Source organism: Roseateles sp. GW823-FHT07B05 (genome assembly GCF_058794515.1).
On sequence record NZ_JBXAGX010000010.1, the window covers coordinates 167,077 to 211,233 of the forward strand.

The window sequence follows — 44,157 nt, forward strand, 5'->3', positions numbered from 1 at the left end:
CCAGCAGATCGCCCGGCAGCGGCAGCACGAAGGACACCTTGTCGTTGACGACGCCGGTGCCCGGGTGGACGGTCTGGTAGTCCACCCAGCCACCGCCAGCGTCGGTGCGCACGAAGCCCTCCCGCAGCAGATGCTCCCACTGCAGGCCCTGCACCTGGCGCAGGTGGCCGCCATGCAGGGCGGGATTGGGCCCGAAGGCGGTGAACACGCCCTGGCGGTTGAAGATGAAGATGTACATGTCGCGGTCGAAGAACTCGCCCGCACGGTCCACCATCCGCGGCACGGCGGCGCGCAGGCCATCCCGCTTCACCAGCGCGACAGCCCGCTCGACGAGGCGGCGCGCCTCGTCCGCGGTGCCTTGGCGCAGTCGCACGGTCCGCGCGACGCTGGACAGCTCCTCGGTGCGTTCGCCCAGTTCTCGCGCCGCACGCGCAGAGTCGGCCACCATCGCCGCATTGCGTTGCGTCAGCGTGTTGGCGCCCTGCACCGCCTCGGCCAGCGCCTCGAGCCCGGTGGCCTGTGACGCGCTGCCATCCGCCATCTCGCCAACGCGGCTGCTCAGTTCTCGCACACCGCCAACGATGTCCGTCAGCGTCTGCCCCAGCGTCTCTATGCTGCGCGCTCCCTGCTCCACCTGCTCGGCGGACTGCGCGATCAGCCGCTTCACCTGGGCCGCCGACGCCGCGCTGCGCTGTGCCAGCGCGCGCACCTCGCTGGCCACGACCGCGAAGCCGCGACCCTGCTCGCCGGCCCGTGCCGCCTCCACGGCGGCGTTCAGCGCCAGGATGTTGGTCTGGAAGGCGATGCTGTCGATGACGGCGATGATCTCGCCCATCTCGCGCGAGCTCATCTCGATCTGGCGCACCTGCCCGACGGCCGACTGCATCAGCGCAGCACCGGACTCCGCCGCTTCGCGGACACGTGTCGACACCTGGTGGGCTGCCTGCGCATGGCGCGCCGTCTCATGCACCTGCTCGCCCAGCGTCTGTACCTGCTGCGAGGCGGCCGCCAATTGCGTCGCCTGCGCGCGGGTGCGCTCATCAAGCTGCCGGGTTCCACTGGCCAGCTCCTGGCCAGCCATCGCGAGGATGCTCGCGTTGTTGCGGATCTGGGCGACCCGGTTCGACAGCGACGCACACATCGCGTTGAAGTGGCGCCCCAGCCCGCCAGAAGCTGTGTCTGCCACGCTGACGGAGAGATCCCCCTGCGCCGCCGCGCTCAGGCCGCCGTCCAATCTGCGACCGTCGACAGGCTCGCCGCGCCACCATTTGCCGCCACCGGGCCTGATCCACCCCATCACCTGCTCCTCGATTGAACTGTCGGGAAAGGAGCGGAAGTGTGCTGGCGTCGATTAGATGTCGACCGATGAAGATCAGAAATTCCGCAAATAATCCTCATCAGAACAGAAATCATCAGATCGGCACAACCAGACGGAAGCGGCGCCGCGCCTTTGGGCTCAGTAGTAGGTCAACGTGACGCTGATGGTGTCGCTGTACGCGCCGGGCACGGCCGTCAGCTGCCGGCCCGGGATGCGGCCGTAGACGTAGAAGTTCTGCGTCGGCGACAGGCCCAGCACGTCCAGCGTCACGCCGGCGTTGACGAGCTGTGACGCGCTGCTGCCATCGCCCCACACGGTGGTGTAGGACGCGTCGGTGTAGAGGTTGTAGGCCAGCAGGTTGGCGCCGCTCTTCATGCGCCGGCTGGCGAAGCTGCCGCTGTTGCCGGCGCTGATGCCGATGTTGAACGGGATCAGCAGCCCCGCCACGCCGCCACAGCTGACCTTCACGCTGCCCGTGGAGTCGGTGTTGCCGAAGGCAAGCGGGCTGTAGCTGCCGAACGCGACGTTGGTGGTGGTGACGCCGCAGCTGCAGACGGCCGGCAGGCACAGCGCGTGCGCCGCGTCGGCGAGCAGCAGGGGCAGCAGTGCGAGCAGTCGTGGAGTCATGGCGTCACCGGCAGATCAGGGTGCCCAGGTCGGGCAGATCATCGCCGCTGCCGGGCGGCAATGTGAAGTCGAAGTGGCAGCCACGCTCGCCGCCGTCGTGCCAGCGCGCCTGCACACGGTTGACGCCGTCGGCCAGGCCGGCCAGGTAGGCGCGGCCGCCCAGGCCCACGGGGAAGCTGCGAGGCTGGCCCGCCAGCTGCAGCTGCGCACCGGGCGGCAGCGGGCCGCTAGCGGCGTCCAGCACGCGCAGGCTGGCCGCGCGCCCCTGCTGCACCGGGAAACTGATGCGCGCCGCGCTGCGGGCGGCGGGCGTGATCTGTATCTCCAGCGCCTGCAGTTCGGCGTCCATGGGCAGGTCGTCCGCGCGGATGCCGATGCGGTTGGGCTGGTAGCCGCGCAGCCCGGTCACGAAGGCGCGGCCACGGCGGTCCGTCGTCGCGACGTCCTGGTTGTCATGCGTGACGCGCACGCCAGGCCGGCCGCCCACGTCGACGATGGCGATGCCGCCCTCCACGCGACGACCAGCGAACAGGCTGAGGTCCAGCCACGCGACACCGCCGCTGGCGCCCACGCGGCTTTCCACCAGCCCGTTGCGGCGCGCCACGCCGCCGTTGAGCACCGCCATGTCGCCCTGCCACTGCGCCTGCGCGAGCTGGTGGCCGTCGCTGCCGGCCAGCAGCTGCACGCCCAGCCCGGTGCCCGGCGCCGGGTTGCGCTGGAACTGGGCCTGCACGACCGTCTCCTGTCCGCCGTCCAGCCGCGGCTGGCGCTGCACGGCCACCCCCACGCCCTGGCGGGCATCGAGCGCGTGGCTCCACGTCAGCCCCAGCGAGGTGCCGCTGCCGCCACGGCCCAGGTCGCGCAGCACGATGAGCCCGAGATAGCCCCAGCGGCCCAGATCGCGGCTGTAGTTGAGCTGGGCCAGTCGGCTTTCCACCGTCCCACCCCGCTGCAGCGCCAGGCTGGCGCCCAGCGCATGCCCGCGCCAGGAGGAGCCCAGCGCCGCCGTCAGCACGGTGCGCGGCGCGCGGCCCTCGGCCTGGCCGATCTGGCGGAAGCCCGCGCTGGCCTGGCGCCACTGCACGCTGCCGCTCCAGTCGCGAGCCTGGCGGTCCAGCCCGGCCTGCAGCATCCAGCCGGCGCCCTGGCCCTGCGCGTGGCTGGCCACCAGCGACGCGCTGGCCGTGCCCAGCCGGGGCTGCAGCCACCAGCCGGTGGCGCCCACGGCCTGCTGGCGGCTGCTGGCCTCCACGCGCAGCTCGCGCGTGAAGCGCTCCGTCACGCCGCGCCGCTCGGTGACGCTGGCCACCGCCCGGCCGTAGCGGTTGCTGGCCAGGCCGTAGTCCTCGCGCTCGGCGCCCACGTCGACACTGACAGCGCTGAGGCCCGGCTTGAGCAGCGCGGGGCTCACGTAGTAGGGCGTGACGACCACCTGCTCGCGCCCCAGCAGGTCGCGCACGACGGTGCGTATCTCGCCCTGGCCGGTGACGACCGGCAGCTCGCTGAGGTCGAACGGCCCGGCCTGCAGCCGGCTCTGCAGCCGCTGGCTGTTGTTGACGTAGACGTCCAGCGTGCTGGGCAACGCGGCCTCGCCGCGCAGCGTGGGCAGCGGAAAGCTCAGGAAGCCGGGCTGCAGCGAGAAATCGGTGCCCCACTGCACGCCACCGTAGCGCAGCGCCCTGCCCCAGGCGCCGGCCTGGCTGACGGCGTCGCCCACGCGCAGCCGCGCCAGCCGCTGCGGGTCGTCGCGCTGCCAGCGCGTGTCCAGCCGCACGCCGCGACCGCGGCTGCGCGCCAGGCCCGTGCTGCTGACATCGCCCAGCGGGCCCAGCAGCCCCACTTCCCACAGCGCATCGGCCGTGCCCTGGCCGCGCGTGCGCGTCTGCCACTGCGCGTCGTAGTTCAGGAACGGCGCCCAGGCCGAGGGCTGCGTCACGCGCGGCAGGCCGGGCGTCAGGTCCACACGCTGGCCCACGAAGGCCTGGGCCGGCGCGTCCACCTCCAGCGTCTGGCTGGTCTCGTCGATGTGCCAGCGCAGCGGGCCCACGGTGGCCAGCAGCACATGCTGCTCGCCGTCGATGACGCGCACGCCGCTGGTGGGGATGCGCAGGTTGAGTTCGTCCCAGGCGGTCTGCGGGATGGCCAGCCCGTCGCTGAGCCGCACCGCGCGCAGCATGCCGTCCTGCGGCACGCCGTTGACCTTCAGCGCCAGGAGCAGCGTCTCGCCCCAGTTCACGCGGCCCTCGGGGCGAGCGGGCTCGGCGGGCGAGGCGGCCATGACGGCGCTTGCGCCCGCCAGCAGCGCGGCCAGGCCCAGGCGGCCGACACGACCGATCAGGCCGGGCGCCCCGGTCACGTCAGTTCAGCGCCACCATCTGCAGGCCCTGGTCGGTCTGCACCTGCACCTGCGTGGCCTGCGCCGCGGCGGGCAGCCGGAAGGTGCGCTGCTCGCCGGGGAAGATGACCGCGTGGCTGCCCTTCTGGGCCAGCGATGCCAGCGGCTGGCCGGCGTCGCCATGCAGCCGCAGCTCGGCCACCTTCAGGTGCACGTTGCCGGTGTTGGCCACCTGTGCCAGCACCTCGCCGCCGGCGCCGCGGCTGACCTGCCACTGCTCGCTGCGCCGCACCTGGGCCGGCGCCACATAGACCGGCACCCGCAGCGCCACCAGCACGCGCACGCTGCCGGCCACGTTCAGCGCGTCCGACGGGCGCGGCATGGGCACCTCGCGCAGCACGATGCGGTAGGTGGCCTCCTGCTCCAGCTGATGCGTGCGGCGCAGGCCCAGGCGCAGCACCTGCGTCTGGCCCGGCTGCACGGTGAACACAGGCGGGTTGACGATGAGATCGTTGGTGGGCCCGTCCACGTCCAGGCCGGCGACACGGGTCCAGGCGATGGCCTCGGCCTGCATCAGCACCGACTCCTGGCCGTTGTTCTGCACCTGCACGGTGGCGCGGTCGTTGGCGCGGTCAAGCTTGACCGCGACGGGCATCAGCGTCACGTCGGCGGCGCGCACGGCGAACGACCACAGGCTGACCAGCAGGCACAGGGCCAGACGTTCAACGAAGCGCTGCATGCCTAACCTCCTTCAATAGCTGACCGTGACGGTCACGGTGTCTGTGTAGCTGCCCGGCACGACGTTGGCAAGTGACGGCAGGCGGCCGTAGATGGTCAGCGTCTGCGCGCTGCCCGTGCCTGTGCCGGCAGACGTGCTGCTGCTGGACGTGCCGTCGCCCCACACCGTGGCACGGCCGGCGTCCAGGTACAGCTGGTAGCCCAGCGTGTTGCTGCCGCTCTTCATCAGCCGCGCGCCGAAGTTGGACGCGCCGCCGGCGTTGACGCCGGCGTTCAGCGACACCGTGTACGGCGTCGTGTTGGTGCACTGCACGCTGAGCGTGGACGTCGCGTCCAGCGGCGTCGCGGCGGCCAGCGGGTCGATGCTGGCGCCGAAGTTCAGCGTCGTGCCGGACACCGTGCAGGCGCTGGTGACGGTGGCCGTCACCTGGAAACTGTTGCCGGCGGTGCCCGCCTGGGCCAGCAGCGGCAGCAGGGTGGCCAGCAGCAGGGACAGTGTCTTGGTCATGTCGTTGTCTCCCTTGAGAAAAAGCGTCAGAGGGCGCCGAAGGCCGTGGCCTCGGCCAGCGTGAGCAGCGCGCGCGGCGAGATGGCGTCGGCCGGGAACAGCGCCATGCCGATCTCCATGCCCAGCACGTAGTCCGTGCCCGCGTGGCTAAACGGTTCGGCCAGCAGCGCCGCCAGGCTGCGCGCATGCGTGGCAGCCTGCTCGGCGTGGTCCAGGTGCGTCAGCACGACGGCGAACCGGTCGGCCGCGCTTCTCGCCACGATGTCGGCGTCGCCGCTGGCCTCGCGCAGCCGCAGCGCCACCTGCCGGGCCAACGCGTCCGCCACGTCCCGCGGCAGCTGGGCCAGGCCGGCCAGGCGCAGCACGTAGACCGCCAGCTCCACGCCGTCTTCGGTGGCGGCGCGCGCAGCCTGATCCAGCCGCTCATGCAGCGCCGCCTGGCTGAACAGGCCGGTGAGGCCGTCGCGCAGCTGGGCGGCGGGACGGTCCTCCCGGTCGCCGGGACGGCTAGCGGCCAGATCCACCAGGTCGCCGAACAGCGTTTCCAGGCCGCTGGCCTTGTCGTAGAAGCCGTCGGCGCCAGCGTCCAGGCAGGCGCGGCGGTAGGCATCCAGGTCCTGGGCGGTCAGTACCGCGATGCGCCCGGTAAAGCCGGCGCGGCGCAGCTGACCCACCAGGCCCAGGCCTGAGCCGTTGGCCAGGGACAGGTCCAGCAGCACGACATCGGGCTGGGTCCACTTGATCAGCGCCAGCGCCTGGCGTTCGCCCGCAGCCTCGCCGACGACGCGCATGCCCGGCAGGGTTTCCAGTCGGCGCACCAGCAGGCGGCGGATGGACACGGAGTCTTCGACGAGGAATATGTTCATGGCCGCCATCGTCTCGCCGCGGCAGCCCAGGTGGCAGCGGGGGATGCCGGCGTCGCGCCAGCGGCGTTGCCGCGACCTCGTGTAGGTGAGTTGCCTACACGCCGTCATAACTCGTTAGACGTCGGTCAGCCCGTGGTGCACGCAGTACTTGGTCAGCTCGGTGTTGTTGGCCCAGCCGGTCTTCTCCAGGATGCGCGCGCGGTAGCTGCCCACGGTCTTCACCGACAGGTGCATGGTCTCGGCGATCTGAGCCGGCGCCTGGCCTGCGGCGATCAGCAGCATGACGCGGTGCTCCTGCGTGGACAGCTGCTCGTGCGGCAGCGCCTGCGGCGCCTTGCCGCTGAGCAGGCCCAGCAGATGGTCGGCCATGGAAGACGTGACGTAGCGCCCGCCCTCGGCCAGCCGGCGCAGTGCGACGCGCAGCTCGTCGGGCGCGCGGTCCTTGGGCAGGTAGCCGCTGGCGCCCATCTGCATCAGCCGTGCCGCGTAGGCCGCCTCGGCGTTCAGGCTCAGCACCAGCAGCGGCACGCCGGGCAGCACGCGCAGCAGCCGGCTGGCGCCCTCGGTGCCCTGGGCGTCGGGCAGCGACAGGTCCAGCGTGACGAGGCCCGGCCGGGCCGCGGCGATGCACTGCAGCGCCTCGGCGATGGAGGCGGCCTCGTCGACGTGCGCGTCGGGCCATTCCTGCCGCACCAGCTGGACGATGCCCATGCGCATCAGCGGATGGTCATCGACGATGAGCACTCTCATAACCAGGCCTCCTCCTCTTCGCCGCCTCTGGCGGTCTCCTTCACCTGCAAGGGCAGCCACACCCCCACGCGGGTGCCGCCACCGGGCGCCGGACCGAACTCGAAGCTGCCGCCCGCCAGGGCCGACCGTTCACGCATGCCGCACAGACCCGACGCGTCGGCCCGCACATCACCAGGCCCCTGGCCGTTGTCGCAGATCTCCAGCAGGTAGCCGTCCACGCCGCCTTGCTGCCAGGGTTGCCCCGTCACGCGCAGCGCACTGGCACGCGCATGGCGCAGCACGTTCGTGCAGGCCTCCTGCACGATGCGGAACAGCGGGTTGGCCTGCTCCGGCGCCAGCGCATCCCCGGCATCCAGCGTCAGGGTGGTCGTCAGGCCGGACTGGCGCTGCAACGTCTGCAGGTAGTGCCCCAGCGCCGCCTCCAGGCCCAGCTCGTCGAGCAGCGGCGGGCGCAGCGCTGCGGAGATCTGCCGCGCGGAGCGGATGGCTTCCTCGGCCAAGTCCTGCAGCTCGTCCACCAGCGGCTCGCTGCGCGGAGCCAGCTTGCTCCTCAGCGCCAGCGTCAGCATCTTGATGGCGGTGCCGACCTGGCCGAACTGGTCGTGCACCTCGCGGGCCAGGCGCCGCCGCTCGGCTTCCACACCGCGCTCCAGCTCGACGGCGAAGCTTCGGATGCGCCCCAGCGCCCGCTGAAGTTCCTCCGTGCGCTGGGCCACCTGGGCTTCCAGCGTCGCGTTGGCCTCGCGCAGGCTGGCCTCGGCGGTGTCGCGCAACCGGCGCTCACGGAACATCAGCGCCAGCGAGAAGGCCAGCGCCACAATGCCTGCGCCCAGCAGCAGCCGCCCCAGGCGCGACGTGCGCTGCTGCACGTCCAGGCTCGCCCGGTCGGCGGCGGCAACGCGCTGCTGCTGGTCCTGGCTGAGCTGGTCGATCTCAAAGCGCAGGTCATCCATGACGCGCTTGCCCTCCGCGTAGGCACCCAGGTCACGCATGACGGCATCGCCGCTGGACATGCGCCGCGCGATGGTCACGCGGGCCTGCTCCAGCCGCTGCCGGATCAGGTGGTCAAGTCGCTGCAGCGACAGGGCCGCCGCCCCCGCGCGGGCCAGCCGTTCGCGCAGGCCGGCATTGAGCTGACCCAGCTCCAGCAATGCCTCCTCGTAGGGGCGCAGATAGGGCAGCTGACCGGTAATGATGAAGCCGCGCTGGCCGGTCTCGATGTCCAGCAGCAACGTCTTGAGCCGCTGGAGGTCGGCCTCCGTGCGCATCGCCTCGCTGCGCTCGGTGTCGCGCACGAGCAACTCCGCCAGGCTGCGCGACGTGCCCAAGGCGGTGCCCACGAAGGCCAGGACGGCGACCAGCAGCAGACTTAGCGGAAGCCAGGAATAGCGCATCTCTTGACCGGCGGCACGAGGTCCGGGGGACCGGGTCCCTCGCCAGGCGAGCCACGCCGGCACGGGAGTCCCGCCTAGGCTATGGCCCGGGCCGTGAAAACGCAAGAACCGGGCTTGCCACGCTTGACGGGCCGGTTAGGCCACCCGCAGGCGCTAGAACAGCTCGACGTCGCTGAGCTGCGTGGCTTCCTGGATCACGCCGCTGGCCACCAGCGCCGCGTAGTTGTGCACCTGGTTGCGGCCATGCGCCTTGGCGTGATAGACGGCCTTGTCGGCCCGCTCGAAGGCGGCCGCCGGCGCATCGCCCGCGCGCACCTCGGTGAATCCGATGCTGACCGTGATGCGGCCCACCTGCGGGAACGCGTAGCGCTCGGTGTTCAGCCGCAGCCGCTCGAAGGCCTCGCCGGCGTGGGCTTCCTCGTCGCAGCGCATCAGCACGACGAACTCCTCGCCGCCGAAGCGATACAGCAGGTCGTGGAAGCGGAATGAGCCGCGCATGAGGCGCGACAACAGCAGCAGCACCTCGTCGCCGATCAGGTGGCCGAAGCGGTCGTTGACGGACTTGAAGTGGTCGATGTCGATGACGCCCAGCACGTAGTGCGTCGTGGCCGCCTCGTGCCGGCGGTCCTCGGCCTCGTGCTGCACGTCGGGCCGGTGCGGGATCTCGGAGAGCACCTTGAGGAAGCTCTCGTCGAAGGTCTTGCGGTTCAGCAACCCCGTCAGCGTGTCGCGTTCGGAGTAGTCCAGCAGGCCCTGGAAGTTGTGATAGATCCGCAGCACGCTGCTGACCATGCGCTGCGCGGCCGTTCCCAGCCGGCGCGTCGACAGGATCTCGATGACGCCGATGACGTCGCGGTCCGTCGCGATGGGGAACAGGTACAGCCACTGGCCGCCCTGCGCCACCTGCGTGACGCTGCGGCTGCGCATGGCCTCCAGCCGCAGCGGATGCTCCGCGGACACCGGCAGCGCCTCGGGCTTGGCCCACAGCGGGTCGGCCGATGCGACGGCGTCACCCGCACGCAGGTGCGCACGGGTGAGCCAGCGCTCGTTGCCGGGCTCGCCCACGAGCCGGTAGATGGCCGCCGACTCGGGTTCGAGCAGGTCACGCAGCGCCATGACCAGCGTGACGTCCATGACGTCACGGTCACGGAAGCCCGTCAGCTCGGCAAGATGGTCGACTACCTGGGACATGACGTCAGGCTACCACCGCGGCCCGCGTGTATTGGCGAATCAGGCCAAGCAGTTGCTCTTCGTCATAGGGCTTGCCGAGGTAGTGGTCCACGCCCAGCTGAGCGGCATAGTCGCGGTGCTTCTGTGCGATGCGGGACGTGATCATGATGACTGGCAGGCCTGCCAGACGCGTGTCCGCACGCATGTTGCGCACCAGGTCGAAGCCGTCCATGCGCGGCATCTCGATGTCCGACAGCACGACCGACGGCAGCTCGTCCGCCGACAGCTTCTCCATCGCATCCAGGCCGTCCTTGGCCAGCGTGACGCGGAAGCCCACGCGCTCCAGCAGACGCTGGGTCACGCGGCGCACGGTCAGCGAGTCGTCGACCACCAGCACCAGCGGCGCCTGCACGACGTCGTCGAACACCGGCACGACCGGGGTCGGCGTGTCGGCTTGCGCATGGACGGCGGCCAGGCGGGCCTGCGCATCGGCGCCATACCAGTCGGCGAGCGCCACGACGTTGTAGATCAGCGCCACGTCGCCCGAGGCCAACAGGCTGATGCCCGCCAGGCCCGGCACGCGGTTCAGCTGCGCGCCGAGGTTCTTGACGACGACTTCCTGGTTGCCCACGACTTCGTCCACGTGCAGCGCCAGTGACGCCTGCGCGCTGCGCACCAGCACGACCGGCGCATGCTTGCCGTGCGTGTGGCCGCGGCCCGCGTGGCCCAGCAGGCCACCCAGCCAGTAGAACGGCAGCTCGACGCCGCCGTGCTGCAGCTTGCCGGTGGCGTAGGCCGCCTCGACAGCTTCCACCGGCACGCGCTGCACGGACTGCATCAGCGCCGCAGGCACGGCCACCGTCTGCTCGCCGCTCTTCAGCAGCACGATCTGCGTCAGCGCGGTGGTCAGCGGCAGGCGCAGCAGGAAGCTGGTGCCCTGGCCCACCGTCGAGGCGGTCTCGATGCTGCCGCCCAGCGTGCCGACTTCGGCGCGCACGACGTCCATGCCGATGCCCCGGCCGCTGAGCTCGGTGATCTGGCTGGCCGTGGAGAAGCCCGGCGCGAAGATCAGCCGCTTGAGCTGGGCCTCGTCGGGCTCGGCGTCGGCCGAGATCAGGCCCAGCTGCAGGCCGCGCTCGCGGATGCGGGCGAGGTTCAGGCCGGCACCGTCGTCAGCGAAGTTCAGCCGCACTTCGTTGCCATGCTGGCTGACCTCGATGCGCAGCGTGCCGGTGGCGTCCTTGCCCGCCGACGTGCGCACGTCCGGCATCTCGATGCCGTGGGCCACGCTGTTGCGCAGCAAGTGCTCGAAGGCACCTGCCGTACGTTCCAGCACCGAGCGGTCCAGCTCGGTCTGGCCGCCGCTGATCTCCAGCTTGACCTGCTTGCCGGCATCGCGCGCCGCCTGCCGCACGACGCGGTGCATGCGCTCGCCGATGCTGTCGAAGTCGACCAGGCGCGTGCGCAGCAGGTCGTCCTGCAGCTCGCGCGTCAGCCGCGACTGGGCGGCCAGCTCGTCTTCGCCGGACTGCACGTTGCGCGTCAGCGTGCGCTGCAACGTGGCCACGTCGCCGACCGACTCGGTCAGCATGCGGGTCAGTTCCTGGAAGCGGGTGTAGCGGTCGAACTCCAGCGGGTCGAACTCGCGGCCGCCCTGCTGCGCCGCTTCCTGCTGCGCGTGCATCTGCGCCTCGGCCTGCAGGTCCAGTTCGCGCAGCTGGGTGCGCAGGCGCTCCAGGTTGTCGTCCAGGTCGAGCAGCGCGCCCTTCATCTGGACAAGCTCGGACTCCATCCGCGCACGGCGGATGCTGACCTCGCCGGCCTGCGTGGCCATGCGCTCCAGCAGGCTGCCGCGCACGCGCACCAGGGCCTGGCCGATGGCCAGGTTGTCGCTGCCCGGCTCCACTTCGGCCTCGCCGGCGAAGCGGCTCCAGTCGATCTCGCGGGACGGCTCGGCCGATGCCTCCTCGACCGGGGCCGGCTGGGCGAAGCGCGCCAGCGGCTCGGGGCGGGATTCCGGCTCGGGCAACGGCTCGGGTGCAGCGACCGGTACCGGTGCCACCACGGGTGCGGCAACGGCAGCCGGCGCGTTCAGGCTGCGGCCCAGCGCTTCGAAGGCATGCTCCAGCGCGTCGCCGTCGTGCTGCAGCGCCTCGACCTGGCTGTAGTCGGCCGTGCCGGCGCGCAACAGCGCCTCGACGCCCGACTCCAGCTGGTGGGCCTGCTCGCCCAGGCGCATCGCGCCGGCGAGGCGGGCGCCGCCCTTGAAGGTGTGCAGCGCACGCATGCAGGCGTCGGAGCGCGCCAGGTCGGCCGGCTCGGCCAGCCAGTCGCGCAGCGCGGCGTGCAGTTGCTGCAACAGGTCGCGCCCCTCTTCCTCGAAGATCGGGAAGAGCTCGGGCTCGATGGCGTCCGGCAGACCGGGCTCGGGCTCGGGTTCTGCCAGCAGCGCGGCCGGCTCGACGGGATCGTGCAACACGTCCGCCAGCGCGGCGGCGACGGTGACGTCGGGTTCCGCTTCAGGTTCTGGCTGCGGCTCGGGCAGCGGCTCGGGCTCGGCCACCGATTCGAGTTCCGCTGCGGGTTCCGGCGCATGCTCGATGACCGGCTCCGGTTCCGGCAGCGCCGCGGCCACGGTGACCTGCGCATCGGGCATCGGCTCGACGACGAGGTCGGCCGCCACGGTGTCGGTGTCGGCGGCGTACAGCGAGGCCAGGCGCGGCTCGTCCAGCGGCGCGGCGGCAGTCAGCGGCTCTTCCTGCGGCTGGTAGGCGTGCAGGCGGGCGATGACGTCAGGGTCGTGCGGCTTCAGGAAGCCGGCAGCGAACTGGTGCAGCAGCACGCGGATGTCGTCCGCGGCGCGCAGGAACAGCTCGGCATCCTCCGCCTCGTAGGCGACGGCGCGCTGGGCGCGGCCCAGCGCATGCTCCAGCTCGCGGGCGAGGCTGCACAGATCTTCATAGCCCACCGTGCCGGCGTTGCCCGCCAGCGCATGGGCCTGCACCTCGCAGCTCTGCGGCACCGGCGGCGTGCGCTCGACGGCCCACTCGGCCAGGCCCACGGCCAGCTTGCGCGACAGCTCGTCGGCCTCGTTGAGGAAGATGTTGAACAGCGCGATGCTGATGCGCAGCGGGCCGATGACCTTGTAGCCCTCGTCCAGGTCGGCCAGCAGCGGCTCCGGCTCGGGCTCCGGGGCGGGCACGACGGTCAGCAGGGGCTGCGGCACGGGGTCGTGCGCATGCTCAGGCTCGTGGTCGGGCGGCAGCGTGGGCTCGAAATCGGGCTCGTCAAGCGCCAGCGCCGACAGCGCCAGCGTCTGTTCCTCGGGCTGCACCGGCACCTCGCCATCGGGCAGCGGCTGGGCCTCGATGACCAGCGGCTCGTCCTGCGCCAGCTCCAGCCGGAAGTTGGCCAGCGTCTGCTCCTCCGACGGCGGCACCGGCAGGAGCTCCGGCAGCGGCATCGGCTCGGTGGGCTCGTGGTGGAACTCGACGTGCGCGGCGGGCGCTCCCAGGTCCAGCGTGGGCTCGTCGTCGGGCAGCGCGGGGGCGGCCTCGGTGACGACGGCGTCGGCCAGGTCCAGCACGAAGTCCGGCGCCAGCGGCGCCTCCTCGGCCGGCGGCGCGGCGAATTCGATGATCTCCGGCGCCGGCAGCGGCGCCGCCTCGGCAGCGAAGTCCACCACTTCCACCGGGGCTTGGGCCTCCAGCGGCAGGTCAACGTCGGGGGCGTCGGCCGGCACGTCTGCAGCGGCCAGCGGCAGGTACTCGCCGTTCAGGCGCAGCGCGTCGGCGCTGCGGCGCAGCGGGTCGGGCAGGCTGGTGCCGGGCTCGTTGCCGGCGATCTGCTCGCGCCAGTGGGCGAAGTAGTCCAGCGCTTCGGTCGTGAAGGTCTGCAGCGCCGTGTCGGCCTGCGGCGTGTGCTCGGCCAGGCGGGCGTTGTAGAGCTGCTCGCAGGCCCAGGCACCTTCGCCGAAGTCGGTCAGGCCCACCATGCGGGCACTGCCCTTGAGCGTGTGGAAGGCACGGCGCACGACGGTGAGCTGGCCGTGGTCGGCCGGCGCGTCGTGCAGCGCGGCCATCGCGGCGCGGGCGTTGGCGATGACCTCGTCGGCCTCTTCCAGGAAGATCTCGCGCATCTCCGGGTCGTCGGCGACGCTGGGCTCCGTCGACGGGGCCGGGGCCGGCGCGGGCGGCGGCGGGGCGACGACCGGTGCCAGTGCGGGCGCCAGCTCGGGCTGGGACAGGTCCAGGTCGGGCAGGCTGAGGTCGGGCAGGTCCAGCGAGGCCAGATCCACGCGCAGTGGCTGCGTGGCCTCGACGTCCAGCGTGCCTTCGAACTCGGGCTCGAGGTCGACGTGGAAGCCGCTGGCCTCGAAGTCGGGCAGCTCGACAGCGCCTTCGCGACGGCCCATGACGGCGTCCAGGCGGCCGGTGGCGTCATCGAACTGGAACATGCGCTTGGCCAGGGCCGGCTGCACGCTCAGCATATCGATGAGGAAACCCAGCGCGCCCAGGTTGGTGGCCAGGCGCTCGAAGACGTCGCGCGCGCCGGGGCGGTTGAAGTCGATCTCGGTGTTGGCCAGGCCGTCGATCTCGTCGCGCATGCGCACGGTCGCGAGCGCGGCTTGATCCAGGCCCAGCACGCTGAGCACACCGCGCATGGCCTGAAGCTGGCCGGGCACGGGGATCAGCAACTCGCGGTGGGTCGGGTCGCGGAAGTACTCGTCGCACTGCTTCTCGACCTCGGACAGGCTGGCGCGCAGTTCGTGCACCACGCTGCCCAGCGTCTGGCGGTCGGAGACGCGACGGTACAGGTCCTCCATCCAGTCTTCCAGCGGCTCGGCCGGCTGGCCGTGCGCCACGGCCTCGACGCGGCGCGCCAGGCGGCGCACGCGCTCGGCCTGTTCGGGCTGGTCGAAGGCAGCGTCTTCCAGCGCGGCTTCCACATAGAGCAGGCTGGTGGCGACTTCCATCGCCAGCGCCGGCGGCGGCGTGGTGCGCGACCGCAGCGTGGCGACGACGGCGCGCTGAAGCGTCTGCGCCAGCACCTCGCCGCTGGGGAACAGGCGGGTCAGCGATTCGGCCAGGCCGGCGAACTGCTCGTCCAGGCTGGTCAGGCGATGCTGGTCGCCCTCGGCGGCGCTGGACCAGCTTTCCTTGGCGGACAGCACGCGGCGCTTGGCCTGCGCGACCCAGGCCGGGTCGATGCGGCCGAGGCTGGCGTCTTCGTAGTCGCCCGAGTGTTCCTCGCTGAGGCGGAAGGCCTCGTGCACGGCCTTCAGGCGCGGGCCGGCGCCCTGCGCCACACGGCACTGGGCGCAGAAGAACAGCAGATCCTGCGCGAGGCGCTCGGACACGTCCGCACGCCCCAGAACGCGCAGTTCATGCAACAGCTTGGAGCCCAGGCGCTTGGTGTAGGCATCGCTGCCCAGCAGCTTCAGCGCCTGACCTTCAAAGACCGCGGCGGCGAGCTGCCACAGCGTGCGGCCCGTGCCGGCCGGCAAGGTGGCGGCGAGGCCGGCGCACAGGCCCGACAGGTTGGCGGCATGGGTCGAGCTGGGCTCGCGCATGTGGCGCAGCAGCGCGGCCTCGAACGGCGCACGCACCGCATCGGGCGAGCGCGGCAGCACGCCCTGCTCCAGCGGGATGCTCCGCCAGGCCCAGTCATAGGCCCAGAGGTCGGCCGGGTGGATGCGTTCCGCGCCGTTGAGCTGCTGCAGCGCGCGGTAGCTGGGGTACAGCGCCAGCGCGGAGGTCTTGTTGCCGGCCAGCAGGCGGGCGACGTAGGCCAGCAGCGCGAAGTCGGCACGCTCGATGACGTCCACCGTGGCGGCCTCGACGTCCAGCGGACGCTCGGCCAGCCGCGCGACGGCGTTCTCGGCGGCACGCAGCACGGCGGCGCCGGCGGGCAGCCCCACCAGCGACAGCACACCGCTGACCTGGTGGAGCTGGGCCGAGGCCTGCTGCAGCGGCACGCTGGGCTGGGCATCAGCGCCGAAGGCCGTGAGCCGGTTGTCGTTGCCATCGCGCACATGGCGGCGCAGGGTCTTGTGCACCGACTCCAGCGAGCGGCGCAGTTCTTCCTGAACCCACGCGAGCGGGCTGAGGTCGGCCGGGAGTTCGGCGTCTCGCAGGGAGCTGTCCATGTCTGCTCGTCAGGCGACCTTGAAGCGGGACACGGAAGCGCGCAGCGCCTCGGCGGAACGCGACAGTTCGTGAACCATCTGTGCCGTGGAGCGCGTGCCTTCGGAGGTCTGCTCGGTCACGGCGAAGATGTGCTGGATGTTGGAGGCCACCTCGTTGGCATGCTCGGCTTCCTGCTGGGCCTGCGAGGAGATGCGCACGATCAGCTCGTCCAGCTGGCGGGACACGCTGTCGATGTCTTCCAGCGCGCGGCCGGCCGCGTCGGACAGCTGGGTACCTTCCACCACACCGCGCGTCGAGCGCTCCATGGCGGCCACGGCGTCGTGGGTGTCGGTCTGAATGGTCTTGACCAGCGCGGCAATCCGGCGCGTCGCGTCGCCGGAGCGTTCGGCCAGCCGCTGCACTTCTTCCGCAACCACCGAGAAGCCGCGACCGGCTTCACCGGCGGAGGCGGCCTGGATGGCCGCGTTCAGCGCCAGCACGTTGGTCTGTTCCGTAATGTCCGAGATCAGCTCCGTGATCTCGCCGATTTCCTGCGACGACTCGCCCAGCCGCTTGATGCGCTTGGACGTTTCCTGGATGGAGTCGCGGATGGCGTTCATACCGGCGATGTTGTTCTGCATCGCGGAGAGACCCTGCTCGGCAGCTTCCCGGCTCTTGCGCGCCACCTCGGCGGTCGTCTGCGCCTGCGCGGACACCTCGGTAATGCGGCTCGCCATGCCCAGCACGGCCTCGCCGGTCGCGCGGATCTCGTGCAGCTGTTCCTTGGACGCGGCCAGCAGGTCGGTGGACGTCTGGTCCACCGCACCGGTGGTGTCCGTCACGCGGGCCGCCGTGGCCTGCACCTGACCCACCAGGTTGCGCAGCTCTTCCACCGTGTAGTTCACGGAGTCGGCGATGGCGCCGGTGATGTCTTCCGTCACCGTGGCCTGTTGCGTCAGGTCACCTTCAGCGACCGTGGACAGTTCATTCATCAGCCGCAGAATGGCCGCCTGGTTGGCGTCGTTGACGCGCTTGGCTTCCTGCTCCTGCGCTTCGGCTTCGCGCTTCTGTGCTTCGGCGATCTCGGCACGACCGGCCTGGTCGGCCAGGTACAGCCGCAGGAAACCGACGGCGCCGGTCACCAGCGCAGCCAGCGACGCGATCAGCAGCAGGATCAGGCCCCAGCCCGCGCCGCCGGACTTTTCCAGGTCGGCAGCGGCCTGCTCCAGGCCTTTGCGCAGCGGTTCGGAGTCGCCCAGGATGGCGGTCTGCGCTTCACGCGCCGACACCAGGCCCTGCAGGTTGCCCAGAATGGCGGAGGCCTGCGTGCGGGTCTGCTCGTACTGCTTCAGCAGCGTTTGCAGGCGTTCCTTCAGCTGCGGGTCACGCGCGGCGTTCAGGCGCAGCTCGGGGCTGCCGTTGATCAGCGCTTCGGTGATGAGCTTGAAGGAGTTCAAGTCCTTGCCCAGCAGGAACACGGCCTCGGGGCTCACGCCTTCCTGCGTCAGGAACTCGTTGGCGCTCTTGCCGATACGCTGGGTCAGCATGACCAACTGGCCGACCGCGGACACCTCGCCGGCGGACGAACCGATCTGCAGCGCTTGCGACGACACGGCTTCGGCGCTTTCCAGCAGGTCGCTGGACTGGCGGTTGATGGCGCGCAGCGCGGAGCCCACCTGCGTCAGGATCTTTTCCTGGCCCTGCACGATCTTGCCGTTCTTCTCGGCGCGTTCGACCAGCGGCTTGAGCGTCTCCAGCACGGGCTGCACGGCGGACGGCGCAACTGCCAGGTCACCCTGGCCGGTGCGAAGGTTGCCGACAACGCTGCTCAGCGTGCTGACCGACTCGCGCAGTTCGCCGAATGCGGCCTGGTTGCCCACCAGCGCGGCGGACACGGACTTGGCCATACGCTGCGAATGCATCAGCGCCTGGCCGGTCGCACGCACCTGCGCGGCGCTGCGGTTGGACGACACCAGCACCAGCGTGACGGACAGTGCCGTGCCGACGAAGCCCAGCGCGACCAGACCCGTCAGCACACGCTGGCGGTGGCGGCCGAACAGGTCGCCCAGCTTCTGCGCGCCGGTGGCGGGTGCCTCCAGCGACGGCAGCATCGTCGGGTCGGCGGCCTGCGTCGTCGGCGCGAAGTTCATCGTGCTGGCCGGGAACTCGCTGTTGGGGCCAGGCTCCGTGGGCATCGCGGGCGAGATGATGGACGCCGCCTCGGGGCGAGGCAACTCGACGCCGGCGAGGGTGGAGTCGGCGGGGCGTGTGCCGTCAAAGCCGATGCCGCGCGTGTCGATGGTCGTATCGGCCGCTTCGACGGGCGCCGCCAGCGGCGACTCGTCGGCTTCGGACTTTCCCCTGATCTTGTCCAACAGGCTCATCTCACCCTCGTTCTTCAGTGTTTGTGACGTCCGCTATCCCGCGCGGACTTCAGAGACTAGGAAGCGCGCATCACGCGACGATGTGCAGGAAGTTCTCCTGCCTTGACAGCGCTTCCAGATTGATTTCCTGCCACTGCCGGCCGGCCTCGTCGCGGCGCAGCGCCCCGGCGAAACGGGGCAGCGGGCCGGCTGGCTGTTCGGCGGCCAGCGGCAATTGTTCGTCACTGCGCAGGCCGGCCAGACGGTCGACCAGCAATGCGCAGTTGAGATTCAGCTCGGTGCTCAGCGACACCAGCCGGGTCTGGGCGGAGATCAGCCGGCCCGGCGACGGCTCGCGCAGCCCGAGGTAGACGGCCAGGTCCACGACCGTGAACAGGCCGCCGCGCAGGTTGGCCACGCCGGCCAGCCAGGGCTTGGCGTAGGGCACGGGCTTGATGGGCACCGGCGCGAAGATTTCGCTGGCCTGCTTCAGCGAGAACAGCAGGCCCACGCCCGCACACTCCACAGCCAGCCAATTGGCGATGAGCGTGGTCTCGCGCGCGGCCTGCATGCGCTCGGCCAGGCGCTGTTGCAGTTCACGCAGGGCCGTCTTGTTTGCCATGTTCAGCCCAGGGCCTTGATCTTGGCCAGCAGCTCTTCGGCCTTGACGGGCTTGACGACGTAGTCGCTGGCGCCCTGGCGCATGCCCCAGACCTTGTCGGTTTCCTGGTTCTTGCTGGTACACATGATGACGGGCACACCGGCGTAGCGCTCGTCGCGCGTGATGGCGCGCGTCAGCTGGAAGCCGTTCTGGCCGGGCATGACGACGTCCATCAGGATCAGGTCGGGCTTGGCCTCGGCCAGGCGCTTCATCGCCTCTTCGCCGTTCTCGGCGGTGCGCACGGTGTAGCCACGCTTGGTCAGCATCTCCGACAGCGCGTGCAGCTCGGTCTTGGAGTCGTCAACCAGCAGGATGTTGTGGATGCTCATGGCTTTTTCTCTCAGTGGATGCTTGTCACGGGCGGTGCTGGAGCACCGCCTGTAGCAGCTGGTCCTTGGTGAACGGTTTGGTCAGGTAGTCCTGCGACCCCACCATGCGCCCACGCGCCTTGTCGAACAGGCCGTCCTTGGACGACAGCATGATGACCGGCACGCCCGAGAACTCCGGGTTGCGCTTGATGATGGCGCAGGTTTGGTAGCCATCCAGCCGCGGCATCAGGATGTCGCAGAAGACCAGATCGGGATGGAAGTCGCCCAGCTTGGACAGCGCGTCGAAGCCGTCTTCGGCCAGGGCCACCTCATGGCCGCCCTGCTTCAGGAAGATCTCGGCACTGCGGCGGATGGTGTTGCTGTCGTCGATGACCAGGACCCGGGTGGGTCCTGCAGCGGAAACTTGCTCGTTCAAACCTTGTCTCCTGGGAACTTCAGCGTGGGCCCGGGCCCGATCGATCTCTGCAATGCCGCGTCAGATGCGCACCATCTCGAAATCTTCCTTGCGGGCGCCGCAGTCGGGGCAGACCCAGTTCATGTCGACGTCGGCCCATTTGGTCCCCGGCGCAATGCCGTGGTCGGGATCACCCGTTTCCTCGTCGTAGATCCATCCGCAGATCAGGCACATCCAGGTACTGGGTTCGCTCACGTTGCTCAGAGTTTGCTCACTACAATCGAGTCATTCTAGCCAGGGGCCGACAGCGCAATGCTGAGGGCAAACGCCTGGGCCCAGGCCCTCGGAACAGCCCTTTTAGCGGCAGACTCCACGCTTTGCGGCAGCTCTTTGGCCGCGACCGCCAAGAACTCCACATGAGCCCAACACCCTTCCCCACCGACCCCGAGGTCGACCAGCCTCAAGACGAGGAAAGCCCGCCGCCAGCCTGCGTGCTGAGCTTCAACGCGAGCGACGCCTCCGGCGCCGGCGGCCTGGCTGGCGACGTCGCCACCATCGCGGCCATGGGTGCCCACTGCCTGCCCGTCGTCACGGCCGTCGTGCTGCGCGACACGGCCGAGACGTTCGAGCACGTCAATCTCGACCCCGACACCGTCGCCGAGCAGGCCCGCCACATCCTGGAGGACGTGCCCATCACGGCCTGGAAGGTCGGCTTCCTCGGCAATGCGGAAGGCGTCAGCGCCGTCGCCGAGGTGCTGAGCGACTACCCGGACGTGCCGCTGGTGACCTACGTGCCGTCCGTCGCCTGGATCGACGAGGACGAGCAGCAGCAGTACCTGGACGCGCTGCGCGAACTGGTGCTGCCGCAGACGGCGGTGCTGGTGGGCAACCACAAGACGCTGACCGACTTCCTGCTGCCCGACTGGGACAACGAGCGCGCGCCGTCGGCCCGCGAACTGGCCGTGGCGGCCGCGCAATCGGGCGCCCAGCACGTGCTGGTGACCGGCATCCAGCTGCCCAACCAGTACGTGGACAACGTGCTGGCCAACGCCTCCGGCCCCATCACCGGCGAGAAGTTCGAGCGCTTCGAGGCAGCCTTCGTCGGCGCCGGCGACACGCTGGCCGCCGCGCTGGCTGCGCTGCTGTCGGTGGGCGCTGAACTGCACTCGGCGGTCAGCGAGGCGCTGTCCTTCCTGGACCAGTCGCTGGACGCGGGCTTCCGCCCCGGCATGGGCAATGTCGTGCCCGACCGTTTCTTCTGGGCGCTGCCACCGGCAGACGAGGAAGGCGCGGAGCCGGCGTTCGAAGATATCGACCCGGAACAGCCGCCAAAGACGCCCCGGCGCATGCACTGAACTTCACCTTCCTTTCCGATGGTTACCAATTCCCAGTTGTTTGAACGCGCCGCGCGCGTGATTCCCGGTGGCGTGAACTCGCCCGTGCGCGCTTTTCGCGCCGTCGGCGGCACGCCGCGCTTCATCGCCCGCGGTGATGGCGCCTACATCTTCGACGCCGAAGGCAAGCGCTACGTCGACTACATCGGCTCCTGGGGCCCGATGATCCTGGGCCACGGCCACCCGGCCGTGCTGGAGGCGGTGACGAAGGCCGCGACCGAAGGTTTCTCCTTCGGCGCCCCGACCGAGCGCGAGATCGAGCTGGCCGAGGAGATCCTCAAGCTCGTGCCCAGCATGGAGCAGGTGCGCCTGGTCAGCTCCGGCACCGAGGCAACGATGAGCGCCATCCGGCTGGCGCGTGGCGCCACCGGCCGGCCCAAGTTCATCAAGTTCGAGGGCTGTTACCACGGTCACACCGATGCGCTGCTCGTGAAGGCCGGCTCTGGCCTGGCCACCTTCGGCCACCCGACCAGCGCCGGCGTGACGCCCGGCGCGGCCGCCGACACGGTGGTCCTGGAATACAACAACGTCGAGCAGCTGGAGGCGGCCTTCGCGGAGCATGGCGCCGAGCTGGCCTGCGTCATCGTCGAGCCCATCGCCGGCAACATGAACTTCGTGCGCGCGTCCGTGCCGTTCATGACGGCGATGCGCGAGCTGTGCACCAAGCACGGCGCGCTGCTGGTGCTGGACGAGGTCATGACGGGATTCCGCGTTGCGCTGGGATCGGCACAGTCGCACTACGCCAAGCTCATCCCCGGCTTCGCGCCGGACATCTCGGTGTTCGGCAAGGTCATCGGTGGCGGCATGCCGCTGGCGGCCTTCGGCGCCAGGCGCGAGGTCATGCAGCATCTGGCGCCGCTGGGCGGCGTCTACCAGGCGGGCACGCTGTCGGGCAACCCGGTGGCCACGGCCTGCGGGCTGGCGACGCTGCGCGAGATCCAGAAGCCGGGCTTCTTCGACGCGCTGTCGGCCCGCACGCGCCAGCTGGTCGACGGTCTGAAGGCGGTCGCCGCGGAGAACGGCGTGCCGTTCAGCGCGGACAGCGAGGGCGGCATGTTCGGCTTCTTCCTGCTGCCCGAGCTGCCGCAGAACTACACCACCGTGATGACGACGGACAAGGAGCGCTTCAACCGCTTCTTCCACGCGATGCTGGATGCCGGCATCTATCTTGCTCCGGCCTTGTACGAGGCGGGCTTCGTGTCGGCGGCCCACAGCCAGGCCGACATCGACGCCACCCTCGCGGCCGCGCGCACCGCCCTGCGCTGAACCCCAGGCGCTCCTCCGGGAGCGATCCCGACATGCATCTCCACATCCTCGGCATCTGCGGCACCTTCATGGGTGGCCTCGCAGCGCTGGCCCGCGAGGCCGGCCACCGCGTGACCGGTTGCGACGCCAACGTCTACCCACCGATGAGCACGCAGCTCGAGGCACTGGGCATCGAGCTGATCGAAGGCTTCGGCGCCGAGCAGCTGGAGCAGCTCAAGCCCGACGTCTTCGTCATCGGCAACGTCGTCACGCGCGGCGAGCGGTTCCCGTTGATGGAAGCCATCCTGGACGCCGGCCTGCCCTATGTGTCGGGCCCGCAATGGCTGGCGGAGAACGTGCTGCAGGGGCGGCACACGCTGGCCGTGGCCGGCACGCACGGCAAGACAACGACGACGTCCATGCTGGCGTGGATCCTGGAACACGCCGGCCAGAAGCCGGGCTTCCTCGTCGGCGGCGTGCCGCAGAACTTCGGCGTGTCGGCGCGGCTGGGCGAAGGCCAGGCGTTCGTCATCGAAGCGGACGAGTACGACACCGCGTTCTTCGACAAGCGCAGCAAGTTCGTCCACTACCGGCCGCGCACGGCCATCCTGAACAACCTCGAGCACGACCACGCCGACATCTTTCCGGACCTGGCCGCCATCGAGACCCAGTTCCACCACCTCGTGCGCACCGTGCCGGCCTGCGGCCGCCTCGTGGTGAATGCCCGTGAGGAGGCGCTGCAGCGCGTTATCACGCGCGGCTGCTGGAGCGAGGTGCAGCGCTTCGGCGCCAAGAAGGAAGAAGCCGGCATGCTGCGCGCCCGCGGCGAGCCGCAGGCCTTCGACGTGCTGCGTGGCAGCCTGAAGGTCGCGCGCGTCGAGTGGGGCCTGATCGGCGAGCACAACCAGCTCAACGCGCTGGCTGCCATCGCGGCGGCCGAGCATGTGGGCGTGTCGCCGGAGCAGTCCGCCGCGGCGCTGGCGGAGTTCCAGAACGTGCGCCGGCGCATGGAACTGCGCGGCGAGATCACTCGGGCGGGCGGCGTCATCAAGGTCTACGACGACTTCGCCCACCATCCGACGGCCATCCGCACCACCATCAACGGCCTGCGCCGCCGCATTGCGCCGGCCGATCGCATCCTGGCCATCTTCGAGCCACGCTCCAACACGATGAAGCTGGGCACGATGAAGGCTCAGTTGCCCTGGGCACTGGAGGAGGCGGACCTGGCCTTCTGCAACCAGCAGGGACTGAGCTGGGATGCCAAGGACGCGCTGGCGCCGATGGGTGCTCAGGCCGTCGTCGGCGCGGACGTTGACGCACTGGTGGCCGCCGTCGTGAAAGCGGCCCGGCCGGGCGACCATCTGCTGTGCATGAGCAACGGCGGTTTTGGCGGCATTCACGACAAGCTGTTGCAAAGCTTGGCCGCCCGGGCCTAACGGCCCGCGGAGCGGCATTCACGACAAGCTGCTGACGGTACTGGCGAGAAAAGCCCCATGGCCACCAGGCGTGGCCGGCGCCGCACCGAAACACTTCGCGGTTAGGGGTGGCCGCCGCGCTGCGGCGGGCATGAAATGGCGCCGCTCGCGCATGTCGCCGTGAGCCCGTCAGGAGGCCATCCATGAAATCTCGCTCGCTTGCCGCCGCACTACGCGCGGCCGCCTGTGCCGCGCTGGTGTTGGGCACGTTGCCCGCCAAGGCCGGCACCACATCGTTGGAGATCGTCGGTGTGCTGACGGACGGGTTCGGCAACCGGATCACCGCGTCGCCCTACATGGTCTACACCGAGAGCCTGTACGACAGCCGGACGGGTGGCAACCTGCTGGCGAGCCTCGGCACCGAACACGTCCAAGTCAACAACGGCGCCTACTTCCAGGTCTTCAACCTGGACGACGCCCCCTTCGCCGGCACGGCCTATCTGCAGGTGAACATCAACGGCTTCGACATGGGGCCGCGGCTGGACATCTTCTTCAACGGCAGCTACTACTTTGCCAACGGCATGACCGGTGGCGGCCCCGGCCTGGAAGGCTCCCAGCTGTTCGTGATGTACGCCGGGCTCGCAACGCCGGTGCCCGAACCGGCCGGCGGCGCACTGCTGGCCGCCGGCCTGGCGTGGCTCGGCATGCTTGCTCGACGCCGGGAGGCACGCAACACCCTCGCTTGATCGGGGCGACGGCCCGCCCAGGCCTCGCGGAAAAAGAAAAACCCCGCGGCTGGTCTAGCCAGCGCGGGGTTCAGTCGCCTCAGAGCCGGCCGATCAGGCCGCAGGCGTGGCGTTGCGCAGGCGGATGTGCAGTTCGCGCAGTTGCTTCTCGTCGACCAGCGACGGTGCGCCGGTCAGCAGGCACTGGGCGCGCTGCGTCTTGGGGAAGGCGATGACGTCACGGATGGACTCGGCCTTGGTCATCATCGTGACGATACGGTCCAGGCCGAAGGCCAGGCCGCCGTGCGGCGGCGCGCCGTACTGCAGCGCGTCCAGCAGGAAGCCGAACTTGATGCGCTGGTCTTCCTCGCTGATGTTCAGCGCGGCGAAGACCTTGGCCTGCACTTCGGCGCGGTGGATACGCACCGAGCCGCCGCCCAGTTCCCAGCCGTTGAGCACCATGTCGTAGGCCTTGGCGATGCACTTGCCCGGGTCCGACGTCATCAGGTCCTCGTGGCCGTCCTTGGGCGCCGTGAACGGGTGGTGAACGGCCGCCCAGCGGTTGTTCTCCTCGTCGTGCTCGAACATCGGGAAGTCCACCACCCACAGCGGCGCCCAGACGTCGTTGAACAGGCCGTTGGCCTTGCCGAACTCGCTGTGGCCCACCTTCAGGCGCAGCGCGCCGATGGCGTCGTTGACGACCTTGGCCTTGTCGGCGCCGAAGAACAGCAGGTCGCCGTCCTGCGCGCCGGTGCGCTTGAGGATCTCGGCGACAGCCTCGTCGTGCAGGTTCTTGACGATGGGCGACTGCAGGCCTTCGCGGCCCTTGGCGACTTCGTTGACCTTGATCCAGGCCAGGCCCTTGGCGCCATAGATCTTGACGAACTCGGTGTAGGCGTCGATCTCGCCACGGCTCATCGCAGCGCCCTTGGGCACGCGCAGGGCGACGACACGGCCGCCCGGCGTGGTGGCCGGGCCGCTGAAGACCTTGAAGTCGACGGTGGTCATCGCGTCGGTCAGCTCGGTGAACTCGAGCTTGACGCGCAGGTCGGGCTTGTCGGAGCCGAAGCGGTGCATGGCTTCCGCGTACTTCATGACCGGGTAGTCACCCAGCTCGACGTTCAGGTTCTTGCGGAAGACGTGGCGGATCATGCCCTCGAACATCGAGCGGATCTCTTCCTCGGTCAGGAAGGAGGTCTCGATATCGATCTGCGTGAACTCGGGCTGGCGGTCGGCGCGCAGGTCCTCGTCACGGAAGCACTTGGTGATCTGGTAGTAGCGGTCGAAGCCCGACACCATCAGCAGCTGCTTGAACAGCTGGGGCGACTGCGGCAGCGCGAAGAAGTGGCCGTCGTGCACGCGGCTGGGCACGAGGTAGTCGCGCGCACCTTCGGGCGTGCTCTTCGTGAGCATGGGCGTCTCGATGTCGATGAAGCCATGCTCGTCCAGGAACTTGCGCACTTCCATCGCCACGCGGTAGCGCAGCATCAGGTTGTTCTGCATGTACGGGCGGCGCAGGTCCAGCACGCGGTGCGTGAGGCGGGTCGTCTCGGACAGGTTGTCGTCGTCGAGCTGGAAGGGCACGGCCACCGACGGGTTCAGCACCTCGATCTCGTGGCACAGGATCTCGATCTTGCCGCTGACGAGGTTGGCGTTCTCGGTGCCGGCGGGGCGCGCACGCACCTTGCCGACGATCTTCAGGCAGAACTCGCTGCGCACGCCCTCGGCGATCTTGAACATCTCGGCGCGGTCGGGGTCGCAGACGACCTGGACCAGGCCTTCGCGGTCGCGCAGGTCGATGAAGATGACGCCGCCGTGGTCACGGCGGCGGTGGGCCCAGCCCATCAGGGTCACGGTCTGGTCGAGCAGCTTCTCGCTGACTTGGCCGGCATAGCAGGTACGCATGGAATTACTCCGGATTCTTTTCGGGGGGTGTTCTGGATGGAGGCGCTGATGAGCTCGCGGCTCTCAGGATTGAACGCCGGCCGGGGCGCTCAACCCTTCTAATTTCGGCCCGGCTGTTGCGAGGCATCGGCCAGCGCCTCGCCTGCATGGCCCGGGTGCGGCAGCGGGGCCACGGTGCCCATGGAGATGATGTACTTCAGTGCCTCGTCCACCGTCATCTGCAGCGGCTTGACGTCGGCCTTGGGCACGATGAGGAAGAAGCCGGAGGTGGGGTTGGGCGTGGTCGGCACGTAGAGGCTGACATGCTCCTCGGGCAGATGGCAAGCCACCTCGCCGCTGGGGGCGCCGGTGACGAAGGCGATGGTCCAGGAGCCGGCACGCGGGTACTGCACCAGCACCGCCTCGCGGAACGCGTTGCCGCTGCTGGAGAACAGCGTGTCCGACACCTGCTTGACCGAGCTGTAGATGCTCTTGACGATGGGGATGTGCGACATCAGCCGGTCCCACTGCGTCAGCAGCCACTGGCCGAAGATGTTGGCGACGAACACGCCCGTGGCCAGCAGGCCGCCAGCCAGGATGACCAGGCCCAGGCCCGGCACGTGCTGCAGGCTCAGGATGCCCTCGCGCCAGGCGGTGGGCGCCACCAGCGTCAGCGCGATGAGCAGCGAGCCGAACACGCCGTTGACGACGTCCAGCACCTGGGACAGCACCCAGATCGTGATGGCAAGCGGCAGCCAGACCAGCAGGCCGGCGACCAGGTATTTGCGGAGGGATGCGCCCACGTCGACCCGATTCAATGGCAGGCGCAGGAGCCGCCGCAGGCGGTGGACCCGCCGGAGGACGACGACTCGGACGAAGCGGCCGATTCCGTCTTGGCAGGCTCGGCCGCAGGCGCGGCCGCCGCGGCGCCGGCAGCACCTGCGGCTGCACCGCCGCTGTTGCCGCCACGGAAGTCGGTCACGTACCAGCCCGAACCCTTGAGCTGGAAGCCGGCGGCAGTGATCTGCTTGGAGAAACTCTCTGCCGAGCAGGCCGGGCAGGTGGTCAGCGGCGCGTCGGAGAGCTTTTGCAGCACATCCTTGGCATGGCCACAGGCGCTGCAGCGGTAGGCGTAGATCGGCATGGCGAGGTCTTCGAGGGACGAAAAGCCCGCTATTTTAGCGGTGCTCGTTGCCCATGTAGTCGTGCCGGAAGCCGGGCCGCCCCAAGCGGGCCCTGCTGGCGTTGCGCTCAGGGCTCGACCAGGCTCATCCGCGTTCAGCGCGACGAGACCAGGCGAGGGGCATCGTTCAGTGCGGCGGCAGATGGTGGCTGACGTGCTCGCGGCGGTCCGTCAGCACCTGCGGCGCCAGCGATCCGGCCACCATGCCCACCAGCGCCGCCAGCAGACCGGCCAGCTGCCCCGGGAACAGTTCGCCCCAGGTGGACACCTGCGGGAAGAAGACCACCCAGACGCCGACGCCGGCGAAGATGGAGAACACCGCGCCCTGCGTCGTCGCGCGCTTCCAGTACAGCCCGAACACCAGCGGCACGAAGGCGGCCACCAGCGTGACCTGGTAGGCGGCGCTGACGAGGTCGTAGATGGACGTGCCCTGCAGCGCGATCGCGTAGGCCAGCACGGCGAAGGCGAAGACGACCAGCGTGACGCGCATCGCAACCAAGGACTGCCTGTCGCTCATGCCGGGGCGGATCTGCTTGAGGATGTTCTCGACGAAGCTGGTGGTGGGCGCCAGCAGCGTGGCCGACGACGTGCTCTTGATGGCCGACAGCAGCGCGCCGAAGAACAGGATCTGCATGAACAGCGGCATGTGGCCCATGATGAAGCTGGGCAGCACGCGCTGGTAGTCGTTCTGGGCCAGCTCCAGCGCCTTGTCGCCCATCACCGCGACGGCGGCCAGCACGATGAACATCGGCACGAAGGCGAAGGCGATGTAGCTGAAGCCGCCGATGATGGCGCCGCGCTGCGCGGTCTTGGCGTCCTTGGCGGACATGACGCGCTGGAAGACGTCCTGCTGCGGGATGGAGCCCAGCATCATCGTCAGGCCCGAGCCGATGAACATCGCCATCTCGGTGAACGTGGGCTGGGGCAGGAAGCGAGCCAGGTCGCGGCTCTGGGCCAGGGCCAGCACCTTGTCGGTGCCGCCGGCCAGGTCGGCGGCGAACACGGCGATGACGGCCAGGCCAATGACCAGCACGATCATCTGGATGAAGTCCGTCCAGGCCACGGCAAGGAAGCCGCCGATGACGACGTAGACCAGCACCGCCAGCAGGCCCACCACCATGCCGGTCTGCGGGCTCATCGCGCCGTCCGTCAGGATGTTGAACACCAGGCCCAGCGCCGTGACCTGCGCGGCCACCCAGCCCAGGTAGCTGAGGATGATGGCCAGCGAGCAGAACACCTCGACGCCCTTGCCGTAGCGCTGGCGGTAGAAGTCGCCGATGGTCAGCAGGTTCTTCTGGTAGAGCTTGGCCGCGAAAAAGGCGCCCACCAGCACCAGGCACAGGCCGGCGCCGAACGGGTCCTCGACAACGGCGCCCAGGCCACCCTGCACGAACTTGGCCGGCAGGCCCATGACGGTCTCGGCGCCGAACCAGGTCGCGAAGGTCGTCGTCACGACCATGATGAGCGGCAGGCTGCGGCCGGCGACGGCGAAGTCCGCCGTGTTCTTGACCCGCGTGCCGGCCCACACGCCGATGCCCAGCGTGCCGAGCAGGTAGAGCACGACGAAGACGATGAGCGTGGTGTTCATGGAGGCGTCAGGAGCGGAACGAGCCGGAAAAAGTGGCGCGGATTATGAAGGCGGCGCGCCGGCGCCGACCTAGAGGCCGAGGCCCAGAAAGCGCAGGGCCAGCCATGCAAGCGTGATGCCAAACGCGAAGCCGACGCCGCCCCACAGCAGCCCGGACAGCAGCCGGTTGGTGCTGCGCAGCTCGCGCACCAGCGCCTTGATCTCGGGGTCGCCGTGGCGCTGCGCCTGGCTCTTCAGCGCATCGTGCAGCAGCCGCGGCAGCTCGGGCACCAGCTGCGCAAAGCGCGGCGCCTCCTTCAACAGCTGCTTGTTGAACGCCGGCCAGCCGACCTGCTCGTTCATCCAGCGCTCCAGGAAGGGTTTGGCGGTGGCCCACAGGTCCAGTTCGGGGTCCAGCTGGCGGCCCAGTCCTTCGACGTTCAGCAGCGTCTTCTGCAGCAGCACCAGTTGCGGCTGGATCTCGACGTTGAAGCGGCGCGAGGTCTGGAACAGCCGCATCAACACCTGGCCCAGAGAAATGTCCTTCAAGGGCCGGTCGAAATGAGGCTCGCAGACGGCGCGGACAGCGCTCTCCAGCGCATCCACCCGCGTCTCTGGCGGCACCCAGCCGGAGGCGATGTGCAACTCGGCCACGCGCTTGTAGTCACGCTGGAAGAAGGCGATGAAGTTCTGCGCGAGGTAGTCCTTGTCCACCTCGGTCAGCGTGCCGATGATGCCGAAGTCCAGCGCGATGTAGCGGCCGAACGTTTCCGGCGCCAGGCTGACCTGGATGTTGCCGGGGTGCATGTCGGCGTGGAAAAAGCCGTCGCGGAACACCTGCGTGAAGAAGATGGTCACGCCATCACGGGCCAGCTTCTTGATGTCGATGCCCGCCTCCTCCAGCACCGTGCGCTGCGAGATGGGCACACCCTTCATGCGCTCCATGACGATGACTTCGGGACTGCAGAAGTCCCAGTGCATCTCGGGCACCATGACGAGGCCCAGGCCGTCCATGTTGCGGCGCAGCTGCGCCGCGTTGGCGGCCTCGCGGACGAGGTCCAGCTCGTCATGCAGGTACATGTCGAACTCGGCGACCACCTCGCGCGGCTTGAGCCGGCGACCGTCGGCCGAGAAGCGCTCGATCCAGACCGCCAGCTTGCGCATCAGCGCCAGGTCGTCGTCGATGACGTCCAGCATGCCCGGCCGCAACACCTTGACCGCCACCTCGCGGCCGTCCTTCAACGTCGCGAAATGCACCTGCGCGATGCTGGCGCTGGCCACGGGCTCGGCGTCGAAGCTGGCAAACAGCTCCGCCAGCGGCCGGCCGAAGGCCCGCTCCACCAGCTCGCGCGACAGCGCCGCCGGGAACGGCGGCACGCGGTCCTGCAGCTTGGCCAGCTCCAGCGACACATCCAGCGGCAGCAGGTCGCGCCGCGTCGACAGCACCTGGCCGAACTTCACAAAAATGGGGCCCAGACGCTCCAAGGCGAGGCGCAGCCGCACGCCGCGCGGCTCCTGCCAGCGCCGACCCAGGCGGGTGACCCGCCTCAGCAGCTGAAAACGCCGCTGGCTCAGGCCGGACAGGGCCAGGTCGTCAAGGCCGAAACGCCAGATCGTCCACAGGATGACCAGCAGCCGGGAGACAAACCTCATGCGCCGCTACCGGCCATCTTGGGTGCCAGGCGTCCTGCCATCCCCGACAGGGTGCGGCGCAGTGCGCGGCCGAACTGGGCCAGCTGGCGAGCCGCCAGCGGGCCGACGATGCCGGCCAGGTCGTCCTCGATGTCCCAGCGCAGGTTGTCCATCAGCCACTGCATCTCGCCGGCAAACGCGGCGTCGCCCTGCACGGCAACGCTGGGCGGCTCGCCGCTCAGGGCGCCCAAGGCGAGTTTCGCCGGATTGGAAGCGTCGATCTCGATGCGCAGGCCGCCCAGGCCGGCGGGCGGCGCGTCCAGCCGCTCGAACAGGCCGGCGGGGGTCACACCCAGCATCAGGTCGGGCGCAGCCGGCAGCAGCGACGGCCAGCGGGCCAGGTGCACGACCAGGCCTCGGCCCGCGAGCGGCTGCAGCCGCTGTGCGGCGATGGGCTCGCGTGACACGACATGGTTGATGAGCAGCACGAGACGGTCTTGCAGGGCCGGCATCAGCAGCGGGGACAGGGAAGGCAGGGGCCAAGGGGCGGGCATGGTCAAGATTGTAGGCAGCGGACCCTGAACAGGGGACGCCTCCACAACGACTGTCAAAATTGTTGGGGGAGAATCCCGGATCGCTTTTTGCAAGCCCCAGCCCTACCAGGGCCACAGACTGAAACGATGTTCGAGGATCGCAGCTACAAGAGAACGTTCTACAGCGCACCGCAGTCGGTCGAGTCGCTGATTGCGGCCTTCCTTGAGCCGGGCATCATCGTTCTGACCTTCCTGCTCGTGAACGGCCATTTCGACGAGCCGGTCCTGCGACCGACGCTGACGCTGTGCCTGTTGGTGTTCGCCCTTACCTTCCCGGGCCGCAACCGCTTCAACGACCACCCGGCCAGCGCCTTCGTCGACGTCGTGTCGTCATGGCTGGTGCTGCTGGGCATCCTGGCGCTGTGCGGCTACGCCACCAACAGCCTGCACTATTTCGAGGAAGAGGTGCTGATCTGGTGGGCCGTCATCACGCCCGTCATCCAGGTCATCGCGGTCGAGGCGGGCCGGCGCGTGCAGCGCTGGCGGGCCCGCGACCCCAGCGCACGTCGCACCGCCGTAATCGTCGGTGCCGGGCCGCTGGGCCACAAGGTCACCCGGGCATTGCGCGACTCCCAGGGCGTCATCTGCCTGGGCTACTTCGACGACCGCAACCGTGAGCGCCTGCATCCCGATGCTGGCCAAGAGCTGTTGGGGCCGCTGTCCAAGCTCAGCGAGTTCGTGCGCGAGAAGGGCGTGCGCGAGGTCTACATCACGCTGCCACTGGGCTCGCAGCCCCGCATCGTCGAGCTGCTGGAGCAGGTCCAGGGCACCACGGCGTCGCTGTTCTTCGTGCCGGACGTGTTCGGCATCAGCATCATCCAGGGCCGGCTGCAGGACATGAACGGCGTGCCGGTCGTAGGCATCTGCGAGACGCCGTTCACGGGCACCAACGAGCTCATCAAGCGCATCAGCGACATCGTGCTGGCATCCATCATCCTGGTGCTGATCTCGCCCATCCTGCTGGCGCTGGCCATCGGCGTGAAGCTGAGTTCGCCGGGCCCCGTCATCTTCAAGCAGCGCCGCAACGGCCTGGATGGCGAGGAAATCATCGTCTACAAGTTCCGCTCGATGCGCACGCAGGACAACGGCGCCGTCGTCAAGCAGGCGACCAAGGGCGACTCGCGCATCACGCCGTTCGGCGCCTTCATCCGCAAGACCTCGCTGGACGAACTGCCACAGTTCATCAACGTGTTGCAAGGCCGCATGAGCATCGTGGGGCCGCGCCCGCACGCCGTCGCGCACAACGAGGAATACCGCAAGCTCATCAAGGCCTACATGGTGCGCCACAAGGTCAAGCCGGGCATCACTGGCTGGGCCCAGGTCAACGGCCTGCGCGGCGAAACGGACACCATCGACAAAATGGTGGCTCGTGTCGAATACGACCTGGAATACCTGCGCAACTGGTCGCTGGCGCTGGATCTGCAGATCATCCTGCGCACCGTGCGACTGGTGGTGTTTGATCGTCATGCCTATTAAGACCCCTCACCTGCCCCGCGTTAGCCACCTGGCGGCGCTCGTCGCGATCGCCTCGCTCGCACAGGCCGCGTCGGCGCAGACGGATGACGCCGCGCCGTTCTACGCCGGCGGCTCGCTGGGCGTGTCGCACCTCTCCAACGTGTACCGGCAGCCCGGGGCTCCCAACAGCGACACGGTCATCAGTGCTGGCGTGCTCGCCGGCGTGGACAAGCGCCTGGGGCGTCAGCACCTGACGCTTGACGGTGCACTGCAGAACAACCGCTACTCGACCAACAGCGAGCTGAACTATCGGTCTCACAGCCTGCGCGGTGCGCTGAACTGGCAGACGGTGGGCAACCTGTCGGGCACGCTGAGCGCGAAGTCGGACCGGTCGATGGCCGACTTCAATATCGGAGGCGGCGTCACGCCTGTGTTCAAGAAGAATATCGAGAGCAACGACGAGTACCGCGCGATCGCGCGGCTGGGCCTCGCCACCCGCTACATGCTGGAGGGCGGCTTGACGCAACGCCGCCGCAACTTCAGCGCCGAGCAGTACGACCGGTTCGTCTACCGCCAGAACACCGGCTCGCTGGGCCTCTATGCCACGCCAGCCGGCAACGTGCGGCTGGGCCTGGTGGGACGCCACACCAAGGGCAACAACCCGCGTTACCCCACCGGGTTCTTCACGCTGGACCCCGAGACGCTGTTGCCCAAGGACATCACGGCGCGCAACGACTACACGCGTGACGACGTGGACCTGACAGCCCGCTGGACTGCCGGCGGCCACAGCACGCTGAACGCCCGACTCAGCCGAAGCCGGAAGTCCAACAGCCTGGACCAGTTGCGCGACTTCAGCGGCACCACCGGCTCTGTCGGCTGGGGCTGGCGGCCCACGGCGAAGCTGCAACTGGACCTCCAGTACAGCCGTGACACCGGTCAGGAGAGTAACGTGGGCACCGGAGACCTGAACCGCGTCTACACGTCCTGGCAGCTCAACACCAGCTACGCGCTGACAGGCAAGATCAGCCTAAGCGCCGGCGCCAACAGCGACAGTGCGCGCCGAGCCGCCGATTCCGGCGCGGCACTGACCGACGCACAGGACGACACCAAGCGCTACAACCTGGGCGTGCGGTGGGCGTTCTCGCGCGGGTTCAGTCTGAGCTGCCAGTACGACCACGTCAGCCGCGACAGCAGCACTGCGCAGTACGCCTACACGGCCAGCAGCTACGGCTGTACCGGCCAAGCCTTGATCTATTGATGACAACCACCGTACTGCTCACCGGCGCCGCCGGCTACATCGCCTCGCACACCTGGCTCGCGCTGCAGGAGGCGGGCTACCGCGTCGTGGGCGTCGACAACTTCAGCAACAGCTCGCCCAAGGTGCTGGACCGTCTCGCCGAACTGTCCACGGCCCCCATCGAGTTCGAGCGGGCCGACGTGGGCGATACGGCGCAGATGGACGAGATCTTCGAGCGCTACAAGCCAGCCGCCGTCGTGCACTTCGCCGCCTACAAGGCGGTGGGCGAGTCGGTCAGCCAGCCGCTGGCCTACTACCGCAACAATATCGGCGGGCTCGTCAACATTTGCGAGGTGATGAAGCGGCACGGCTGCTCGCGCTTCGTCTTCAGCTCCAGCGCCACGGTCTACGGCGCGGCGGAGCAACTGCCGCTGCGCGAGGATGCCCCGACGTCGGCGACCAACCCTTACGGCGCCACCAAGCTGATGGGGGAGCAGATCCTGCGAGACATCGGCATCGCCGACTCGGCCTGGCAGACCGCCTGCCTGCGTTACTTCAACCCCGTGGGCGCCCATGTCAGCGGCCGCATCGGCGAAGACCCGCGCGGCACCCCCAACAACCTGATGCCCTACGTCGCCCAGGTCGCCGTGGGCCGTCGTGACAAGCTGTCCGTCTTTGGCAACGACTACCCCACGCCGGACGGCACTGGCGTACGCGACTACATCCACGTGACCGATCTGGCCGAAGGCCATGTTGCAGCAGTGCGCCGGCTGCTGGAGCACCCCGGCTCGCTGACCGTAAACCTCGGCACCGGTCAGGGCTACAGCGTGCTGGACCTGGTGCGTGCCTATGAGGTTGCGAGTGGCCGCAGCGTGCCTTATCAAGTGGCCCCGCGTCGTCCTGGCGACGTGGCGGCGTGCTGGGCCGACCCGGCGCTGGCTCGCGAGTTGCTTGGCTGGGAGGCCGAATTGGATCTGGCCCGGATGTGCGAGGACAGCTGGCGCTGGCAGCACAACAACCCGCAGGGCTTCAATTGAACTGAGAACAAGATGTCGACTTCCAAGATTCCTGTCCTGCCGGTCATCATGGCCGGTGGCTCCGGCACCCGGCTGTGGCCGCTGTCCCGAGCCGGCTATCCCAAGCAGTTTCTCGTGCTGTCCGGCAACGAAAGCCTGTTCCAGCTGGCCGCGCGGCGCCTGGCCGCCCTCGCCTCGCCGGAGTTCGACCTGAGCGCGCCCTGCATCGTCGGCAACGAGGAGCACCGCTTCCTCGTGCTAGATCAGCTGCGCGAGACCCGCCAGGAGCCCGGCAGCGTGTTGCTGGAACCGCTCGGCCGCAATACCGCGCCTGCACTGACGCTGGCCGCGCTGGCGGCGCTTGAAGGCGGCACGGACCCCACCCTCGTCGTCACGCCAGCTGACCAGACGGTCACCGATGGCGCCGCCTTCACGGCAGCCCTGCAGGACGCCATCCGCATCGCCGCCGAGGGTGCCATCACCATCCTCGGCATCACGCCCGACCGTCCCGAGACGGGCTACGGCTACATCCGGACTCAGGCCTCGACGGCCGGGCTGTCGGTGGCTCAGTTCGTCGAGAAGCCCGACCTGGCGACGGCCCAGCGCTACCTCGCCGAGGGTGGCTACTACTGGAACAGCGGCATGTTCGTGCTGCGCGCGAGCGTCTGGGTGAAGGCGCTGGAGCGCTTCCGCCCGGACATCCTGGAAGCCACGCGCGCCGCCTGGGTCGTTCGCAAGACCGATGACAAGTTCGTGCGCCCCGGCAAGGCGGAGTTTGCGGCCGTGCCCAGCGAGTCCGTGGACTATGCCGTCATGGAACGCTGCCCGGGCACCGACATCCCGCTGCGCATGGTGGCCCTGGACGCCGGCTGGAACGACCTCGGCGCGTGGGAGGCCGTCTGGCAGGTGGCCGACAAGGACGAGGCCGGCAACGCCTTCGTCGGTGACGCGCTGATCGCCGACAGCCAGAACACGCTGGTGCACGCCACGAGCCGGCTCGTGGGCGTCGTGGGCCTGAAGGACATCGTCGTCGTCGAGACCGCCGACGCGGTGCTGGTCAGCGACCGCGCGCGCAGCCAGGAGGTCAAGCAGATCGTCAACCGGCTGGGCGCCGAACAGCGCGGCGAGCACGCGCTGCACCGCAAGGTGCACCGCCCCTGGGGCTGGTACGACAGCATCGACAACGGCCCGCGCCACCAGGTCAAGCGCATCATGGTCAAGCCCGGCGCCTCGTTGAGCCTGCAGATGCACCACCACCGCGCCGAGCACTGGATCGTCGTGAGCGGCACCGCCGAGATCGTCAACGGCGACAAGACCATCCTGCTGACCGAGAACCAATCCACCTACATCCCGCTGGGCCAGACCCACCGCCTGGCCAACCCCGGCAAGGTGCCGCTGGAGATCATCGAGGTCCAGTCCGGCTCCTACTTGGGCGAGGACGACATCGTGCGGTTTGAAGACACCTACGGACGGACCTGACACTAGTATTCGCCAACCAGCAGGCCCGGAATCCCGGGCCTGCTGCATTTCCAACTGCACCGCAACGTGTGCGACATTGTTGGGCTCTGAACGGAAAGACCATGACCATCCTTGTCACCGGCGGCGCCGGCTTCATCGGCAGCAACTTCGTGCTCGACTGGCTGCGCCAGTCCGACGAACCCGTCGTCAACCTCGACGCGTTGACCTACGCGGGCAACCTCGAGAACCTGGCCTCGCTGGACGGCGACGCCCGTCACACCTTTGTCAAGGGCGACATCTGTGACCGCGCACTGATCGACAGCCTGCTCGCTACGCACCAGCCGCGAGCCATCGTGCACTTCGCCGCCGAAAGCCACGTCGACCGCTCGATCAGCGGCCCGGGCGCCTTCATGCGTACCAACGTCGACGGCACCTTCACGCTGCTGGAAGCGGCGCGTGCCTACTGGGGCGCGCTCGAGGGCGAGGCCAAGGCGGCTTTCCGCTTCCACCACGTGTCCACCGACGAGGTCTACGGATCCCTCAAGCCCACCGATCCGCCCTTTGCCGAGACCAACCCCTACGAACCCAACAGCCCGTACTCGGCCAGCAAGGCCGCCAGCGACCACCTCGTGCGCGCCTGGCATCACACCTACGGGCTGCCGGTCGTCACGACCAACTGCTCCAACAACTACGGCCCCTATCACTTCCCCGAGAAGCTGATCCCGCTGATGATCGTCAACGCGCTGGCGGGCAAGCCCCTGCCCGTCTACGGCGACGGCCAGCAGATCCGCGACTGGCTGTATGTGACCGACCATTGCAGCGGCATCCGCGCCGTGCTGGCCGGCGGCACGCTGGGCGAGACCTACAACATCGGTGGCTGGAACGAAAAGGCCAACATCGACATCGTGAAGACGGTGTGCGCGCTGCTGGATGAACTGCGTCCGTCGGCCGAAGGCCCCTACGCTCGCCTCATCACCTACGTGAAGGACCGCCCCGGCCACGACCGCCGCTACGCGATCGACGCCCGCAAGATCGAACGAGACCTGGGCTGGCGGCCGGCCGAGACCTTCGAGACCGGCATCCGCAAGACCGTGCAGTGGTATCTGGACCATCCCGAATGGGTCGCCCGCGTGCAGAGCGGCGCCTACAAGGACTGGGTCTCCAAGCAGTACAGCTGATCATGAAGATCCTTCTGCTCGGCAAAGGCGGCCAGGTCGGCTGGGAATTGCAACGCTCGCTGGCGGTGGTCGGCGAGGTCGTTGCGCTGGACCATGACGACGGCGGCGACTTCACGCAGCCCGACCAGTTGCTGGCCCGCGTGCAGGCCATCGCGCCCCAGGTCATCGTCAATGCCGCGGCGCACACCGCCGTCGACAAGGCGGAGAGCGAGCCCGATCTGGCGCGCCAGATCAACGCCGCCACGCCCGCCCTGCTCGCCATCGAAGCCAAGCGCCTCGGCGCGCTGCTGGTGCACTACTCGACGGACTACGTCTTCGACGGCAGCGGTAGCCTGCCTCGCGACGAAGAGGCGCCCATCGCGCCGCTGAGCGTCTACGGCAGTACCAAGGCCGAGGGCGAGGACGCCATCCGCGCCAGCGGCTGCCAGCACCTCATCCTGCGCACCAGCTGGGTCTATGCCGCGCGCGGCGGCAACTTCGCCAAGACCATGCTGCGGCTGGCAACCGAGCGCGACCAGCTCAAGGTCATCGCCGACCAGATCGGCGCCCCCACCGGCGCTGACCTGCTGGCCGACCTGACCGCGCACATGCTGCGCGCCGCGCGTGTGAACCCGGCACTGACCGGCACCTATCACGCGGTCGCCGGCGGGGAGACGAACTGGCACGACTACGCCCGCTTCGTCATCGAGTTCGCGCGCTCGCGAGGCCGGGCCATCAAGGTCGCGCCCGACCAGATCCTGCCCATTCCAACGAGCGACTACCCCACGCCCGCCACGCGCCCGCTGAATTCGCGCCTGTCCACGGCAAAGCTACAGCAGCGCTTCGGCCTGCAGCTGCCCCGTTGGCAGCAGGGCGTGGAACGCATGCTCAACGAGATCCTCTGAAAGCGCACCATGACGAAAAACCGCAAGGGCATCATCCTCGCTGGCGGCTCGGGCACCCGACTGCACCCCGCCACGCTGGCCATCAGCAAGCAGCTGCTGCCGGTCTACGACAAGCCGATGATCTATTACCCGCTGAGCACACTGATGCTGGCGGGCATCCGCGACATCCTGATCATCAGCACGCCGCAAGACACGCCGCGCTTCGAGGCGCTGCTGGGCGACGGCGCCCGCTGGGGCCTGAACATCAGCTACTGCGTGCAGCCCAGCCCCGACGGCCTGGCCCAGGCCTTCATCCTGGGTCGCGAGTTCGTCGGCGGCGCGCCGAGCGCGCTGGTGCTGGGCGACAACATCTTCTACGGCCATGACTTCGCCGGGCTGCTGGCCAACGCGACGGGCCAGGCCACCGGCGCCAGCGTCTTCGCGTACCACGTGCACGACCCGGAGCGCTATGGCGTCGTCGAGTTCGACGCAGACAAGCGCGCGTTGTCCATCGAAGAGAAGCCCAAGGCGCCCAAGAGCAACTACGCCGTCACGGGCCTCTACTTCTACGACGAGCAGGTCTGTGACATCGCCGCCAGCATCAAGCCCAGCCCGCGCGGCGAGCTGGAGATCACCGACGTCAACGCCGAGTACCTGAAGCGCGGTCAGCTCAACGTCGAGATCATGGGCCGCGGCTATGCGTGGCTGGACACCGGCACGCACGACAGCCTGATGGAAGCCGGCCAGTTCATCGCGACGCTGGAAAAGCGCCAGGGGCTGAAGGTCGCCTGCCCGGAGGAAATCGCATTCCGCTCGGGCTGGATCGATGCAGCGCAGTTGGAAGCGCTGGCCAAGCCGCTGGCCAAGAACGGCTACGGCCAGTACCTGCAGAAACTGCTGGTCGAGAAGGCGTTCTGACGATGTTGCTGCAAGTCACGCCCACGGCTCTGCCCGAGGTCTGCATCGTCGAGCCCAAGGTCTTCGGCGACGTCCGCGGCTTCTTCATGGAGAGCTGGAACGAGGCACGCTTCAACGAGGCGCTGGGGCAAGCCGTCCATTTCGTGCAGGACAACCATTCCCACTCGTCGCGTGGCGTGCTGCGCGGCCTGCACTACCAATTGGACCCGCACCCGCAAGGCAAGCTGGTGCGCTGCACGTCCGGAGCCGTGTTCGACGTGGCGGTGGATGTGCGTCGCTCCAGCCCCAACTTCGGCCGCTGGGTGGGTGTCGAGTTGACGGCAGACAACCACCGTCAGTTGTGGATTCCGCCAGGCTTTGCGCACGGTTTCGTCGTCATCAGCGAAACCGCCGACTTCCTCTACAAGACCAGTGGCCGCTACGCGCCGGAATGCGAAGGCGCAGTGCGCTGGGACGACCCGGCCATCGGCATTGACTGGCCGCTGGATGGCATCACGCCGCAGCTGTCGGCCAAGGACGTGGCAGCACCGCTGCTGAAGGACGCGAAGACCTTTGCCTGAAGACAGGCGATGCCGAATCGAAAACGGGCCCTGATCGGGCCCGTTGTCTTTTGCGGTCAGGCGCGCGCGTCGCCCCATCGCAGCGGCGTCACCTCGTCGCCGACGTAGCTGGTGTGTCCCGTGCGGTCCACGCAGTACTGCGGCGAGATGATCATCTCGCGCACCGCCATACCCTCACCGATGCGCGTGTGCTCGATGAGCACCGACCGCTCCACGGTGCAGCCGCTGCGCAGGTGCGAACCGTGACCGATCCAGGTCGGGCCCACGACGCGGGCACCCGGCTCGATGCGGACGTTGGAGCCGATGTAGACCGGGCCCTCGATGTGCACCTTGTCCCAGTCCACGGACGTGTTCAGGCCGGTCCAGACCTGCGGCCGGACTTCGCGGCCCGGCACATGCATCTGCGCCACTTCGCCGGCCAGCACGCGCTGCGTCACCGCCCAGTAGTCCGTCAGCCGGCCGATGTCGATCCAGTTGAACGGCCGGTTCTGCGCGAAGAACGGCAGGCCCTTCTCGACCAGCAGCGGGAACAGCTGGCTGCCGATGTCGAACTCCTTGCCGGGCGGGATCAGGTCCAGCACCTCGGGCTCGAAGATGTAGATGCCGGTGGAAGCCAGCGTGCTCTTGGCGTCTTCGGGCTTGGGCTTTTCCTGGAAAGACGTCACGCGCCCGTCCGCATCGGCCACGACGATGCCGTAGTTCTTCGTGTCCTCGCGGGGAACATCCAGCGTCACGACGCTGGCGATGGCCCCCTTGGCCTTGTGCTCGGCAATGGCGGCCGTGATGTCCATGTCAATGATCGCGTCACCGCACAGCACCAGGAAGGTCTCGTCGAAGAAGCCGCCGAAATCCTGGATCTTGCGCATGCCGCCGGCCGAGCCGACCGGCTTGCAGACCACCTCGCCCTGCTCCCGCACGCCCTCGTAGGAGTAGCCGAGTTCCACACCCCAGCGCGCACCGTTGCCGAAATAGTTCTCGATCTTCCAGTGCAGGAAGGCCACGTTGACCATGATCTCCCGGACACCGTGGCGCGCCAGGTGCTCCACCAGGTACTCCATGACCGGCTTGCCCAGGATGGGCACCATCGGCTTGGGCGTGTACTTCGTCAGCGGGCGCACCCGGGTGCCCTGGCCTGCCGCCAGGATCATTGCTTTTGCCATTGCTTGCCTTATGTCGTCAGTGATGAAGCGCGTTCAAGCAAAGAACGCGCCCGGCCTCATCAAGCAGCGGCTCCGCGTCCGATGCCGCGGTACTCAATGCCCAGCGCCTTCATCAGTTGCGGGTCGTACAGGTTGCGGCCGTCGAACACGACCGGCTGCTTCAGTGCGCCCTTGATGGCATCAAAGTCGGGCGTGCGGAACTCCTTCCACTCCGTCACGATCAGCAGCGCGTCGGCGCCCTTGAGCGCAGCCTCGGCACGATCCACCAGCGTCACATCATCGCGCGGGCCCAGCACCCGCGCCGTTTCCGTCATCGACACCGGATCGTAGGCAGCCACCGTGGCGCCGCGCTTGACCAGCTCGTCGATGACAACCAGCGACGGCGCTTCACGCATGTCGTCGGTGTTCGGCTTGAACGCCAGGCCCCAGATCGCGAAACGACGGCCCGCCAGATCCTCGCCAAAGCGCTCGACGACCTTGTCCACCAGCACGCGCTTCTGGCGCTCGTTGGCCTCTTCCACGGCCGTCAGCACCTTCAGCGGGATACCCGTGTCCGACGCCGCCTTGACCAGTGCCTTCACGTCCTTGGGGAAGCAGGAACCGCCGTAGCCAGCGCCCGCGTACAGGAACTGATAGCCGATGCGCGGGTCGGAGCCGATGCCGCGGCGCACCAGCTCGATGTCCGCCCCCACGCGCTCGGCCAGCAGCGCCAGCTCGTTCATGAAGCTGATGCGCGTGGCCAGCATCGCGTTGGCGGCGTACTTCGTGAACTCGGCGCTGCGCACATCCATCACCAGCATGCGGTCCTGCGTGCGGTTGAACGGCGCGTAAAGCGCCCGCATCAGCAGCGTGGCCTGCTCGTCATCGGAGCCGACGATGATGCGGTCGGGCTTCATGAAGTCGTCGACCGCCGCACCTTCCTTCAGGAATTCGGGGTTGGACACCACGGCATAAGCCATGTCGCCCAGACCGCGCTTGACCAGTTCTTCCTTGACCGCCGCGCGCACCTTGTCGGCCGTGCCGACCGGCACCGTGCTCTTGTCGACGATGACCTTGTAGTCCGTCATGCGCTGGCCGATGGAGCGGGCTGCGGCCACGACGTACTGCAGGTCGGCCGAGCCGTCCTCGTCGGGCGGCGTGCCCACACCGATGAACAGCAACGTGCCGTGGCTGACCGCCATGTCCACATCCGTCGTGAACTGCAGGCGGCCGGCGGCCACGTTGCGACGCACCACTTCGTCCAGGCCCGGCTCATGGATCGGGATGCCACCTTCGTTCAGGATGCGGATCTTCTCGGGGTCCACATCCAGGCAAACCACGTGATTGCCCATTTCAGCCAGGCAGGCGCCGGTGACCAGGCCGACATAGCCGGTGCCGATGGCGGTGACTTTCATCTTTGTCCTCGTTCAATAAAAGCAGTTCAGGCGTTTGTAACGCAAGCAGATGACATGCCAGTGGGCATCAGACCTTGTAGTAGTCCCGATACCAGGCGACAAAACGCTGGATGCCGTCTGGTACAGGCATGGCTGGGCGGAAGTCCGTCCATGCGGCCAGCTCCTCCACGTCAGCATGCGTCGCCGGCACGTCCCCGTCCTGCATGGGCATGAAGTTCTTGACCGCTTCCTTGCCAACTGCCTGCTCGATGGCCTCAATGAAACTCATCAGCTGGACGGGTGCGTGGTTCCCGATGTTGAACACACGATAGGGTGCGCTGGAGCGCGCCGGATCAGCCTTGACCGGGTCGTAGGCCGGGTCAGCGGTGGCCGTACGGTCCAGCACGCGGACGACGCCCTCGGCGATGTCGTCGATGTAGGTGAAGTCGCGGATCATCTTGCCGTGGTTGAACACGTTGATCGGCCGCCCTTCGATGATGGCCTTGGTGAAGAGGAACAGCGCCATGTCCGGCCGGCCCCAGGGGCCATAGACCGTGAAGAAGCGCAGGCCCGTCGTCGGCAACCCAAAAAGGTGCGAGTACGTGTGCGCCATCAGCTCGTTGGCCTTCTTCGTTGCGGCGTACAGGCTGATGGGGTGGTCGACGCTGTGATGCTCCGAGAACGGCATCTGGGTGTTGCCGCCATAGACGCTCGAGCTTGATGCGTAGGCCAGGTGCTGGACGCCACTGTGGCGGCAGCCTTCCAGGATGTTCGTGAAGCCGACGATGTTGCTGTCGATGTACGCGTGCGGGTTCTCGATCGAGTACCGCACCCCGGCCTGGGCCGCCAGGTGGACGACACGATCGAACTTCTGCTCGGCGAACAGCTTGGCCATGCCTTCGCGATCGGCCACGTCCATCTTCACAAAGCTGAAGCCCCGCCTGTCCGTCAGCCGCGCCAGCCGGTCATGCTTGAGCTGAGGGCTGTAATAGTCATTGAGGTTGTCCAGCCCCACGACCTCGTCGCCTCGGCCGAGGAGGATCTGGCTGACATGCATGCCGATGAAGCCGGCGGCGCCGGTGACGAGTACTTTCACGATCAATTCCTATGCTGGGCCGAAGGGCGTCTGCAACCTAGCCATTTTCCAACAGCCCGGATGCGCAAAAGACCTCGGCGCCCCCCAGAACCCAAGGGGACGCCACACAGTCCGGAAGGCGCAGATCATTTCATTCATTGATGAAGTGTCGGCGCGCCGCCTAACTCGACAGATTGGTGGAGCCTGCAATCTGCGGACTGCTCCGCACTCCTTGCAAAGCCTTACGGTTGGAGCCGGCCCACCGAGACATCTGCACATTGAACACACAGCACCGGCGCCGAGAATTCATAACAAGCCCAGCGCTTAGCAACCAGCAGTACCGCACGCCATGTCCGCCAAGTTTTTCCGCGCCGTCTACCTCTCCCTGACCAGCGCCGTCACCCTGCTGACGGCCTGCGGTGGGGGAGGACAGGGTGAACCCGCCAACGTCGCCACCATGGCCGTCCCGGCAGAACAGCCCGCGCGCCAGATACTTGCCGTCCCGGCTGCATCGGACCCAGGCGCATCGAGCACCTTGACGGTGCGTGCCTACGCCGACATGGCCGGGGACGTGGGCGCGACGATGTCGGTGCGCGTGGACGGCGTGGTCACGGACACCGTGGAAGTGCGCGCCGCGGTGCCGAC

General features: G+C 68.7%; 36 protein-coding genes and 2 pseudogenes (1 of these 38 only partly in view). 13 read left to right on the forward strand and 25 right to left on the reverse strand.

Features of this window, described 5'->3' with window-relative positions; all coding sequences use genetic code 11:
* From AC1Q7O_RS20515 to AC1Q7O_RS20590, 16 genes and pseudogenes are all read right to left on the reverse strand, one after another.
* A protein-coding gene (locus tag AC1Q7O_RS20515) for a cache domain-containing protein (RefSeq protein ID WP_492657781.1) crosses the window boundary here: on the reverse strand, positions 1–541 show its 5' portion. It extends 35 nt beyond the left edge of the window; only the first 541 of its 576 coding nucleotides appear in the window; it begins with the start codon at positions 539–541; its stop codon lies off the left edge, out of view.
* Positions 530–1,297, reverse strand: a pseudogene (locus AC1Q7O_RS20520) (methyl-accepting chemotaxis protein); the annotation flags it as partial. The pseudogene AC1Q7O_RS20520 and the gene AC1Q7O_RS20515, both read right to left, overlap by 12 nt.
* A gap of 159 nt (positions 1,298–1,456) precedes the next feature.
* Complete coding sequence (locus AC1Q7O_RS20525; protein ID WP_492657743.1) at positions 1,457–1,945, reverse strand: Csu type fimbrial protein; 489 nt, start codon at positions 1,943–1,945, stop codon at positions 1,457–1,459.
* 4 nt (positions 1,946–1,949) lie between these two features.
* On the reverse strand, positions 1,950–4,301 hold the full coding sequence (locus AC1Q7O_RS20530; RefSeq protein WP_492657744.1) for a fimbria/pilus outer membrane usher protein: 2,352 nt from the start codon (positions 4,299–4,301) through the stop codon (positions 1,950–1,952).
* A gap of 1 nt (position 4,302) precedes the next feature.
* A complete protein-coding gene (locus AC1Q7O_RS20535; protein WP_492657745.1) occupies positions 4,303–5,019 on the reverse strand; it encodes a fimbrial biogenesis chaperone in 717 nt (238 codons plus the stop codon).
* A gap of 12 nt (positions 5,020–5,031) precedes the next feature.
* The gene (locus tag AC1Q7O_RS20540) at positions 5,032–5,526 is read right to left on the reverse strand and encodes a Csu type fimbrial protein (RefSeq protein WP_492657746.1); all 495 of its coding nucleotides are present in this window, start codon (positions 5,524–5,526) and stop codon (positions 5,032–5,034) included.
* A 26-nt stretch (positions 5,527–5,552) separates the two neighbouring features.
* Positions 5,553–6,392, reverse strand: coding sequence for a response regulator (locus AC1Q7O_RS20545; protein ID WP_492657747.1), 840 nt, complete (start codon positions 6,390–6,392; stop codon positions 5,553–5,555).
* A 114-nt stretch (positions 6,393–6,506) separates the two neighbouring features.
* The gene (locus AC1Q7O_RS20550) at positions 6,507–7,142 is read right to left on the reverse strand and encodes a response regulator (RefSeq protein WP_492657748.1); all 636 of its coding nucleotides are present in this window, start codon (positions 7,140–7,142) and stop codon (positions 6,507–6,509) included.
* Complete coding sequence (locus AC1Q7O_RS20555) at positions 7,139–8,536, reverse strand: CHASE3 domain-containing protein (protein ID WP_492657749.1); 1,398 nt, start codon at positions 8,534–8,536, stop codon at positions 7,139–7,141. Before AC1Q7O_RS20555 ends, AC1Q7O_RS20550 begins: the two co-directional genes overlap by 4 nt.
* A gap of 153 nt (positions 8,537–8,689) precedes the next feature.
* The gene (locus AC1Q7O_RS20560) at positions 8,690–9,727 is read right to left on the reverse strand and encodes a GGDEF domain-containing protein (RefSeq protein ID WP_492657750.1); all 1,038 of its coding nucleotides are present in this window, start codon (positions 9,725–9,727) and stop codon (positions 8,690–8,692) included.
* Positions 9,728–9,731: 4 nt separating this feature from the next.
* On the reverse strand, positions 9,732–15,854 hold the full coding sequence (locus AC1Q7O_RS20565; RefSeq protein ID WP_492657751.1) for a hybrid sensor histidine kinase/response regulator: 6,123 nt from the start codon (positions 15,852–15,854) through the stop codon (positions 9,732–9,734).
* Positions 15,855–15,863: 9 nt separating this feature from the next.
* Positions 15,864–18,218, reverse strand: coding sequence for a methyl-accepting chemotaxis protein (locus AC1Q7O_RS20570; protein ID WP_492657752.1), 2,355 nt, complete (start codon positions 18,216–18,218; stop codon positions 15,864–15,866).
* Positions 18,219–18,288: 70 nt separating this feature from the next.
* Positions 18,289–18,819 (reverse strand): chemotaxis protein CheW, encoded by a 531-nt coding sequence (locus AC1Q7O_RS20575; protein ID WP_492657753.1) that lies wholly within the window; start codon positions 18,817–18,819, stop codon positions 18,289–18,291.
* Between the two features lie 2 nt (positions 18,820–18,821).
* Complete coding sequence (locus tag AC1Q7O_RS20580) at positions 18,822–19,187, reverse strand: response regulator (RefSeq protein ID WP_394510618.1); 366 nt, start codon at positions 19,185–19,187, stop codon at positions 18,822–18,824.
* A 25-nt stretch (positions 19,188–19,212) separates the two neighbouring features.
* Positions 19,213–19,602 carry a response regulator gene (locus AC1Q7O_RS20585; protein WP_394510617.1) on the reverse strand — a complete coding sequence of 130 codons (390 nt, stop codon included), beginning with the start codon at positions 19,600–19,602 and terminating at the stop codon, positions 19,213–19,215.
* 60 nt (positions 19,603–19,662) lie between these two features.
* Positions 19,663–19,815: a rubredoxin gene (locus tag AC1Q7O_RS20590; RefSeq protein WP_310331841.1), complete on the reverse strand. Its 153-nt coding sequence runs from the start codon at positions 19,813–19,815 to the stop codon at positions 19,663–19,665.
* Positions 19,816–19,997: 182 nt separating this feature from the next.
* On the opposite strand from AC1Q7O_RS20590, the gene thiD reads away from it, so the two are divergent.
* The 4 genes from thiD (at position 19,998) to AC1Q7O_RS20610 (ending at position 24,381) form a co-directional block, all read left to right on the forward strand.
* On the forward strand, positions 19,998–20,936 hold the full coding sequence (gene thiD, locus AC1Q7O_RS20595) for a bifunctional hydroxymethylpyrimidine kinase/phosphomethylpyrimidine kinase (protein WP_492657754.1): 939 nt from the start codon (positions 19,998–20,000) through the stop codon (positions 20,934–20,936).
* Positions 20,937–20,954: 18 nt separating this feature from the next.
* Positions 20,955–22,241, forward strand: coding sequence for a glutamate-1-semialdehyde 2,1-aminomutase (gene hemL, locus AC1Q7O_RS20600; RefSeq protein WP_492657755.1), 1,287 nt, complete (start codon positions 20,955–20,957; stop codon positions 22,239–22,241).
* 32 nt (positions 22,242–22,273) lie between these two features.
* Complete coding sequence (mpl, locus tag AC1Q7O_RS20605; protein ID WP_492657756.1) at positions 22,274–23,656, forward strand: UDP-N-acetylmuramate:L-alanyl-gamma-D-glutamyl-meso-diaminopimelate ligase; 1,383 nt, start codon at positions 22,274–22,276, stop codon at positions 23,654–23,656.
* Between the two features lie 182 nt (positions 23,657–23,838).
* Positions 23,839–24,381 carry a PEP-CTERM sorting domain-containing protein gene (locus AC1Q7O_RS20610; protein WP_492657757.1) on the forward strand — a complete coding sequence of 181 codons (543 nt, stop codon included), beginning with the start codon at positions 23,839–23,841 and terminating at the stop codon, positions 24,379–24,381.
* Positions 24,382–24,474: 93 nt separating this feature from the next.
* Here AC1Q7O_RS20610 and aspS read toward each other — a convergent pair whose 3' ends face one another.
* From aspS to AC1Q7O_RS20640, 6 genes are all read right to left on the reverse strand, one after another.
* Complete coding sequence (aspS, locus tag AC1Q7O_RS20615; protein WP_492657758.1) at positions 24,475–26,265, reverse strand: aspartate--tRNA ligase; 1,791 nt, start codon at positions 26,263–26,265, stop codon at positions 24,475–24,477.
* Positions 26,266–26,363: 98 nt separating this feature from the next.
* Complete coding sequence (locus AC1Q7O_RS20620) at positions 26,364–27,047, reverse strand: DUF502 domain-containing protein (RefSeq protein ID WP_492657759.1); 684 nt, start codon at positions 27,045–27,047, stop codon at positions 26,364–26,366.
* 11 nt (positions 27,048–27,058) lie between these two features.
* Positions 27,059–27,388, reverse strand: a complete 330-nt coding sequence (locus AC1Q7O_RS20625) for an FmdB family zinc ribbon protein (protein ID WP_492657760.1) — start codon at positions 27,386–27,388, stop codon at positions 27,059–27,061.
* A 166-nt stretch (positions 27,389–27,554) separates the two neighbouring features.
* A complete protein-coding gene (locus AC1Q7O_RS20630) occupies positions 27,555–29,015 on the reverse strand; it encodes a high affinity choline transporter 1 (protein ID WP_492657761.1) in 1,461 nt (486 codons plus the stop codon).
* Between the two features lie 69 nt (positions 29,016–29,084).
* Positions 29,085–30,647 (reverse strand): ubiquinone biosynthesis regulatory protein kinase UbiB, encoded by a 1,563-nt coding sequence (ubiB, locus tag AC1Q7O_RS20635; protein ID WP_492657762.1) that lies wholly within the window; start codon positions 30,645–30,647, stop codon positions 29,085–29,087.
* Entirely contained in the window at positions 30,644–31,180 is a 537-nt protein-coding gene (locus AC1Q7O_RS20640; protein ID WP_492657763.1) for a hypothetical protein, read from the reverse strand. Before AC1Q7O_RS20640 ends, ubiB begins: the two co-directional genes overlap by 4 nt.
* Positions 31,181–31,306: 126 nt before the next feature.
* Between AC1Q7O_RS20640 and AC1Q7O_RS20645 the strand changes: the two genes are divergently transcribed.
* The 8 genes from AC1Q7O_RS20645 to rfbC all read left to right on the forward strand — a co-directional run bounded on the left by AC1Q7O_RS20645 (position 31,307) and on the right by rfbC (position 39,904).
* Entirely contained in the window at positions 31,307–32,695 is a 1,389-nt protein-coding gene (locus tag AC1Q7O_RS20645) for an undecaprenyl-phosphate glucose phosphotransferase (RefSeq protein ID WP_492657764.1), read from the forward strand.
* Positions 32,685–33,932: a hypothetical protein gene (locus AC1Q7O_RS20650; RefSeq protein ID WP_492657765.1), complete on the forward strand. Its 1,248-nt coding sequence runs from the start codon at positions 32,685–32,687 to the stop codon at positions 33,930–33,932. The genes AC1Q7O_RS20645 and AC1Q7O_RS20650 overlap by 11 nt, the downstream gene beginning before the upstream one ends.
* Positions 33,932–34,948: a UDP-glucose 4-epimerase GalE gene (gene galE / locus AC1Q7O_RS20655; protein ID WP_492657766.1), complete on the forward strand. Its 1,017-nt coding sequence runs from the start codon at positions 33,932–33,934 to the stop codon at positions 34,946–34,948. The genes AC1Q7O_RS20650 and galE overlap by 1 nt, the downstream gene beginning before the upstream one ends.
* Positions 34,949–34,960: 12 nt before the next feature.
* Positions 34,961–36,406 carry a mannose-1-phosphate guanylyltransferase/mannose-6-phosphate isomerase gene (locus AC1Q7O_RS20660; RefSeq protein WP_492657767.1) on the forward strand — a complete coding sequence of 482 codons (1,446 nt, stop codon included), beginning with the start codon at positions 34,961–34,963 and terminating at the stop codon, positions 36,404–36,406.
* 101 nt (positions 36,407–36,507) lie between these two features.
* Positions 36,508–37,563, forward strand: coding sequence for a dTDP-glucose 4,6-dehydratase (gene rfbB / locus AC1Q7O_RS20665; protein ID WP_492657768.1), 1,056 nt, complete (start codon positions 36,508–36,510; stop codon positions 37,561–37,563).
* Positions 37,564–37,565: 2 nt separating this feature from the next.
* On the forward strand, positions 37,566–38,447 hold the full coding sequence (rfbD, locus tag AC1Q7O_RS20670; RefSeq protein WP_492657769.1) for a dTDP-4-dehydrorhamnose reductase: 882 nt from the start codon (positions 37,566–37,568) through the stop codon (positions 38,445–38,447).
* 9 nt (positions 38,448–38,456) lie between these two features.
* Complete coding sequence (gene rfbA, locus AC1Q7O_RS20675) at positions 38,457–39,344, forward strand: glucose-1-phosphate thymidylyltransferase RfbA (protein ID WP_492657770.1); 888 nt, start codon at positions 38,457–38,459, stop codon at positions 39,342–39,344.
* A gap of 8 nt (positions 39,345–39,352) precedes the next feature.
* Positions 39,353–39,904 carry a dTDP-4-dehydrorhamnose 3,5-epimerase gene (rfbC, locus tag AC1Q7O_RS20680; protein ID WP_492657782.1) on the forward strand — a complete coding sequence of 184 codons (552 nt, stop codon included), beginning with the start codon at positions 39,353–39,355 and terminating at the stop codon, positions 39,902–39,904.
* 56 nt (positions 39,905–39,960) lie between these two features.
* On the opposite strand, the gene AC1Q7O_RS20685 is transcribed toward rfbC, so the two are convergent.
* The 3 genes from AC1Q7O_RS20685 to AC1Q7O_RS20695 all read right to left on the reverse strand — a co-directional run bounded on the left by AC1Q7O_RS20685 (position 39,961) and on the right by AC1Q7O_RS20695 (position 43,533).
* Entirely contained in the window at positions 39,961–41,064 is a 1,104-nt protein-coding gene (locus AC1Q7O_RS20685) for a nucleotidyltransferase family protein (protein ID WP_492657771.1), read from the reverse strand.
* Between the two features lie 59 nt (positions 41,065–41,123).
* The gene (locus AC1Q7O_RS20690; RefSeq protein WP_492657772.1) at positions 41,124–42,458 is read right to left on the reverse strand and encodes a UDP-glucose dehydrogenase family protein; all 1,335 of its coding nucleotides are present in this window, start codon (positions 42,456–42,458) and stop codon (positions 41,124–41,126) included.
* 67 nt (positions 42,459–42,525) lie between these two features.
* Positions 42,526–43,533: an NAD-dependent epimerase gene (locus AC1Q7O_RS20695; protein ID WP_492657773.1), complete on the reverse strand. Its 1,008-nt coding sequence runs from the start codon at positions 43,531–43,533 to the stop codon at positions 42,526–42,528.
* A 328-nt stretch (positions 43,534–43,861) separates the two neighbouring features.
* Here AC1Q7O_RS20695 and AC1Q7O_RS20700 point away from each other — a divergent pair.
* A pseudogene (locus AC1Q7O_RS20700) lies at positions 43,862–44,157 on the forward strand (hypothetical protein); the annotation flags it as partial.

What these genes read in the sequence shown, in the direction of transcription:
- AC1Q7O_RS20525 (WP_492657743.1), bottom strand. Translation starts at nt 1,945, where the DNA reads ATGACTCCACGACTGCTCGCACTGCTGCCCCTGCTGCTCGCCGACGCG.
- AC1Q7O_RS20535 (WP_492657745.1), bottom strand. Translation starts at nt 5,019, where the DNA reads ATGCAGCGCTTCGTTGAACGTCTGGCCCTGTGCCTGCTGGTCAGCCTG.
- AC1Q7O_RS20540 (WP_492657746.1), bottom strand. Translation starts at nt 5,526, where the DNA reads ATGACCAAGACACTGTCCCTGCTGCTGGCCACCCTGCTGCCGCTGCTG.
- AC1Q7O_RS20545 (WP_492657747.1), bottom strand. Translation starts at nt 6,392, where the DNA reads ATGAACATATTCCTCGTCGAAGACTCCGTGTCCATCCGCCGCCTGCTG.
- AC1Q7O_RS20550 (WP_492657748.1), bottom strand. Translation starts at nt 7,142, where the DNA reads ATGAGAGTGCTCATCGTCGATGACCATCCGCTGATGCGCATGGGCATC.
- AC1Q7O_RS20555 (WP_492657749.1), bottom strand. Translation starts at nt 8,536, where the DNA reads ATGCGCTATTCCTGGCTTCCGCTAAGTCTGCTGCTGGTCGCCGTCCTG.
- AC1Q7O_RS20560 (WP_492657750.1), bottom strand. Translation starts at nt 9,727, where the DNA reads ATGTCCCAGGTAGTCGACCATCTTGCCGAGCTGACGGGCTTCCGTGAC.
- AC1Q7O_RS20565 (WP_492657751.1), bottom strand. Translation starts at nt 15,854, where the DNA reads ATGGACAGCTCCCTGCGAGACGCCGAACTCCCGGCCGACCTCAGCCCG.
- AC1Q7O_RS20570 (WP_492657752.1), bottom strand. Translation starts at nt 18,218, where the DNA reads ATGAGCCTGTTGGACAAGATCAGGGGAAAGTCCGAAGCCGACGAGTCG.
- AC1Q7O_RS20575 (WP_492657753.1), bottom strand. Translation starts at nt 18,819, where the DNA reads ATGGCAAACAAGACGGCCCTGCGTGAACTGCAACAGCGCCTGGCCGAG.
- AC1Q7O_RS20580 (WP_394510618.1), bottom strand. Translation starts at nt 19,187, where the DNA reads ATGAGCATCCACAACATCCTGCTGGTTGACGACTCCAAGACCGAGCTG.
- AC1Q7O_RS20590 (WP_310331841.1), bottom strand. Translation starts at nt 19,815, where the DNA reads ATGTGCCTGATCTGCGGATGGATCTACGACGAGGAAACGGGTGATCCC.
- thiD (WP_492657754.1), top strand. Translation starts at nt 19,998, where the DNA reads ATGAGCCCAACACCCTTCCCCACCGACCCCGAGGTCGACCAGCCTCAA.
- hemL (WP_492657755.1), top strand. Translation starts at nt 20,955, where the DNA reads ATGGTTACCAATTCCCAGTTGTTTGAACGCGCCGCGCGCGTGATTCCC.
- mpl (WP_492657756.1), top strand. Translation starts at nt 22,274, where the DNA reads ATGCATCTCCACATCCTCGGCATCTGCGGCACCTTCATGGGTGGCCTC.
- AC1Q7O_RS20610 (WP_492657757.1), top strand. Translation starts at nt 23,839, where the DNA reads ATGAAATCTCGCTCGCTTGCCGCCGCACTACGCGCGGCCGCCTGTGCC.
- aspS (WP_492657758.1), bottom strand. Translation starts at nt 26,265, where the DNA reads ATGCGTACCTGCTATGCCGGCCAAGTCAGCGAGAAGCTGCTCGACCAG.
- AC1Q7O_RS20625 (WP_492657760.1), bottom strand. Translation starts at nt 27,388, where the DNA reads ATGCCGATCTACGCCTACCGCTGCAGCGCCTGTGGCCATGCCAAGGAT.
- AC1Q7O_RS20630 (WP_492657761.1), bottom strand. Translation starts at nt 29,015, where the DNA reads ATGAACACCACGCTCATCGTCTTCGTCGTGCTCTACCTGCTCGGCACG.
- ubiB (WP_492657762.1), bottom strand. Translation starts at nt 30,647, where the DNA reads ATGAGGTTTGTCTCCCGGCTGCTGGTCATCCTGTGGACGATCTGGCGT.
- AC1Q7O_RS20640 (WP_492657763.1), bottom strand. Translation starts at nt 31,180, where the DNA reads ATGCCCGCCCCTTGGCCCCTGCCTTCCCTGTCCCCGCTGCTGATGCCG.
- AC1Q7O_RS20645 (WP_492657764.1), top strand. Translation starts at nt 31,307, where the DNA reads ATGTTCGAGGATCGCAGCTACAAGAGAACGTTCTACAGCGCACCGCAG.
- AC1Q7O_RS20650 (WP_492657765.1), top strand. Translation starts at nt 32,685, where the DNA reads ATGCCTATTAAGACCCCTCACCTGCCCCGCGTTAGCCACCTGGCGGCG.
- galE (WP_492657766.1), top strand. Translation starts at nt 33,932, where the DNA reads ATGACAACCACCGTACTGCTCACCGGCGCCGCCGGCTACATCGCCTCG.
- AC1Q7O_RS20660 (WP_492657767.1), top strand. Translation starts at nt 34,961, where the DNA reads ATGTCGACTTCCAAGATTCCTGTCCTGCCGGTCATCATGGCCGGTGGC.
- rfbB (WP_492657768.1), top strand. Translation starts at nt 36,508, where the DNA reads ATGACCATCCTTGTCACCGGCGGCGCCGGCTTCATCGGCAGCAACTTC.
- rfbD (WP_492657769.1), top strand. Translation starts at nt 37,566, where the DNA reads ATGAAGATCCTTCTGCTCGGCAAAGGCGGCCAGGTCGGCTGGGAATTG.
- rfbA (WP_492657770.1), top strand. Translation starts at nt 38,457, where the DNA reads ATGACGAAAAACCGCAAGGGCATCATCCTCGCTGGCGGCTCGGGCACC.
- AC1Q7O_RS20685 (WP_492657771.1), bottom strand. Translation starts at nt 41,064, where the DNA reads ATGGCAAAAGCAATGATCCTGGCGGCAGGCCAGGGCACCCGGGTGCGC.
- AC1Q7O_RS20690 (WP_492657772.1), bottom strand. Translation starts at nt 42,458, where the DNA reads ATGAAAGTCACCGCCATCGGCACCGGCTATGTCGGCCTGGTCACCGGC.